Genomic DNA, 54,865 nt, shown 5'->3' with positions numbered 1-54,865 from the left:
GGCCAAGGTGTCCGGTGGCTCCGGTGACGACGATGCTCATGGTCTGCGTACTCCTCGTGCGGGGGGGGGGGGCGTCCTTCTCTGACACTCACCCTAAGAGGGGCGCTAACTTTTGGACAGTACCCACTTCAAAGTAAGGTACGGGCATGAAGGTAAGTGAGGACGTGGAGGCCAGGTGCCCCTCCCGGCTGGTGCTGGAGCACATCACCAGCCGCTGGGGCGTGCTGGTGCTGATCGAACTGCTCGACCGCCCGTACCGCTTCGGGGAACTGCGCCGCGCCGTCTCGCGCGGCGGCCGGACGGCCAGCGAGAAGATGCTGACCCAGACGCTCCAGACCCTGGAGCGCGACGGACTGGTGCACCGGGACGCGAAGCCGGTGATCCCGCCCCGGGTGGACTACTCCCTGACCGGACTGGGCCGGGAGGCGGCCGCACAGGTGGCCGCCCTGTCCCGCTGGACCGAGGAGCGGATGGACGACGTCACGCGGGCCCGCCGGGCATACGACGAGGCCCGGGGCTGACCGGCCCCGGGCCCCCGCGCGGTACGGCGGGCGCTCAGCCCACGACCGTCCAGGTGTCGCCGCCTGCCAGCAGCGCGGCCAGGTCGCCCTTGCCGTTCTGCTCCACGGCCGCGTCGAGCTGGTCGGCCATCTGCGTGTCGTAGACGGGCCGGCCGACCGAGCGCAGTACGCCGATCGGGGTGTGGTGCAGGGTGTCGGGGTCGGCGAGCCGGCTCAGCGCGAACGCGGTCGTCGGGGACTCGGCGTGCGCGTCGTGCACCAGCACCCGCGCCTCGTTCTCCGGCGTGACGGCCACCACCTTCAGGTCACCGGTCGCCGGGTCCCGCACGACCCCCTTGGCGCCGTCGGCGCCGAACCGGATCGGCTGCCCGTGCTCCAGCCGGATCACCGCGTCCTCGGCCTGCCGCTTGTCCTTCAGCGCCTCGAACGCGCCGTCGTTGAAGATGTTGCAGTTCTGGTAGATCTCCACCAGGGCCGTGCCCGGGTGGGCGGCGGCCTGGCGCAGCACCTCGGTGAGGTGTCTGCGGTCGGAGTCGACGGTCCGCGCCACGAAGGACGCCTCCGCGCCGATCGCCAGCGACACCGGGTTGAAGGGCGCGTCCAGGGACCCCATCGGCGTCGACTTGGTGATCTTGCCGACCTCGGAGGTGGGGGAGTACTGGCCCTTGGTCAGACCGTAGATCCGGTTGTTGAACAGCAGGATCTTGAGGTTGACGTTGCGGCGCAGCGCGTGGATCAGGTGGTTGCCGCCGATGGACAGCGCGTCGCCGTCGCCGGTCACCACCCACACCGACAGGTCCCGCCGTGAGGCCGCCAGACCGGTGGCGATCGCCGGGGCCCGGCCGTGGATGGAGTGCATCCCGTACGTGTTCATGTAGTACGGGAAACGGGAGGAGCAACCGATGCCCGAGACGAAGACGATGTTCTCCTTCGCCAGGCCCAGCTCCGGCATGAAGCCCTGCACGGCGGCGAGGATGGCGTAGTCACCGCAGCCGGGACACCAGCGCACCTCCTGGTCGGACTTGAAGTCCTTCATCGACTGCTGGGCCTCGGCCTTGGGGACCAGCTTCAGTGCCTCAGTCATCGATGGCCTCCTTCAGTGCCGCGGCGAGCTGCTCCGCCTTGAACGGCATACCGTTGACCTGGTTGTACGAGTCGGCGTCGACCAAGTACTTCGCCCGGATCAGGGTGGCCAACTGGCCGAGGTTCATCTCGGGCACCACGACCCTGTCGTACCGCCGCAGCACCTCGCCCAGGTTCCCCGGGAAGGGGTTGAGGTGCCGCAGATGGGCCTGGGCGATCCGGCCGCCCTCCTTGCGGATGCGGCGCACGGCGGCGGTGATCGGCCCGTACGTCGAACCCCAGCCCAGCACCAGGGTCCGGGCGCCGTCCGGGTCGTCGGGCTCGACGTCGGGGACCTCGATGCCGTCGACCTTGGCCTGCCGGGTGCGGACCATGAGGTCGTGGTTGGCGGGGTCGTAGGAGATGTTGCCCGTGCCGTCCTGCTTCTCGATGCCGCCGATGCGGTGCTCCAGACCGGGCGTGCCCGGGATCGCCCACGGCCGGGCGAGGCTGTGCGGGTCCCGCTTGTACGGCCAGAACACCTCGGTGCCGTCGTCCAGGGTGTGGTTCGGGCCCTGCGCGAACTGCACGGTCAGATCCGGCAGTTCGTCCACCTCGGGAACGCGCCACGGCTCGCTGCCGTTGGCCAGGTAGCCGTCGGAGAGCAGGAAGACCGGGGTGCGGTAGGTCAGCGCGATCCGGGCCGCCTCCAGGGCGGCGTCGAAGCAGTCGGCCGGGGTGCGCGGGGCGACCACCGGGACCGGCGCCTCGCCGTTGCGCCCGTACATGGCCTGGAGCAGGTCCGCCTGCTCGGTCTTGGTCGGCAGCCCGGTGGACGGGCCGCCGCGCTGGATGTCGACGACCAGCAGCGGCAGTTCGAGCGAGACCGCCAGCCCGATCGTCTCCGACTTCAGCGCCACGCCCGGCCCGCTCGTCGTGGTCACCGCCAGCGAACCGCCGAAGGCCGCCCCCAGCGCCGCGCCGATGCCCGCGATCTCGTCCTCGGCCTGGAAGGTGCGCACCCCGAAGTTCTTGTGCCTGCTCAGCTCGTGCAGGATGTCCGAGGCCGGGGTGATCGGGTACGAGCCCAGGAACAGCGGCAGATCGGCCTGGCGGGAGGCGGCGATCAGCCCGTACGCCAGGGCCAGGTTGCCGGAGATGTTGCGGTAGACGCCGGGCGGGAACGCGGTCGCCGCCGGGGCCACCTGGTAGGAGACCGCGAAGTCCTCGGTGGTCTCGCCGAAGTTCCAGCCCGCGCGGTAGGCGGCGATGTTGGCGGCGGCGATGTCCGGCTTCTTCGCGAACTTGGCCTTCAGGAACTTCTCGGTGCCCTCGGTCGGCCGGTGGTACATCCAGCTCAGCAGGCCCAGCGCGAACATGTTCTTGCTGCGCTCGGCCTCCTTGCGGGTCAGCGCGAACTCCTTCAGCGCCTCCACCGTCAGCGTGGTCAGCGGCACCGGGTGGAGGCTGTAGCCGTCCAGCGAGCCGTCCTCCAGCGGGGAGGTGGTGTAACCGACCTTCTGCATCGCCCGCTTGGTGAACTCGTCGGTGTTGACGATGATCTCCGCGCCGCGCGGCAGATCGCCGATGTTCGCCTTCAGGGCGGCCGGGTTCATCGCCACCAGCACGTTCGGCGCGTCGCCCGGGGTGAGGATGTCGTGGTCGGCGAAGTGCAGTTGGAAGGACGAGACGCCCGGCAGCGTGCCGGCGGGCGCCCGGATCTCGGCCGGGAAGTTCGGCAGCGTCGACAGGTCGTTGCCGAACGACGCGGTCTCCGAGGTGAAACGGTCGCCGGTGAGCTGCATCCCGTCGCCCGAGTCCCCCGCGAACCTGATGATCACCCGGTCCAGTCGGCGGACGTCCTTCGCTCCCGCCGTATCGCGCTGCGCTCCCACGACGGTGTCGTCTGCTCCGTCGGCCTGCTCCGCTGGGCTGCTGACCTGGCTGGTCACTGAACTGGACCTCCCTAGAGGCGGCTGTCCGGGGACTGGTCTCCCGACGACCAGCCCAGGATCAACCCTACGACCGCGCGGCTTGACTTCCGGTGTACATTCCCAGGTTGGACACGACTTCCGGACAGGCCCCCGCCCTGACCTCGTCTTACCTGCCGGACCCTGCCCGGCGCCCGGCGCCGGGGGAGGACCCGCTCCGTCCCCCGTCCGGGTTCCCGGACCGTCGCCCGTTCGGGGGAAATCCGCCCCGTCAGGAGTTGAGGTAGGTGAGCACGGCGAGCACGCGCCGGTGGTCGCCGTCGCTCGGGGACAGCCCCAGCTTCAGGAAGATGTTGCTGACGTGCTTCTCCACCGCCCCGTCGCTCACCACGAGCTGCCGGGCGATCGCCGAGTTCGTCCGGCCCTCGGCCATCAGGCCCAGCACCTCCCGCTCCCGCGGGGTGAGCCCCGCGAGCACGTCCTGCTTGCGGGAGCGGCCGAGCAACTGCGCCACCACCTCCGGGTCCAGGGCCGTACCGCCCTGCGCGACCCGCACCACCGCGTCCACGAACTCGCGGACCTCGGCCACCCGGTCCTTCAGCAGATAGCCGATCCCCCGGCTGGACCCGGCCAGCAGCTCGGTGGCGTACCGCTCCTCCACGTACTGCGACAGCACCAGCACGCCGATGCCCGGATGGGCCTTGCGCAGCTTCACCGCCGCCCGTACGCCCTCGTCGGTGTGCGTCGGCGGCATCCGCACGTCCGCCACCACCACGTCCGGCAGCTCGCCCCGGCCGTCCAGCTCGGTGATGGTCCTGATCAGTGCCTCGCCGTCGCCGACCCCGGCGACGACATCGTGCCCGCGGTCGGTCAGCAACCGGGTCAGGCCCTCCCTGAGCAGCACTGAATCCTCGGCGATGACCACCCGCACCCTGTCCTCCACGATCTTCGATCCCCCACAGCCCTGTGCCCGTCCCGGTGTACGGGCCCAGCATTCCAGCTCCGGGCCGCACACGGGTACGGGCAACGGCGACGCGGGGGAGGCGTCACCGCGGGCACGTCCTCGCGCCGGGCGCGCTCAGGCCGGCCGCTCCGCCCGCCACGGCAGCTCCGCCGTCACCCGGGTCGGGCCACCGGCCGGCGAGTCCACCACCAGGATGCCGTCCACCGCGTCGAGCCGCTCCGCCAGCCCCGCCAGGCCCGATCCGGCCGTCGCGTCGGCGCCGCCCACGCCGTTGTCCACCACCTGGAGCATCAGCCGGTTCTCCACCCGCCACACGTCCACCGACGCGTACGTCGCCCGCGCGTGCTTGCTGATGTTCTGCAGCAGCTCCGACACCGTGAAGTACGCGATCCCCTCGATCGCCGGGGCCGGCCGCTCGGGCAGGTCCACCTCCACGTTCACCGGCACCGCGCAGCGCGAGGCGACCGAGGACAGCGCCGCGTCCAGGCCGCGGTCGGTCAGCACCGCCGGGTGGATGCCGCGCGCCAGGTCCCGCAGCTCCTGAAGGGCCGTCTTGACCTCCCCGTGCGCCTCGTCCACCATCCGCGCCGCCTCCCGCGGGTCCTCCCGCAGCTTCTCCTTGGCCAGTCCCAGGTCCATCGCCAGATTGACCAGCCGGGCCTGCGCCCCGTCGTGCAGGTCGCGCTCGATGCGGCGCAGATCGGCGGCGGCCGTGTCGACCACGACCCCCCGGTCCGACTCCAGCTCCACCACCCGCGTCGCCAGCTTCGACGGACCCAGCAGTCCGTACACCATCACCCGGTCCACCATCGTCAGCGCCCGCACGATCCACGGCGTGGCCAGCGTCAGCAGCAGCCCCACCAGCGCCGTCACGGTCAGCTCGAAGGGGTTGTCCAGATAGATCTGGTGCGTCTCGTCGCCGTACAACTGCGCCCCGTCCTGCCCGGCGTACACCGGGAAGACCCAGAACCAGGCCGGGTACGTCAGCATGGCCCAGCTCGACACCCACAGGGTCACGGCGACGGAGAAGGAGAACACCGCCCACGGCAGGTGCAGCACCGCGTACAGCAGCGACCGCCAGGAGGCGCCGCTCTTGAGGACGGCGGCCATCCAGCTCCCCGCGCCCCGCTTGCGTATGCGCAGCGGCTCCGGTTCGGCCACCCGCAGCCCCAGCAGCGCACGGGCCCGCGCCCGCTCCACCGAGCCCAGGGTGCGGCAGCCCGCCAGCGCCGCCGCCAGCACCGGCACCCCGAGGAAGGTCACCAGCAGCCCGGCGCCCAGCGACACCATCGTGACGGCGTACGTGAACAGCAGCACGCTGATCGGCAGGCTCAGCAGCGCGTACCCCAGCTCGCGCCAGTGCCGGCCCTCGAACGGCGCCCGCAGCACCGCCGGCCACCGGTGCCGCCGCTCGTCGGCGTCGGCGTCGGCGGGGTAGCCGGGCCCGGCGTCCAGCCCGTACTCGTGTCCGTACTCCGTGGCCATGGGGTTCGTCCTTCTGCTCGTCCCCGCGGTGCGGCGGGTGCCCTGACGGCCGGGGTGCCGTCGTACCTCCAGGCTCCCCGTCCGGGGCGCCGCGGGCCATGGAGTGCGTCGGAGTTTCGGACCGGGGGTTTTCCCCACCCCGGCCGGGCCGGAGCGGGGCTTGTCCCCCGTGCGAGCCACACGCGGGTGTCCACCGTGAGGTGACGATTCCCGGCCGCCGCTTCCCTAGCGTTCGGTTCAGCCGCGGCTTCCTGGCCGCGGACCGGACAGCGGGACCGAGGAAAGAGAGTCGTCATGAAACTGGTCTGGCAGATCCTGGCCGTGGTCGCGGTCTGCGCGGTCGGCGGTCAGTGCGCCGCCGCGGCGGAGGGCAACCCCTGGCTCTCGCTCATCGCCGGCGGCCTGGCGGCCACGGCCACGGTCCTCGTCTACCGGTGGGCCGTCGGGCGCACCGAGCGGCGCCCGGTCACCGAACTGGCCCGGGAAGGAGCGCCGGAGGCGCTGACACGGGGCCTGGCCATAGGCGTCGTGATGTTCGCCGCCGTCATCGCCAACCTGTACTTCCTCGGGGACTACCAGGTGCACGGCTACGGCTCGGCGGCCGGCGCCACAGCACTGGTCGGCTTCATGGCGGGCGCCGCCGTCACCGAGGAGGTGATGTTCCGCGGCCTGCTCTTCCGGCTCGTCGAACGGGGCCTGGGCACCTACCTCGCGCTGGCGCTGTCCAGCGTGGTCTTCGGCGCCGCCCACCTGCTCAACGAGGACGCCACCGTGCTGGGCGCCGTCGCCATCGCCATCGAGGCCGGCGCCATGCTCGCCGCCGCGTACGCCGCCACCCGCTCCCTGTGGCTGCCGATCGGCCTGCACTTCGGCTGGAACTTCGCGGAGTCCGGCATCTTCGGCACCGCGGTCTCGGGCAACGGCGAGACCCACGGCCTGCTGGACTCCTCCACCTCGGGCCCCGAACTGATCACGGGCGGCGAGTTCGGCCCGGAGGCCAGCGTGTACTCCATCGTCTTCGGCGCGCTGCTGACCGTCGTCTTCCTGCTGCTGGCCCGCCGGCGCGGCCACCTCGTCCCCCGGCGGCGCCGCGAGCGCGCCGAGGCCCTGGCTACACTCGCCCGGTGATGACCCATCAGGGCGCCCGCACGGCCCTGCGGGAGGCCGGCCGGGTATGGCGCCGGCTCGACGTCACCGCCCGCGACCTCCCGCTCGGCCTCCTGTTCCTGGCCGCGTCCTTCCTGCCCGGACTGCGCGGCCACGGCACGGAGATCGGGGACCTGCCGACCCGCCCCCTCGACGCGCTCGCCGCCCTCGCCCTCGCCCTGGAATCCCTTCCGCTGGCGCTGCGCAGACGGTGGCCCATCGTCTGCATCGCCCTGGTGAGCTGCGGTTTCGCCCTGGACCAACTGCGCGGCTACCACTCGTCCACCGGCGCCCTCCTGCCGCTGGCGCTGATCAGCACCGGCTCCCACCTCGACCACCACCGGCGCACCACCGCGATCGCCCTCTCGGCGGCGTACGTACCGCTGGCCATCGGGCTCTCGCTGCTCGGCTCGGGAGGCGAGACCCCGGCCGAGTTCGTGACGTTCTACCTGGTGCTGGCCGCGGCCTGGGGCGCCGGGGCGTGGCTGCGCGCCAACCGGGCCGCCGAGGCCGAGCGCCGGATACGCGTCGCCGCCGAGACCCGTACCGCCGAACGCACCCAGATCGCCCGCGAACTGCACGACGTGGTCACCCACCACGTGACCGCGATGGTCGTCCAGGCCGAGGCCGCCCGCTACCTGACCGCCGTGCCCGAGAAGCTGGAGCGGTCCCTGACCGCCGTCAGCGACACCGGCCGCCGCGCCATCACCGACCTGCGCCACCTGCTCGACCTGCTCAACCCGGACCACGGGACGGGCGGCGGGGCCGGGGCCGGGGGCGGGGGTGAGGGTGGTGGTGAGGGGCCGGGGAACGGGCTCGGTGGCGGGCCGCGCTCCGCGGCCGCGGGCGCCAAGGAGGCCAGAACGCCCGCCGTCGGCCGCGTCCTCACCCTCGTCGAGCAGACCCGCCGGGCCGGACAGCCGGTCGACTTCACCGAACAGGGCACCCCGCCGGACTCGACCGGCAGCGCCGACCTCGTCGCCTACCGGGTGGTGCAGGAAGCCCTCACCAACGCCCTCAAGTACGCTCACGGCAGCCGGACTTCGGTCCAGGTACGGCACGGCGAAAGGGAGATCACCGTGGAGGTCAGCACGGACGGGACCGGCTCGCGCACCGCCGCCGCCGTCGGCAGCGGACGGGGCCTGGCGGGTCTGCGCGAACGCGTCGGCGTCCTCGGCGGCGACTTCAGCGCCGGCGGCGGCCCGGACGGCGACTTCACCGTACGCGCCCGCATACCCGTCGCCCGCACCTCGTGAGCGCGCCGATCCGGGTCCTGGTCTGCGACGACCAGATGCTGATCCGCACCGGCCTGGTCACCATCATCGACGCCCAGCCCGACATGGAGGTGGCCGGCGACTGCGGAGACGGCCGGACCGGCGTCGAACTCGCCGGGAAACTGCGCCCCGACGTCGTCGTGATGGACATCCGCATGCCGGTCCTCGACGGCCTCGAAGCCACCCGCCTGCTGGCCGGCTCCGGAGTGCCGCACCCCGTCAAGGTCCTCGTGGTCACCACGTTCAACCTGGACGAATACGTCTACGAGGCGCTGCGCGCCGGCGCCAGCGGCTTCCTCCTCAAGGACGCGCCCCCGGACCGCCTGCTGCACGGCATCCGCACCGTGGCCACCGGCGCGGCCCTCCTCGACCCCGACGTCACCCGCCAGCTCGTCGGCCGCTACGCCGCCCGTATCCGCCCCACCGAGAAGACCCCCCGCGACATCCCGCTCACCCCGCGCGAACTGGAGGTCCTCCGCCTCATCGCCGAGGGCCTGTCCAACAGCGAGATCGCCGCGGCCCTCGTCATCAGCCAGGAGACGGTCAAGACCTTCGTCTCCCGCATCCTCGCCAAACTCCAGCTCCGCGACCGCGTCCAGGCGGTCGTCTACGCCTACCGGCACGGCTTGGCGACCTGACCGCCGTCCACGGGGGGGCGGCGTCCCGCGGGGCCGGGTCCGTCGGCGGGCATGCCCTGCCGGGCGAAGGCGTCCCGCGTCGGACGGGTACGCCCTGCCGGACGGGCACGTTCTATCGGACGGGTACGCCCTAGCGGACGGGTACGTTCTATCGGACGGGTACGTCCTAGCGGACGGGCACGTCCTACCGGACGGACGCGTCCTGCCGGGCGGGTGCGAGGTCGCGGTCGCGCCAGGGCAGTTCGGCCGTCACCGTCGTCGGGCCGCCCTCCGGCGAGTCCACCACGAACAGGCCGTCGACCGCGCCCAGCCGGTCCGCGAGCCCCCGCATCCCCGTCCCCCCGTCCAGGCTCGCCCCGCCCCGGCCGTCGTCCCACACCTGGATCAGCAGCCGGTCGTCCGCCCGCCAGACCTCCACGGACGCCGACTTCGCCATGCTGTGCTTGCTGACGTTCTGCAGCAGCTCCGACACCGTGAAGTACGCGATCCCCTCGATGGCCGCGGCCGGCCGGCCCGGCAGATCGACGGTCACCCGCACCGGCACCGTGCAGCGCGAGGCGACCGAGGACAGCGCCGCGTCCAGGCCGCGGTCGGTCAGCACCGCCGGGTGGATGCCGCGCGCCAGGTCCCGCAGCTCCTGGAGCGCCAGCTTCACCTCGCCGTGCGCCTCCTCGACCATCGCCGCGACATGCTCGTCGGCCTGACCCTCCAGCAGCTTCTCCTTGGCCAGCCCCAGCCCCATCGCCAGATTGACCAGCCGGGCCTGCGCCCCGTCGTGCAGATCGCGCTCGATGCGGCGCAGATCGGCGGCGGCCGTGTCGACCACCACCCCCCGGTCCGACTCCAGTTCGGCGATCCGCCGCTCCAGCTCGTCCGAGGGCGACAGCAGCCCCCGTACCATCGCCCGGTCCACGTTGGTCATCCCCCGGGCCAGATACGGCAGCACCGGCCACAGCACGAACAGCGAGACCAGCGTGACCGCGAAGGTGACGATGCCCCACGGCAGCCGGATCAGGTCGTACAGGACCGTGCGCCAGCCCACCGGGTCCTTCAGCGCCAGCCACAGCCGCGGGAAGAACCCGCCGCCCCTGCGCAGCCGCAGCCTGCTCGGCTCGTCCACCCGCACCCCGAGCAGCGCCCGCGCCCGCGCCCGCTCCAGCTTCCCCAACTGGCGCGCGCCCATCAGCCCCGCCGACAGCAGCGGCAGGCCGACCACCGTCACCGTCAGCCCGAAACCGACGCTCAGCATCGTCACGACGTAGACGAACCCGAACAGGGACATCGGAAGGTTCGCCAGCAGATGGGCGATCTCCTTCCAGGTGTGCGCGCCGAGGGCGAAACGGGCCGGCGGCAGACGGTCGCCGTCCGCTTCGGCGGCAGGCGAGAGGGACGGCAGGCGTTCGGTCATAGGGGCCAGCGTGCCGTGCCCGGCGCCCCGGCGCCATGAGGTGGGCCGCCCGGAACGCACTGAGGAAAACCCCACCCTCCGGTGCCCCCGGACCCGACGGGCTGCTTACGGTCCCTTTAGCAGGCCCTAGACTCCCGTGCGTACAGATCGTCGAACAGACACAGACGTCATACCGGACAGGGAGCGAGGGACGGACGTGCCGGAACCGACTGTCGGCGACGCCACCGCGGCCTTCGTGGTGGCGGCGGACTACTTCCCGTCGTACTCGGCGGTCGGACTGCTCGCCGTCGTCGGCGTGCTCTTCGTCGCCGTGGCCTTCGGGGCCGGCCGCCTGCTGCGGCCCGTGGTCCCCACCCCCGAGAAACTCCTGACCTACGAGTGCGGCGTCGACCCCGTCGGCGAGGGCTGGGCCCACACCCAGGTCCGCTACTACGTCTACGCGTTCCTGTACGTGATCTTCGCGGTCGACTCGATCTTCCTCTTCCCCTGGGCGACGGTCTTCGCCGCCCCCGGCTACGGCGCGGCGACCCTCGTGGAGATGTTCATCTTCCTCGGCTTCCTGGCCGTGGGCCTGCTGTACGCATACAAGAAGGGCGTCCTGGCATGGACGTGACCCCGTCCGAACCGGTGCTGCTCCCGGAACCCAAGCGGCTCGGCGCGCTGGCCCGCCTCGCGCCGGAACCGATGAAGGTCGTCCTGAACTGGGGCCGCCGCTACTCCCTGTGGGTCTTCAACTTCGGCCTCGCCTGCTGCGCCATCGAGTTCATCGCCGCGTCGATGGCCCGCCACGACTTCATCCGGCTCGGCGTCATCCCGTTCGCGCCCGGCCCCCGCCAGGCCGACCTGATGGTGGTCTCCGGCACGGTCACCGACAAGATGGCCCCCGCCGTCAAACGCCTCTACGAACAGATGCCCGAGCCGAAGTACGTCATCTCCTTCGGCGCCTGCGCCAACTGCGGCGGCCCCTACTGGGACTCCTACTCCGTCACCAAGGGCGTCGACCAGATCATCCCCGTCGACGTCTACGTGCCGGGCTGCCCGCCGCGGCCCGAGGCGCTGCTCCAGGGCATCCTCAAACTCCAGGAGAAGATCGCCCGCGAGTCGCTGGGGGAGCGGTACGGCACGGCAGGCCGGCCGTCGGCCGCCGCGCTCCGAAGCGACCTGGTGCGTCCCCCGGCGCCCGGCACCGCCGAGGAGGGCCGATGACCGCGGCCGGCTGGCTGCCCGCCGACGCCGGGGAACTCTTCGGCCCCGACGCCACGGCCGAGGAGTCCTACGAGGTCCTCACCGTGGACGTCCCCCCGGCCGCCTGGCTCACCGCCCTGGAGACCGCCCGCGACCGGCTCGGCTGCACCTACTTCGACTGGCTGAGCGCGGTCGACGAACCCGGCACCGGCTTCCGCGTCGCCGCCCACGTGGTGGCCCTCGCCCCGGTCCGCAGGCTGCTGCTGCGCACCACGGTCCCGCACGAGGCTCCCGTTCTGCCCTCCGCCGTCGGCGTCTACGCGGGCGCCGCCTGGCACGAGCGCGAGACCCACGAGATGTTCGGCGTCGGCTTCGAGGGCCACCCGGGCCTGGACCACCTGCTCCTCCCGGAGAACTTCGAGGGCAACCCGCTGCGCAAGGACTTCGTCCTCGCCGCCCGCGTCGCCAAGGCATGGCCCGGCGCGAAGGAACCCGGCGAGCCGGCGGGCGCCGCCGCTCCGCGCCGCCGCCAGATGCTTCCCCCGGGCGTCCCCGACCCCAACGAGTGGGGCCCCCTGAAGGGCCAACTCCCCGCGGCCCCCACGCGAGGCGCGGCCCGGGGCGCTCGTGGGGCCGCGGCCCGCACTGCGGTTCCTGGCGGGGCTCCCGGTGAGGCTCCTGAGGGCGGGGAACGCCCGGCCCGCCGCAGCCGTACGGCGGCGGAGGGCTCGGCGAGCCAGTCGGGCACGGCGGGGGAGCCCCCGACGGCACCGCGCCGGTCCCGTACGGCGGCGGAGGGCTCCGCGAGCCAGTCGGCCGGGGCGGCCGGGGCGGCCGGTGACCGTACCGCGCGGCCCCGCCGGGCCCGGAGCGCATCGGAGGGTTCGGCGAGCCAGCGCACCGCGTCCGGCGCCGCCGCACCCGAGGGCGAGAAGGCCGCCCCCGTCACTCCCCGCAGCCCGGACGCCCCCTGGCACCACGCCCGCCCGGCCTTCGAGAAGCCCGAGCCGGAGCCACAGCCGGAACGGGACCCGCAGGAGTCCGAGCCCTCGCGAGCCCCCGAACCTTCGCGGAAATCCGAAGCGACGCAGGACCCCGGAACCTCTCGGGACTCCGAACTCTCCAGGGACCCCGAAACCTCCCGGGACCCCGAAACCTCCCGAGACCCCGAACCCTCCCGCGACCCCGAAACCTCGCAGGACCGCCAACCCCCGCAAGACCCCGAAGACCCGCACACCGAGAACCGCCCGGGAGGCCCGCAGTGAACGACGCGCTCGACGTCACCCTGCGCCTCCTGATCGTCTTCGTCGTCTTCCTCGCGTTCCCTCTGATCGTCGGCCAGACCGAGCACAAGGTGATGGCCCACATGCAGGGCCGCCTCGGCCCGATGTACGCCGGCGGCTTCCACGGCTGGGCCCAACTCGTCGCCGACGGCGTGAAGTTCGCGCAGAAGGAGGATGTGGTCCCCGCGGGAGCGGACCGCCGTATCTTCCAGCTCGCCCCCGCCGTGGCCCTCCTCCCGTACCTCCTCGTGCTGGTCGCCATCCCGATCGGCCCCGGCGAGGGCGCGGTCGGCCAGGCCGTCGACGCCGGCATCTTCTTCGTGCTCGCCGTCATGGGCGTCGGCGTCCTCGGCTCCCTCATGGCCGGCTGGGCCTCCGCCAACAAGTTCTCCCTCCTCGGCGGCCTCCGCACCGCCGCCCAGCTCCTCGCCTACGAACTCCCCATGCTGCTCGCCGCCGCCTCGGTGGCCATGGCGGCCGGCACCGTCTCCCTCCCCGGCATCCTGGACGCCTTCGAGTGGTGGTGGCTGCCCTGGCAGATCGTCGGCGCGATCGTCTTCTTCGTCGCCGGCCTCGCCGAACTCCAGCGCCCGCCCTTCGACATGCCGGTCGCCGACTCGGAGATCATCTTCGGCGCGTACACCGAGTACACCGGCCTGCGCTTCGCCCTGTTCCTCCTCGCCGAGTACGCCGGGATCGTCGTCCTGTGCGGTCTGACCACCGTCCTCTTCCTGGGCGGCTGGCACGGCCCCTTCGGCGCCGACGGCCTCGGCTGGGTGTGGACCCTGCTGAAGACGGCCGTCCTCGCCTTCGTCGTGATCTGGCTCCGCGTGACCTACCCCCGGCTCCGCGAGGACCAGCTCCAGAAACTCTCCTGGACCCTCCTCGTCCCCCTCGCCCTCGCCCAGATCGCCCTCACCGGCATCGTCAAGGTGGTGATCTCCTAATGGCCCCCGTCCCCGGCTCCGGCCTCGCCAAGGGCCTGGCCGTCACCCTCCGCACGATGACGAAGAAGACGGTCACCGAGCAGTACCCGGACGTCCAGCCCGACCTCCCGCCCCGCACCCGCGGCGTCATCGGCCTGTTCGAGGAGAACTGCACGGTCTGCATGCTGTGCGCCCGCGAGTGCCCCGACTGGTGCATCTACATCGACTCCCACAAGGAGACGATCCCGGCGGCGGCCCCGGGCGGCCGCGAGCGCAGCCGCAACGTCCTCGACCGCTTCGCCATCGACTTCTCCCTCTGCATGTACTGCGGTATCTGCATCGAGGTCTGTCCTTTCGACGCCCTGTTCTGGTCCCCGGAGTTCGAGTACGCCGAGACCGACATCCGCGACCTCACCCACGAACGCGACAAGCTCCGCGAGTGGATGTGGACCGTCCCGGCCCCACCCGCCCTCGACCCCGGCGCGGAAGAACCGAAGGAACTCACCACCGCCCGCCGAACCGCCGAAAAACTCACGGCCACGACCACGACCACGGCCACCGGCGCGGCCACGGCCACCGGCGCGGGCGCGGGAACCGGCACGGGGACGGAAACCGGGACGGGGATGGAAACCGGGACGGGGACGGAAACCGGCGCGGCAACCGGCACCGGCACGGCAACCGGCACCGGCACCGGCGCGGCAACCGGCAGAGATACCGTGCCCGGCACCGGCACGGGCCCCCGCACCGAGCCGCACGCCACCGAGCCGCACGCCACCGAGCCGCACGCCTCCGAGCAGGCCCGCGCCGCCGAGCGGCCCACCCGTCCCGCGGGCGACTCCAAGCAGCAGACCGACCAGCCCCGGCCGGACCAGGAGGGCGACGCATGACCCTCTCCGCAACCGCCGGCCGCCTCGCCGCGGACGCCACCGCCTCGGCCACCGCCTCGGCTGCCGCCGAGACCCACGGCTTCCTCTCCCCGACCGGCGTCGAGATCGCCTTCGTCCTCGTCGGCCTGGTCACCTTCGGCGCCGCGCTCGTCACCGTCACCACCCGGCAGCTCGTGCACGCCGCCCTGTGGCTCGTGGTGACCCTCGGCGGCCTGGCCGTCGAGTACCTCCTGCTCACCGCCGAGTTCATCGCCTGGGTGCAGGTCCTCATCTACGTCGGTTCCGTCGTCGTCCTCCTCCTGTTCGGACTGATGCTCACCCGGGCCCCCATCGGCCGCTCTCCGGACGCCGACTCCGGCAACCGCTGGGCCGCCCTCACCGTGGCCGTCGCCTCCGCGGCGGCCCTCGTCTGGGTGGTCGTCGACGCCTTCCGCACCACCTGGATCGACCTGGACGGCCCGGCCGCCGGCTCCACCGCCGTCACCGGAGCGAGCCTCTTCCAGAACTGGGTCCTCCCCTTCGAGGCCCTCTCGGTCCTCCTCCTCGCCGCCCTGGTCGGCGCGATCGTCCTCTCCCGCAAGACCAAGCCCGACGCGACCGCCGAACCCGGCTCGGACAAGACCCGCACCGGCAAGGGCGGTGTCCGCTGATGCACCTCGCCTATCCCGCCGTCCTCTCCGCCCTCCTCTTCTGCACCGGCCTGTACGGCGTCCTCGCCCGCCGCAACGCGATCCTCGTCCTGATGTCCGTCGAGCTGATGCTCAACGCCGTCAACCTCAACCTGGTCGCCTTCGACGTCTGGCTCAGCAAGGCCGCGGAGGAGACCCTGCACTCCGGACAGGCCCTGACCCTGTTCACCATCGCCATCGCCGCCGCCGAGATCGGCATCGGCCTGGCGATCGTCCTCGCCGTCCACCGCAACCGCGGCACCGCGGACATCGACCGGCTCCGCGACACCGCCGAACCCCCCGGACCCGAGGACCCCGACCACGACGGCCCCGGCCACGACGATCCCGACGACGGCCCCGACCACGACGCCCGCACGGCCGAGCGGTCCGGGCAGGCCGAGAAGGCTGAGGCCACCACGTGAGCACGACCACCCTCGCCGTCCTCGTCCCCCTCCTCCCGTTCCTGGGCGCCGCCGCCGGCCTCCTCCTGGGCCGCACGGCACCCGGCTTCGTCCGCCCGCTGGCCGTCGTCCCGACCCTCGCCGCGTTCGTCCTCGCCGTGGTGGTCGCCGCGCGCCAGGGCGGCGGCCGGGCGCTCGACGCCACCACGGAGCTGACGCCCACCGGCTCGGTCCCCATCGAACTCGCCCTGCACATCGACGGCTTCGCCGCCCTCGTCGCCGTACTGGTCGCCGTGGTCGCCACCTGTGTGCAGATCTACTCGACGGGCTATCTGCGCGACGACCCGCGCTACCCCTCCTACGCCGCCCTCGTCTCCCTCTTCACCTCCGCCATGCTCCTCGTCGTCTACTCCGGCGACCTGATGGTGCTGCTGGTCGGCTGGGAGATCATGGGCATCTGCTCCTACTTCCTGGTCGGCCACTACTGGGAGACGCCCGAGGCCCGCGCCGCCTCCCTCAAGGCGTTCCTCGTCACCAAGCTCGGCGACGTCCCTTTCCTGATCGGTCTGCTCGCCCTGGCCACCGACGCCGGGTCCTTCCGCATCACCAAGATCCTCGGCACCGTCGCGAGCGGCGGCCTGGACCACCCCACGCTGACCGCCCTGCTCCTCCTGGCCGGCGTGGCGGGCAAGTCGGCGCAGTTCCCGCTGCACACCTGGCTCCCCGACGCGATGGCGGGCCCCACCCCCGTCTCCGCGCTGATCCACGCCGCGACGATGGTCGCCGCCGGTGTCTACTTCATCGCCCGGCTCCTCCCGGTCTTCGAATCCTCACGGGCCGCGATGGCCGTGCTGGCCGTCATGGCCGCGGTCACGATGATCGGTTCGGCGCTCGCCGCGCTCGCCCAGGACGACATCAAACGCGTCCTCGCCTACTCGACGATCGGCCAGCTCGGCTACATGACCGGTGCCCTGGCCGTCGCCGACCGCGGCGCCGCCGTCTTCCACCTCCTGTCCCACGGTGCCTTCAAGGCGCTGCTGTTCCTCGCCGCCGGCGTGATCATCCACGCCGCCGGCACCAACTCGCTCGCCGCCATGTCCCGGATGCGCAACCTCCGCCACCGCGTCCCCGACGCCTACTGGACGATGACGGTGGCGCTGCTCGCGCTCGCCGCGATCCCGCCGTTCAGCGGCTTCTTCTCCAAGGAGTCCGTCCTCGGCGCCGCCGAACACGTGGTCGGCGGTCACACCGAGCACACCCCGGCCGCCGCCGGCTGGACCGTGCTGCTCGCCGGTCTGCTCACCGCCCTCCTCACCGCCGCGTACGCGACGCGGCTGTGGCTGCTGGCCTTCCGCGGTCATGGCACCGAGGCCCCCGACCACGGCAGGCAGCCGGTCGCCATGAACGCCGTGCTGTGGGTCCTGGCGATCCCGTCCCTGGCCTTCGGCGGACTCGCCTTCCGCCTGCTCCCCGACTGGTTCGACGGCCGTGACCTCACCCCGGCGCTCACCACCTCCGTGCTCGGCACGGGTGTGGCCCTGGCCGGCGGCATCGTCACCTACGGCGCCTGGCGGCACACCACCGCACGCGCGGACCGGGTCCCGCTGGGCGCGGTCGCGGCCCACCCCGAGGGCGACGCGGGGAGCGTCGAGGCCGAGGCCATCGCCAGCCACCGGTCCGCCTACGGGGACGTGGCCCAGGCGCCCGACCCGGCCGACCCCGGACGGCTCCTGCTCGGCCCGCTGCACCGGCACGCGGCCGTCGGCTTCCACCTGGACGCCGCGTACACGGCCCTCTTCGTCCGCCCGGTCCGGGCCGGCGCGAGCCTCGTGCGGTTCCTGGATCGCGAGGTCGTCGAGACCTACGTACGCGGCGCGGGCACCCTTCCCCGCCTGCTGGGAGCCGCCGTACGCCGCGCCCAGACCGGCAATGTGCAGACCTATGTGAGCGCGCTGCTCGCCGGCACCGTCGTCCTCGCGGTCGCCGCCGTCCTCGTCGCCACGGGAGCGTGAGCAGGCGTGATCCATATCAACGAGTCCGTGATGCAGTTCCTTCTGGCATTCGTCGTCGTCGGCCCGCTGCTCGGCGCCGCCGCCGCTCTCCTGCCCGCGCCGCCCGGACTGAAGGGGAAGTCACCGGAGCAGGCCGTGCTGCGGCACGGCGTCACCGTCACCGGTGCCGTCCTCATCGCCGCGATCGTCCTCGCGCTCGGCTTCGACCACGACCACCCGTCGAGGATGCAGGCCACGACGGACATCAGGTGGATTCCCGCACTCGACGTGCGCATCCACCTCGGCATCGACGGCATCTCCCTCCCCCTCCTGGTCCTGACCGCGCTGCTGACCTTCCTCTGCGCGCTCTACACGTACTTCAAGCTCCCCCCGGGGCCGACCCCGAAGGCTTTCGTCGCACTGCTGCTCGTCCTGGAGTCCGGCACCCTCGCCAGCTTCGCCGTCCTCGACCTGCTGCTGTTCTTCCTCGCCTTCGAGATGGTCCTCGTCCCGATGTACTTCCTCATCGCCCGCTGGGGCGGCGAGGGCCGCACCGAGGCCGCCTGGAAATTCATCCTCTACACACTGCTCGGCAGCGTGGTCATGCTGCTCGGCCTGCTCCTGATCGGTCTGAGGGCGGGCACATTCGACATGATGGCACTCGCCACTGACAACGGCCGGTCGCTGACCACATCCGTGCAGGTCATCGCCGTATTGGCGGTCGGGATCGGGCTCGCGGTCAAGACCCCGATGTGGCCGCTGCACAGTTGGCTGCCGGACGCCCACACCGCCGCGCCGACCGTCGGCTCGGTCCTGCTGGCCGGCGTCCTGCTGAAGATGGGTACGTACGGATTCGTCCGTATTCTCCTCCCCGTCGCCCCCGACGGGTTCCGCACCTTCGCGCCCTACCTCGCCGCGTTCGCCGTCGTCGGCATCATCTACGGGTCCCTGGCCTGCCTGGCCCTGGCCAGACGGGGCGCGAAGGGCGATCTCAAACGCCTCATCGCCTACTCCTCCGTCGGCCACATGGGCTTCGTCCTGCTCGGCATCGCGACCATGACACCGACCGGCGTCAACGGCGCCCTCTTCGCCAACATCGCCCACGGCCTCATCACCGGCCTCCTCTTCTTCCTGGTGGGCGCGCTGAAGGACCGCACCGGCAGCACCGACCTCGACACCCTCGCCCAGCAGACCGGCGCCGCCCTCTACGGCCGGGCGCCGCGCCTGGGCGGCCTGCTCGCCTTCGGCGCGGTCGCCTCCCTCGGCCTGCCCGGCCTCGCCGGGTTCTGGGGCGAGATGCTGGCCCTGTTCGGCGCCTTCGACCCGGCCGCCGGCCTCAGCCGTCCCGCCTTCCTCACCTTCATGGCTATCGCCGCGTTCGGCACCCTGCTGACCGCCGCGTACCTGCTGATCGTGGTCCGCCGGGTCTGCATGGGCGTCACCGGCGAGGACACCCCGCACCTCCCCGACGTCCGCCGCTACGAATTCGCGGCCTGGACCCCGCTCGTCGCCCTCACCGTCGTCGCCGGGCTGTGGCCGAAGGCCCTCCTCGGCCTGACCGACCCGGCCGTGCAGCAGCTCCTCGCAGGAGGCCCCCGATGAGCGCCCTGGCCCAGCCCCTGGCCGCGTCGCTGGTCCAGTCCGTCGACTGGCTCGCCGTCGCGCCGCCCACCGTCGCGGCGGTCGTCGGACTCGCCGTCCTCGTCGCCGACCTCTTCGTCGGCGGGCGCCGCAGAGCACTGCTCGGCTGGGCTGCGGTCGCCGGCCTCGCCGCCGCACTGCTCCTGCTGCTGCCCCTGCTGGACGGCGACCGCGCCACCTTCTGCCTGACCGGCGATGCACGCGCGTGCAGTTACGTCGCCGACCCGTTCACCCTGGTCATCCAGTTCCTGGTGCTCGGCGGGGCGCTGGTGGCCGCCCTGTTGTCGGTCACCGCCCTGAAGGACGCCGACCGGGGACTGCCGGAGGGCGAGTACTGGTTCCTGCTGCTGTCCTCCGCGGCCGGCGCTGCCCTGCTGCCCGCCTCCCGCGACCTGGCGACCCTCGTCGTCGCCCTGGAGGTGGCCTCGCTGCCCGCCTTCGCCCTCGTCGGCCTGCGGCACGGCGACCGGCGCTCCTCCGAAGCGGCCCTGAAGTTCTTCCTGTCCTCGGTCACCGCGACCGCGGTCAGCCTCATGGGCATCAGCTTCGTGTACGCCTCCACCGGCACCCTCTACCTCACCGGCATCGCCGACCGCGTCCAGGACGTCGACGGGCAGCTCACCACCCTCGTCCACACCGGCGTCGTCCTCACCCTCGTCGGCTTCGCCTTCAAGACGGCCGCCGTGCCCTTCCACTTCTGGGTCCCCGACACCTACGTCGGCGCCCCCCTGCCGATCGCCGCCTACCTGTCCGTCGTCGGCAAGGCGGTCGGCTTCTCCGGCCTCATCCTCGTCACCGTCGTCGCCCTCCCGTCGTACGCCGACGTCTGGGGACCGGCCCTCGCGGCCCTGGCCGCGCTCACCATGACCGTCGGCAACGCCGGAGCCCTCCGGCAACGCGCCACGCGGGCGTACAGCGCGGTACGCCTGCTCGCCTGGTCGTCCGTCGGACAGGCCGGCTACCTCCTGGTGCCGATCGCCGCCGCCGCGTACTCCGACGACCCGGAGCGGTCCATCGGCTCCACCGTCGCCTACGCCCTCATGTACGCCGCCGTGAACCTCGGCGCCTTCGCGGTGGCCGCCCTGGTCGGCCGTACGAAGGTCCGCAACCGTCTCTCCGACTACCGCGGCCTGTACGCCTCCCGCCCCCTGACCGCGCTGCTCCTGGCGTTCTTCCTGCTCTGCCTGGCCGGACTGCCGCCGGGCATCATCGGCCTGTTCGCCAAGGTCACCGTCTTCTCGGCGGCCGTCGACGCCGGCCTCGGCTGGCTCGCCGTGGTCATGGCCGTCAACGTCGTCATCGCGCTGTACTACTACCTCCAGTGGACGGCTCTGCTGTTCCGTGCCGCGCCCGGGGGCGAGCCCCGCAGGCACCCGGCGCCCGCCCCGCTCACCGCCGCGATCGCCGTGACCGCGGTCCTGGCCGTCGCCCTCTCCGGAGCGCCCCAGCTCGTGCTGCGCTTCGCCGACACCGGCCTCTTCTGAGCCGAGTCCGTCTTGACCACACGCGCGTGGGGCACCCGTCCGCCACGCGCGTGTGCCGTACCCCGTGCCGGTCACCCGGACGGGCCCGGCGCGCCGCCGTGCCCACCGGGGAACTGGTGGCCGTCGCCTGGCGTTGACCAGTACGGGAGGGTCCACTGGACGTGACACCACGGGACCGGTGGCATCGACAGACCGGGAAGCAACCACCGCGAGCAGACCAGCAAGCAAAGGGTTCCCCTGCCGCACCACTTGGAGGGCGTACCGTGCACCGCCGGCACAACGGGCTCAGGACCGCAGTACTCCTCGGGGGACTGTCCGCGCTCATCATCGTCATCGGCAGCTTCTTCGGCCGGGCCGGTCTCGTCGTCGCCGTCCTCGTGGCCCTGGGCACGAACGCGTACGCGTACTGGAACAGCGACAAACTGGCGCTGCGCGCGATGCGCGCCCGCCCGGTGAGCGAGTTCGAGGCCCCCGGGCTGTACCGCATGGTCCGCGACCTCTCCACCCAGGCCCGCCAGCCCATGCCCCGCCTCTACATCTCCCCGACGGAGGCCCCGAACGCCTTCGCGACGGGCCGCAACCCGCGCAACGCCGCGGTCTGCTGCACCGACGGCATCCTGCGCCTGCTCGACGAGCGCGAGCTGCGCGGCGTCATCGGCCACGAGCTGAGCCACGTCTACAACCGCGACATCCTCATCTCCTCGGTCGCCGGCGCCCTCGCCTCCGTGATCATGTTCCTGGTCAACTTCGCCTGGCTGATCCCGGTCGGCCGCTCCGACGACGACGACGGCCCCGGCCTCTTCGGCATGCTGCTGATCATGATCCTCGGCCCGCTCGCCGCCACCGTGATCCAGTTGGCCATCAGCCGCTCCCGGGAGTACGAGGCCGACGCCTCCGGCTCCCAGCTCACCGGCGACCCGCTCGCCCTCGCCAGCGCCCTGCGCAAGCTGGAGGCGGGCACCAAGCAGCTTCCGCTGCCTCCGGAGCCCCGCATCGAGACGGCCAGCCACATGATGATCGCCAACCCGTTTCGCCCGGGTCAGGGACTCTCGAAGATGTTCTCCACCCACCCACCGATGGCGGACCGTATCGCCCGACTGGAAAAGATGGCAGGTCGCTACCAGTGAAGACCATCCTGAACGTCATATGGCTCGTCCTCAGCGGTTTCTGGCTGTTCCTCGGCTACCTGCTCGCGGGCGTGCTGCTCTGCATCACCATCATCGGCATCCCGTTCGGCATCGCGGCCTTCCGCATCGGCGTCTACGCGCTGTGGCCCTTCGGATACACCACGGTCGAGCGCCGCGGCGCGGGCGCCCCGTCCTGCGTCGGCAACGTGCTCTGGCTGCTCCTCGCGGGCTGGTGGCTGGCTCTCGGCCACATCGTCACCGGCATCGCCCTGTGCGTCACGATCATCGGCATCCCGCTCGGCTTCGCCAACTTCAAGCTGATCCCGGTCTCACTGCTCCCGCTCGGCCGCGACATCGTCCGCACCGACCAGCCGTTCACGGCCCGCTGAGCGGACGGCACCACTGCCTCCGGGTGACGGTGTCGTCCACAACCACCGAGTTATCCACAGGCCGCCCCGGATGTCAGTGGCGTCCGGCAGCATGAACCCATGACCGCGAACACCCACACACCACCCCGAACCACGACCGGGACCCGCATACCTACCCCCTAAGGCCCCCCACGCACGGCCCGCACCCTGCCCGCAGCCCGCGAAGCTGAGGCACGAGGCCGACGCCGAGGCGATGAGCCCGAGGGGTCTAGCGCGCGACCGTACGCCGCCGCCGTCCCCGCCACCGCACCCGGTACACCAGCGCGCCCAGCACCAGCACCCCCGCCCCCGCGGCCACCGACTCCACCGGCAGGGCGAGCGCCAGCAGCGCGCACCCGACCAGCCCCACCACCGGCACCAGCCGCGCGGCCGGAGCCGAGTCGAGCGTCCACGCCGAGGCGTTGGCCACCGCGTAGTACGCCAGTACACCGAAGGAGGAGAACCCGACAGCGCCCCGCACATCCACCGTGGCGGCCAGGACGGCGACCGCCGCGCCCACGGCCAACTCCGCCCGGTGCGGCACCCGGCGGCGCGGGTGCACCGCTGCCAGCACGCCGGGCAGATGGCGGTCCCGGGCCATGGCCAGCGTCGTCCGCGAGACACCCAGGATCAGCGCCAGCAGCGAGCCCAGCGCGGCCACGGCGGCGCCCGTCCGCACCACCGGCGCCAGCCCCGGCGCGCCGGCCGCGCGGACGGCGTCGGCCAGCGGCGCCGTGGCCCGCCCGAGTTCCGCCGGCCCCAGCACGGAGAGGACCGCCACCGCGACACACGCGTATACGACCAGCGCGATGCCCAGGGCCAGGGGGATCGCGCGGGGAATGGTGCGCGCCGGGTCCCGCACCTCCTCGCCGAGCGTGGCGATGCGCGCGTACCCGGCGAACGCGAAGAACAGCAGACCACCGGCCTGCAGGACGCCACCGACGCCCTCGGACGCCCCCACGTCCAGGTGCCCCGCGTCGGAGCGGCCGGAGGCGAGCGACACGACGACCACGGAAGCGAGGACAGCCAGCACCACCGCCACGATCAGCCGCGTCACCCACGCGGACTTCTGGACGCCGCCGTAGTTCACCGCGGTCAGCGCCACCACGGCCGCGACCGCCACGGCGTGCGCCTGCCCAGGCCACACATAAGCGCCCGCGGTGAGCGCCATCGCCGCACAGGAGGCCGTCTTCCCCACCACGAAGGACCAGCCCGCGAGGTAACCCCAGAACTCCCCGAGCCGCTCGCGCCCGTAGACGTACGTGCCGCCGGAGGCCGGATACCGAGCGGCCAGCCGAGCCGAGGAGGTGGCGTTGCAGTAGGCGACCACGGCCGCGACCGCCAGCCCGAGCAGCAGCCCCGACCCCGCCGCGCGGGCCGCGGGCGCCAGGGCGGCGAAGATCCCGGCCCCGATCATCGAACCGAGCCCGATCACCACGGCGTCGCCCACGCCCAGGGTGCGCCGCAGGTCCGAAGCCCCAGGTGTCATGCGCCGCACCCTACTGACCGGCGCAACCACCGGGGGCGGGCATGACGTCCGTCGGACCAAGAGCACGTGAACTCGTGCCCGGCAGCTACGAACCTGACCGCCTGACGCCGGCTGCTCGGCCACTCGCGCGACCAGAACACCCCGGACCGCGGCCGGCCGGCCGGTCGACGGGCGGGCGGGAAGGGCGAGCACCGCACCGGTACCCACCCCGTCCCGGCTCTGCTACCGCCGGGCCGGCGGCGCTCACGGGGTCACCGGTAGTTCACGAACTGCAGCGCGAAGTCGAAGTCCTTGCCCTTCAGCAGGGCGATCACCGTCTGGAGGTCGTCCCGGCTCTTGGAGGAGACCCGCAGCTCGTCACCCTGCACCTGGGCCTTCACGCCCTTCGGGCCCTCGTCGCGGATGATCTTCGCCACCTTCTTCGCGTTGTCCTGGGAGATGCCCTCCTCGATCGACGCGAAGATCTTGTACTCCTTGCCGGAGAGCTGCGGCTCACCCGCGTCCAGGGACTTCAGCGAGATACCCCGCTTGATCAGCTTGGACTGGAAGACGTCGAGGATGGCCTTGACCCGGTCCTCGGAGTTCGCCTCCATCAGGATCTTGTCACCGGACCACGAGATCGAGGCACCCACGCCCTTGAAGTCGTAGCGCTGGGAGATCTCCTTGGCGGCCTGGTTGAGGGCGTTGTCGACCTCCTGCCGCTCGACCTTCGAGACGATGTCGAAACTGGAGTCGGCCATGTCCTGTGGCTCCTTGTATCTGGGTGCGTGTCAGGGTGCGTGTCGGGCCCGTACCGGCATACGTGGACGGCCGCCGAACCGGGCGAGAGCCCGGACCGCATCCGGACAAGCCTAGCCACCCGCCGCCCTCCCGGCGCAGATCAATCAGGTGGCGAAGCACCCCTCCCCATCGGGTATTGTTTACGTCGTTGCCACGGAGCACCGCCGCAAGGCGGTTCGAAGGGCAGCGAACCCCGGCGGTGTGCCCGAGCGGCCAAAGGGAGCAGACTGTAAATCTGCCGGCTCAGCCTTCCCAGGTTCGAATCCTGGCGCCGCCACACGGGAACAAGAGGCCCGTGACCTGCTGTCTCAGCAGGTCACGGGCCTCTTGCCGTACGCCGCTCCGAAGAGCCGGGTGTCTCACCCTGTCTCGCGTTCGAACGCCCCGTCTCGGACTCTGCGGACGGAGCGCGGACAGGATTCCCGCTGCGTCAGACGCTCCTCTCCAGTCGTGCGGAGATCTTGGCTTGGCCGCGTCGTCGCCGTCCTTCAGGAACTTGGCGTACACCCGAAACAGGACCGCCACACTGTGGCCGGCCCGCTCTGCCACGAGCTGCGGCTCCACGCCCGAACTGAGCCACGTCGACACTGCGGCGTGACGAAGGTCATAAGGCCGCTTGGCCAGAGCAGAGTGGAACTCGGCTGGCGTCAGAGCGCGGGACCGCGCTTCAGCCCATACCTCCCCGTATCCGGTGTCCTGCACGAGTCCACCCCGCAGCGTCTGAAAGACACGACCGTCCGGCGCCGTGCCGTACGCGGTGAGGTGCCACCGCAGCAGCGCGACCAATTCCGGCGGAATCGGCACGGGCCGCACTGCCTTCCGGGGGCGGTGCTTCAGGCCCCGTTTCTCGTGCGCCTCACCGCTGTCCGTCCATGCGGTGCCGGATCGGGGGCGGGTTTCATGGAGCCGGAGCACGCCCCACCCCCGCCGGGGGAGATCGCAGTCCGTGACCCGTAGGCCGACCACTTCCGCCGGCCGCGCGGCGGCGTAGTACATGCAGCCGAAGAACGCGGTGAGCCGGCGCCCCCGCTTGCTCTGATCGCGCACGGCGGTCAGCAGCTTGGCGGCTTGCGCCGGATTCGGGACGCATGCCGGGTCCACTTCTTCCGTGACCTGCTCGGGCGCCTTCCACTTGACGCGGTCCAACGGGTTGTCCGTCAGCAACTCGGCATCGACCGCGAACTCAAGGGAGTTGTAGAAGATCGCGCGCTTGCGGCTGATTGTCCCCGGGGCCGCCGTCTTCCCGTCCAGCCGCTTGGAGAGGGCCCTGAGCGCTGCCTTCACCAAGAGCCGGTCCGTGAGGGCCGACGTGGGCAGGGACTTCCGTTGGAACCAGGCGAGCACCTGCGCCACCTCAGCCGGCGGCTCTTCCTCCCACCGGTTTTTGTTGAACGCCCACCCGTACAGAGCGCTCCGTACGGTCTGGGCGTCGGGCATGCCCTTGGTGTCCTTCACAAACGCCGGCGTCACGGTCGCCATGGCTTCGGCCAACGTCCGCCGGGTGTTGCCGGGGGAGTCGTCCCACTTCATCGCGATGTAGTTGCGCGCGTGCTCATACCAGGAGATGTCTCGCTTCTGGTCGACCACGGACTTCGGGAGGCCGCTCTCCACGTCGAACGGCTCACCCTTCCGGGCCGCCGTCATGAGTTCCGACCGGCGGCTGTCGGCCAAGCCCTGAGTGAGGAACGACTCCGCGTGTTCGCGGGTGCCCACCATCCAGCGCAGTTGGTACGGCTTCCGGTAGTTGCGCTTTCGGATGGCCCAAAACTTGACGGTGTAGCTCCACTCGGTCACGCGGCCTCCAAGTCGTCCTTGAAGGCGTCCAGGACGCTGCGGCGTACGCAAATGCGGCCGGACGGTGTGCGGCGAGCCTCGGGGGTAAGGCCACGGTCACGCCAGCGGTACCAAGTCGGGCGGCTGATGCCGAGTTCTTCCAGAACTTTCGGCAGGGGGATCAACTCGTCTTTCGGAGTGCGGCGGCGCCGGGTGGGCGTGGTCATGCGGGATCTCCATGCCTGAGAGGCGGAACACTTCGCGGCACATTGCTGAAGGTCGCGGCCCATCGCGGCCCAAGCTTGTGACCTGCTGCTTTACGGCGTCTCTGTGCGGCCCATCGCGGCCCACGTCCGTGCGGTGTGGGCCGCGATGGGGTGAGACGAGGCTGAGGAAAGACCCAGCTCAGAGAGGTTGGGGCGCGATGGGCCGCGACCCGGCGGAATGTGGGCTCAACCGGCGAGAGCGATGCCGTTGTACGTGGCGATCCGCTCGCCCGAGGGGGCGCGTGGCCGACTGCGGTTGAGCTGAGGCACCACGGAGAGCAGATTGCGGCCGAAGACTTGCTTGTTGCCGGCGCGGACGCCGTTGTCCTCGGCCCACTCACGCCAGACGGTCCACAGGGTGTCCACGGGCACGGTGCAGGCCGGGCCGATGGTGCAGCGCTCCCGCAGGAACGCGGACGTGGGCGAAGCGGTGTCCTGCATGGTTGTGACCGCTTCGCGGCTGGAGATGGGTTCCGTGATCCGACCCGTGGCTTCCAGCCGGGCCAGCCCGTCAAGAGCCCAGTTGATGATGCCGGGCATCTCCGCGATGAGCTTATCCGTAAGGGCGGGGTCTTCCTTGCCCAGCCACGAGACAGTCATGTTGAGCAGGATGAAACGGCGGGCGATGGCCCCGGAAGAGTCCCCGAAGTGGGGCAGCTCATTGGACAGGATCATCAGCCGGGTCGGCAGCTTCCCTGTCCAGGGCTGACGGTACTTGCGGTCGATGTCGATCGTGTCCTCACCGGAGATGGTGAGCAGCCGTTCGACGACCTGGCTGTTGTCGTTGCCGGACAGCCGGGCATCGGAGATGACGGCGAGCGGCTTTCCGACCAGGGTGGACAGTCCGAAGTTGGTGCCGAGACCGGCCAGGGTCGGGCCGGCGAGGTTCTCTTTGCCGACCAGCATCTTCAGCACGCGGGCGATGGTGCCCTTGCCGGACCTGGACGGGCCGACCATGAGCAGGATCTTCTGTTGGTCGGTGCGGCTGGACAGGACGTAGCCGAACCATTCCTGAAGCGCGGCGATGGCGTCCGGGGCGTCCGGCCAGATCTGCGCCAGGAACCGTTCCCAGGTGGGCGCGGTGGCGTCCGGGTCGTAGGCGAAGGGTACGGAGACGAGGTTGAAGAAGCCGGGCCCGTGCGGCAGCAGCGCCCGGTCCCGGATGCGCAGCAACCCGTTCTCACAGGCGACGATGGGGCCGTGGTCCTGCCCGGTGTCGCCCTGGTCATCGATCCAGGTCGGGGGGTCGGTGTCCGTGGGCAGCAGGGTGATGGCTCCCAGGGCGTCCAGCAGGTTGCCGATCTTCTGCTTCGTGGGTGCCCAGTCGTGTACCTGGGGCTTGTTGTCTTTGCCCAAGGTCATGTAAATGGCGTGTTCGAGGCGGGTGTACATGGCGGCGCGTATCTGCGCTTCGTCCAGCTCGCGCCAGCAGGTGCCCGTCCAGCGCATCCACGCGCCACGCCAGTGCCGGCACACGAGACGCCCGTCCTCGGTCTGCCAGTCCGGCAGGAGACGCCGGGCGACAGCCAGGGGGTTGGAGGGTGGGGGCAGTTCCTCCAGCTCGGTCATGCGGCCGTCCTCCCTTCCTGCGGAGTTCGGAGCGGGCAGGCGGTGCGGTGAGCACCGTGGTCAGCGAGCAGAGCCAGCACACGGGCCTTTCCGAACGCGCGCAGGTTCCTGCCGCACAGACAGACCGACTCGGCGGATGGCGTTGCCCCGTACGGGGCGCGGATGGTCAACCACGCGACGGGGTGCCGGCCGTCGCCGGCGTGCGGGTCAGAACCAACAGCAGTTCGGACGCCCTGACGGGCGGCGCCTTTTGGCTCGCCCACGGCCGGACCGGGTGTGGGCGGTCGGGCGGCATCCGGGCCGGTCGGGGGTGAGGGTCGGCCTTCCAAGCGGGGGGCGGCGGGTGTGGTCATGCCGCCTCCCGTGGCCGGCAGGTGCGCAGGGAACTGTCCAGGGCACTGCGGATCGTCGTCCGGCACTCGGCATCGGCGAGCCCCGCCCCTTGACCAGCCTCTTGGAAGGCCACCTCCACCACGTGGCGGGGGAGGTCGCCCCACGCGACGAACCGCCCCACCTTGAAGGCGCTACGGTTCAGGGTCGTGTTCCGCAGCCCTTCGGGCGCAGCAGCAACCTCGGCGCATTCGGCTTCCAGCGCGGCCACGGCGGCGCGGCTGCCGTCCACCGCAGGCAGCCGTAGCGGGCCCGCAGGGCGCGCGGGAGCCGGGCGCAGGATGCTCAGCAGCCAGCCGGGCACAGAGGCCGGTACAGAGCCGCACACGGTCTCGTACCGTCCTGCCGGGGTGACGCTGCCCGCCGCGACGACGTATCCGCCCCACGCCCGGGTGTCGACCGAAGCGGCCACCGTCCCGGCGGTGTTGGACAGCCGGATGCCGGTCGGGGCGGTGAAGTACAGGTGGGTTCCGCCGCTCGCGGTCCGGGTGCGGTAGGTGTCGGGGACGGCGTGCCCGGCGCGCTCGCAGAGCGCCTTGAAGGTCGTCGCGCCGCAAGGCGCGTCCGCATTGCCCTTGTGCTCTGACGTGTCCAGGTCGACCACGAGCAGCCCGGACGGGCCGGTGGCGATGCCGACGTTGAACGGCGCCGTCGACCAGGCCGCGCGGATGCGGTCCGGGTCGGTCGTGGCCCGGTCCTCCCACTTGCGGTGCCCGTCGGAGCAGGGTCCGGTGCGGGGGCATTTGGCTTCTCCGTGCAGGGCGGGGCGCTTGGTGCCGGGACGCAGGGGGAAGACGTGCCAGCCGCGTGCGGCGGCTTTGAGCGCGGCGCGCAACAATTCCTCGTGCTCGCTCATGCCGCCGCCTCCACTGGTGCGGCCAGGGTGTTGAGAAGGAGGGTGTAGGCGTGGATGGCCAGCAGCCTGGACGCGGCCGGGTCCTTCTCACCGACCAGAACCGTGGGCAGACCGGTCACGGCCTTCACGGCCTGGTCGAGCGCGGCGGAGCCGGTGCACAGACTGACATTGCCGCCCGCCTGCGCAGAGGCGACGGGATGAGTCATGCTGGAGTTCTCCAGTTCCTTGACGGGTGCTGGCTGACAAGGGCGGACCCGCTTCTTTGGCGAGAGGGAGGGTCCGCCCTTGGCGTAGCTAGTGGTCGGGGTCGGGGTCGGGGTGGCGCGGGCAAGGGCCGTCGCCGAAGTCGTCGCAGACGCACGGGATGCCCAGCCGCTCGGCGACCTTGCGGAGCTTTGCGGTGAGCACGGTCGCAGGGTCGTCATCGAAGCAGTGCATGGCGACGGCGGCGGCGATGATGACATCGGCGAGTTCGTCGGCCACGTCGTCGGGGCCGTGGGTGTAGCCCTTGCGGGGGTTTTGGCCCACGACGCCGATGTAGGCGGCGGCGGCTTCGCCGGCTTCCTCGGCGACCTTGAGAACGCGGGCGGCGTTCTCGTGCGGGGACCGGCCGTTGGCCTTGTCCAGCGAGGCCACGATGCGACCCACGACGGGCCACAGTTCAGCGGTCATTGACGGGTGTCCTTTCCTAACAGGAGGGTTGTGAGCGGCGGCGGTAGGCCCGTTGCCGGCAGGCCGGAGAGCAGTAGTGCGGCGGGCGCCCGGTGACGGCTGGTGTGATCGGCTGCTTGCACTCCGGGCAGCGCTTCCGGCGCCCTCTCGGGGCGCGGGTTTCGTCACGGGTTTCGTCACGGGTTTCGTCACGCGGCTCCGGCAGGGGCGGCGCGTTGCGGGCGGTGATCTCCCATAGGGTGCGGGCCACATGTTCGGTGCCGTGCGCGCGACGGGGACGGCTGGGAGTGTTCCAGCCGGGCCGGGCGGGCAGGTCAGCGACCTTGCGCCAGCCGGCGGCGCGGAGGCTGGCGCCGCTTTCACCGTCTTGGGTGTAGGTGATGGCGCGGCGGTAGCCCGCGCTGCGGGCGGTGCGCCATGCAGCTCCGTAGAGAGCTGAGCAGGCGTTCGGAGTGCCGTCCGTCGCCACGCGGGTGACCTCGACAGTCAGCCCGTTGTCGAAGTTCCTGCTGACGGGACGGCCCACGATGGCCACGCCGACCAGCCGTCCGTCACTGGTACGCACCCCGAGGGAGAACTGATGGCCCTGCGGGGCATCGTGGTGGCGGTGGTGCTGGTCGACCCATGCGCACGCGGCCTTGAACTTCACCGGCTGGATGTGCAGTTCCTGAGCGCCAGATGGGGCACCCATGGCGGCCCTCCTGTTAACGCTTGCTGCGGAACAGCCGGAGGGTGATGCCGCCGATGCCGATGGGTCCGGCGGCGCCGGCGATGACGGTGGCGGTGTGGGCCGCGGCGTCGAGCAGGAGGCAGAGGCAGGCGACCAGTCCCCAGCCCCCGGTTACGACCGCCCCGGCGATCGCGAACGGGATCAGGGCCCGGCGCCAGGGGATGCCGGCCGGGGTGTCGTTGATGACGATGACGACGGGCTGTCCGGTGGCCTGCGCGCGCTGCCAGTCGGCGGCGGGTATGTGCGGGGCGATGTTCCCCGCCGGGGTGCGGTGGTCCATTTCGACACTCCCTGAGTGGACCGCGGGCCCGCACCAGATGCTGGTGCGGGCCCGCTCGGATGGGTGGTGGTGCTTGTCGCGTGGCTTGTCGTCTTCCTTGTCGCGCGCTTGTCGTGCGGCTTGTCGCTTGTCTTGTCTTGTCTTGTCGCTTGTCGCCTTGCAGGTCACAAGCCGTTCCCGTGCCCCTGAGACTCGGTAGGAGACATGCGTTCTGGCGGGGGCGACAAGCGACAAGCGGTCAGCTCTCGGAGGGTGGTTCGGGGGCGTGTTGGCAGTGGACGTAGCGGGCCTTGGTGCCCTCCCCGATCCGGACGGCGGTGCCGTCCTTGACCCAGTCCCGCAGCCAGCCGACGACCGTCTGACGGGACGTGCCGTGCTCGGTGGAGAGCGCGCGGGCGATCGCGGATGCCCCGGTGCCCTCGCGGCCGGCGGCGAGCAGCAGCGCCAGCGCGGCCTGCTGGGCGGGGCTGTCCTGCTCGCCCCGCAGCGCCGACAGGTTCAGCCCGCCCCCGGCCGGCGGCCCATCGCCCCGCTCAGGGGCCTGTGGTTCGGGGGCGGTGCCGAACTGAGCGTCGATCTGCTCCCGGAAGGCGCGCAGCATCTCGTCTTCCGGCGAGACCGGCGCCTGCTCCGGACGGTTGAGCGCGGACAGCTTCAGGCCCGAGTCGCCCGTGCCGAAGGTGCCGGCGTCATCGGTGGTGGCCTGGTCGCGCATCCACGCGGTGCGCTGGGAGTCCCAGCGGCGGGCGTAGGCGGGCCCGGCCGCCTTGGCGGACACGGCGTCGAGAGTGGGGTGCCGTTCGGAGGTGGCGGCGATGATCTCCCGGATCTGGTTGGGCAGGATTCGCCAGGCTTTGAACAGGGCGGCCGGGGACTCGGGGGTGCCCATGAATCCGGCGCCCTTGTGGGGGGCCTGCTCGACGCGCAGCCCGCGGGAGCCGGGGAACATCTTCGACAGGTCCATGCCCTCTTTCTCGCCGCCGGTGAGGGCGACGCGGACCTTGGCTTCCCGGCGGATCATGAGGTTGCTGAGCACGCTGCCGGTGGCTCCGAGGGCGGTGAGGACGGTGCGGATGCCCATGGCGCGGGCGATCCGGATGACCTCCAGGATCTTGTCCCCGAGTTTGCGGACCTGCCGGTCGGGGCTGGCCAGGATTTCCGCGCCCTCATCGATGACGAGCATGATCTGCGGGATCTTCGCGCTGATGGGCAGCAGGTCCGTGTTCGCGTGGGCCAGGAGGTCCTGGTAGCCCATCTTGCGCTGTTTGGCCACGCGCACGGCCACATCGAGCATGGTCATGGCCTCGTCGTACGTTCCTGCGAGCCAGTCGATACCGGGCCGCACGGCCTGGCCGTCCGGGGTGTCGATCTCGCCGTTGAGGGCGGGCAGCACCCACGGCAGGCCGGCCGATCCGGCGTTGAGGTCGATGACCCAGGTGAGGATGTCGTCGGCGCGGGCGAACCCGGCGAGGATCGAGTGGACCATGTTGGTCTTGCCCGATCCGGTGGGGCCGACGATGAGCGCGCACTGCTCGCGCAGGTAGGCGAGGATTTGTTCCGCGTTGGTGCGGTAGCCCCAGGGGATGCCGGTGTGGACGGACAGCGGCCCGTAGTTGGCGGGGTAGGTGCGCTCCTGCTCCAGCACGTTGACGGTGGTCACGTCGATGATGACGCGGCCCTGGTGGATGCCGGGGGATGCGGTGGCGGTGCAGCCGTGCGGCAACCGCGCGTCGGCGGACAGCCGCGCGGACTCGGCGGCGATCTTGTTCCAGGTGGCGCCGCCGGCGGGAAGTTCGGCGTCGATGGAGTAGCCGGCGCCGGTGGCCCACTGCTCGACGCCGACCACGCGCACGGTGATGGAGCAGACCCGCGCGATGCGGTCGACCCATTGCGCGGCGATCGCCCGCCGGTCCGCCGACAACTCGGCAGCGACCTGGCGCATCTCGGCCGCGAGGGCTTCCTCCTCCCGGGCCTCTTCGAAGAGGGCGGCAGATCGGGCGGCGGCGCCGATGCCGACGCCCATGGTGGCCAGGGAGCCGAGGGCGGCCCAGGTGAGGGGGCCGTGGGTCATGGCCCAGGTGGTCCAGCCGGCGCCGACCAGCCAGGAGGCGGCGCGGGTGGCCAGGGTGCGGCCGGTGTTGCGGACGCGCAGGCCGACGATGGTGTGTCCGAGGGCGCCGGCCGCGCCCACGGCCAGGGCCCAGCCGGGGGGCATGTGGGTGGCGGCGCCGGTGGTGGCGATGGCGAAGGCTCCGGTGGTGGCGGACAGGGCGCCGGTCACGGGTCCGTGACCGGCCGCCCAGTCCAGCACCGGGCCACTGCTCGCCTGCTTTGTGGTGGCGGTGGCGGTGCTGCTCATGTCAGACGTTCCAGCCCTTCTCGGCCTCGGTGCCGTTGCGGGGGTCCTCGTGGCGGGCGATGTCCTGTTCGTGGGCCTGGCGGAACAGCGGGCCCATGTCCTCCGCGACCGCCACCGCGCTCATGACGGCGCCGAAGATGTCGTTGAAGCCGTCCGCGACTTCCTTTTCCAGCGGGAACTCGGAGTCGGAGCGCTCGGCGAGGATCTTCATCACGTTTGCCACGGAGGTGAGGGCGGCGGGCAGTCCCTCGACCATGGCGAGGATCTCCATGGCGTTCTCGGGGTCGTAGGAGTTGGCGGCCTGCTCCATCTCGGCAGCGGCCTCTTCGAACCGGAAACCGGACACGTGCTCTCCCTCACTCGTCGGGGTGTTCGTGCTGGTGGGAACGGTGGACGGGGGACGCTCGACGCTGTCGGTGATGTTGTCGGCGCCGTCCTTGGTGGCGTCCGTGTCGGCGGCGGCTTCCTGCTCGGCCTGCTCCTGGCGGATCGCCTCATCCTGGTGGGCGCGCTGCTCGGTGGCGGTGCGGACGATGCGCCGGTACAGGCGACGGCCCGGGTACATCAGCCACGGGATATCGAACTTGCGTCCGATAGGCGTGGTGACCAGCCCGAGCAAACCGAGCGGGAGGGCGAGCAGGGCGGCGAGCAGGCGCCGGGCGTGGAAACGGGCAGCGGACCGGCGCAACGCCTGCCGCGCCGCCCGCCGGACCGGCGCCTTACGCACCGCAGCCCGCTGGGCTGCGACCATGCCGGCGGTCTTGGCGTCCCGCTGGGCACGGTTCTTGGCGACCGCCGCATCCCGTGCAGCACGGGCCTTACGGGCAGCGCCGCCGAACATCCGGCCACCCAGACCGCCGCGCCGTCCTGCGTGGCGGGTGAGCCCGGAGCCGCCACCGTTGGCGGTGCGTGCCTTGGCGTTGCGGCGAGCGTCCGCGACCGCGCGGCGGGCCGCCGTGGTCTGCGCCCGCTGCCCGGCCCGGGAACCGGGCCCGGCCTGCTGCGCCGACCGGCGCAGGGCCTTGACCTGCCCCACCTTGCCCGCAGCCTTCCCGACCGCGCCAGCCGCGTGCTTGGCCATGCCCCTACCGGCCTTGCTGCCAGCCTTCCCGGCTGTGCCGACGGCGGTGCCGCTGTGGCGGGCGGTCGTGCCTGCTCCACGGCGGTGCTGGCCGGGCCCGCTGCTCGCCTTGCCACCGGAGCGGCCGGCGCGCGAGCCCGTCGAGCGGGTGCCGGTGCGGCTGCTGCCGGCGGTGCCTGCTCCGGTGCGGCGCAGGCCCGCGCTGCGTGCGGCGGACCGGCCGGCCGTGCGGGCGGCGGTGCGGCGGGCTTCCTTGCGGGGGTTGGTCTTGCGGCTGCGACTGCCGGCCACGGTGCCGAGGACGACGGCTCCGGTCGCGGCCACCATGGCGGCGATCGGGCCGCCGGCCAGGGCAGCGGTGGCGACCATGCCCACGGTGCTGTTCGCGCCGGTCAGGGCGAGCGGGACGACCGGCCAGCCGCCGGGCGTGTGCTCCACACCCGTCTCGGCCGGCGCCTGCTCGACCGGAGCGGGAGCCGGTGGCGGGGGCGGGGCGGGGGCCGGGATGGCTACCGGCTCGGTGCTGAGTTCCGTCATGCTGTGAGCACTCCTTATGGGGAGTAGGGCCCGGCCAGGGCTGTAGGAGGCGATCTGGCCGGGCCTGCCAACAGGGCTTATGCGGCACGCTGTTCCTGGTGACCGCAGGTCAGCAGTGCTGAGAGCGGGCGAGGACCAGTCAGGTCATGCACCAGCCGGAGTCACAGCCGGAGTCCCACTCGTCAAAGGGGAGCGTGTCGACGCCGTCCGGGATCGCGGCCCGCAGGGGCCGGTTGAACCGGGTCAGCCAGACGTGGTCTTTGCCGAGTTCGTCGCGGCGCCGGTTGAGGAGTTCTTCGAGCTGGCACGCCTTCTCGAACAGCTCCGGCTCACTGCGGCGCATGTCGTGCCACGTCTCCGGCCGGTGGAACGGGCAGAACCAGCACGACGACTCAGGCGGCACCGGCAGACCCGCAGAGCGGATGATGCGGGCGCAGTCGATACGGCGGATACCGCGCTCCAACAGCGGATACTCAATGCGCTCGTGCGGCTCGCAGCGCCGGTTGTTCGCCCGCTGGATCTCGTCCAGGCTGATCCCGATCCCGACGGTGGCCGGTGCATCCTTCGTGGCGCCGCGCCGTTTGAGTTCGTCGGCGATGACCTTGATCTTGAACTGGGCCGTGCACGAGCGGGTGCCGGGGGCCCCGTTCGACATCCGCACCGGGATCTTCAGCGACCGTGAGCCCTCGCGGGTGAGGTCCTGATACAGCGTGCGGACCTCACCGGAACGCTTCATCACGCGGTCCAGCACGACCAGCTCAAGGCCGTGCTCTTGGGCGTAGGGAAGGGCGTACTGGCGCAGGTAGGCGAGGGTGCCGGGGTGTTCGGAGTCGTCCCCGACGTTCGCCATCAGGAAGGTGCGGTAGTCCAGCCCACCCTGGGCCGCGAGGACCAGGGCGGCCATGGACTGGACGCCACCGCCGAAGCTGAACGTCCTGACCGGGACTACGGCCGTTTCGCTCATCAGGCGGCCCTGCCTTCCGGGCGGTGTTCGGCGTAGCGGGTGGACACCCACCCCACCGACCAGCCGCACAGCTCCGCGGCCGAGCGCACGGACAGCCCGGCGCTGAACGCGGCGGCCACGATCTGGCGGGCGTCGTCCTCGGGGAGCTTGCCGTTGGCCGGGCCGCGGGCCAGCAGGGCGGCGCGTTCACGCTCGGCCCGCTCCTCGCGCTCCTGGTGTTCACGGCGTTCACGCGCCTCCCGCTCGGCCCGCTCGGCCCGCTCGCGAGCACGGCGCTCAGAGGCTTGCCGCTCGGCCCGTTCACGCTGCTGTTCACGCTGTTCACGCTCGCGTTCACGGCGTTCACGCTCGGCCCGCTCCGCAGCCTCCACCCGCTCCCGGGCCTCCCGCTCCTCCCGGCGCTGCCGCTCCTCCCGCTCGGCCTGCTCCCGGGCGAGCGCGGCTTCGTGCTCACGCTGTTCACGGGCCAACTGCGCGGCGTGCTCGCGCTCCTCCCGGGCCTCCGCGCGGGCCAGTGCGGCGCGCTCGCGGGCCGCCTGTTCTTGCCGCTCCCGCTCGGCCTGCTGCTGGGCTTCCAGGGCTGCCACGGCGGCGGCGATGGCGCGGCGGTAGGCGAGGCTGGTCTCCGCTGTGACGATCAGCAGCAGCGGCGCCACCGCGTGGACAGCCACGCCGACCAGGTCTTTGTTCAGCGCGGAGTCGGCGGTGTTGAGGGCGAGGGTCATCAGCCCGGTCATCCACCGCAGCACCATGGGCCAGCGTCCGCCCTGGCCGCCGAGGCGGGCCAGCACGTCATCGAGCTTGACCACGATGACCACAGCGGCGTCCACCACGAGCGGCAGGATCGGGGCGGTCCAGTCCCATGCGCCGGCCGTGTGCTCGGCCATCAGCGGGGTCACGGTGAGGATCGAATAGAGCATCGCCCCGCACACGATCAGCCACGTGCCGCCCGACAGGGCGCGCTCCGCTGAACGCGTCTGAACACCGTTCACGCCGCACCCCCGACCGGCTTCGCGGGCGGCATGTACGCGCGGCGGAACCCGTTGGAAGCGGCGTCGTAGATGAACGCCTCACACCGCCACGTGCACTCGGCGGCCGGGCGTTCACCGGAGGGCACCCACACGGAGCCCGGGGCGGCGCCGTGCGTGGCGGTGTCGGCGTAGGCGTCCTCGCGGGAGGCGTAGACCGTGTGCGGCTCGCCGTAGCGCATGAGCACCGTCAGCGTCTCGCCCTCGCGCGGCCCTCGGTTCAGTTCCCCGCGCAGGCGACGGATCTCGATGTCCTTCAGCAGCAGCTCCTGCTGCGCCGCCGACAGCTCCTCCACCGCGCGGGCCAGGAACGCGCCCGCCTCCGAGGCGGAAGCTTCCGCCCGCTCCGCACGGTCGGTTACGGCGTACAGCTCCCGCACGTGCTGGCCGAACGCCTCGTTCGCCGCCCCGCTGGCCTGCCGGGCGTGCTCACGGGCGGCGCGGGCAGCGTCCTCAAGCTGTGCGATACGGGCCCGGGTGATGATGCGGATCATGCCGCCTCCCTGCGGTCCGTCGTGTGGGTGCCGGGCCGGCCGGTGCGCCGACCGGCGTGGGTGCCGCACCGGGGTGCGGATGCGGCGTGCTGCCAGCCACCCCCGGACCGTTTGGCCGCGTACATGGCTTCATCGGCCAACCGCAGCAGGCTTGCCAGCGTGCCGCCCTGGTCGGCAGGGAGGTCGCCGGTCAGGGCGAAGCCGATGGACGCACCGACGGTCAGGTCACGGCCGGCGTGCCGGAACGGAGCGGTGAGGATGCCGTGCAGCGCACCGGCCAGCCACGGCGCTACGGCGGGACTGGCCAGCGGGACGACGGCCGCGAACTCATCTCCCCCCAGACGGCCCGCGACGGCTCCCGGATGGTGGTCGAGAACCTCCGTGATCCCGTCGGCGGCGGCGCGGATCGCCACATCCCCGGCGGCGTGGCCGTGCTGGTCGTTGACGGCCTTGAAGCCGTCCAGGTCGACCAGAATCACGGCCGCGTGCGGGCATCGGATGAGCGCGCGGGCGGCCCGGGACTCGAACGCCTCCCGCGTCCACAGGCCCGTCAACGGGTCCCGGCGAGCGGCCTCGATCCGGCGCGTCAACCGCAGCGCGTGCACCGACCAGCCCGCCAGCACAGGAAGACCAGCAGCAGTAGCGGCCAGCAGCTCACTCATCCCGCACCCCCAACGCTGAGCAGCGCCGCGGAGATGAGCAGCGCGCCACCGGCGCGAATCAGGTCAACCGCGTGACGCAGCGCCCGGTACTTGGCCACGGCCAACCGGGACAGCCCGGCAATGTCGGCGGCCATGTCCCGGCCGACCGCCGCCGTGATCTCCTCGGCCGTGAGGGTCGCCCACAGGGGGAAGCCGTGCCGGCCGGACAGGTTCGGCCGCACCGACTTCAGCAGCAGAGCCGCCGCGCCGACCAGCACCGCCATACCGGCACCGCCCACGATGCCGGCGGCCAGGTTCAGCGGCAGGTCGCGGGCGACCGTCCAGGCGCCGACCAGGATGGCGCCGACGAACGCCAGCAGCAGAGCGGTCTTCGCGTCCGTCCGCGCGATCTCCGCCTTCACCTCCGCGTGCGCGGCGGTCAGGTCCTTCTCCGTCGACGCGCTCACGCGGCACCCCCGGGCAGGCTCGTGCCGGTGGTGCGATTGACCAGGGCGGCGCGGGCGGCGAGCGCCCGGCGCCGGGCCCGGCGGATACGCCGGGCGTCCAACTCGGTCGGAGGGCGGTCCAGGGTGGCGATGTGCGCGTCCAACAGGTCGACGTCCGCCAGGATGACGGGCATCTCCTCCTCGATCGCCGCCAGCTCGGCGGCGGTCGGTTCCATCCACGGAGCGAACGCCGTAACAGGGTCCTGAAGTGTGACGATGTGGTCCATGGGTCGTGGTCTCCCTCGCAGGTGAAACGGCCCGAACAGCACCCCCGGAGTGGCTGCTCCGGGGGTGCGTGCCGTTGTTGGTGAAGCCGCGCATCAGGCGCGGCATGGCCGCTGACCAGCGGCCGAAGTGCCCCGGACCGGACTCGAACCGGTCAGGCTGCCGTACGAGGCACGCCGGTCTTCTCCGCCTTGTTTCCGACCCCTTCGGGCAGGCGGACCACGGGTTACCGGCAGTTCCCTGTGTGGAGTTGTCAAGGTGCTGGCGCTTCCTTGGTACTCACCCCTGGGGGCTTTCCGTCCGGGCGAAGCAGTACCTGTTTTACAGGTGCTGCATGGGGGTCCGTCAAGTACAGCGACGCAATCTCTTTGTCTCGCGCCGGGACGTCTTGGCGTATCTTCAGAGTCCCCGCAGGTCAGGGGAGTTGGTCACCCCGTTCATGGACAGCTTCGGGACTTCTGGCTACGGTCAGGAAGTCCCTAGACGTCCCACCGGGGGTGCAGATGTCGAACGAGCGCTTACGAACCGCTCTCCTCGCCCGTGGCATGACCGTGCAGAGTCTCGCTGAGGCGATCAAGGTGAGCCCCAAGACGGTCGAACGATGGATCACTCAAGGCAAGGTGCCCTACCTGCGTCACCAGTACGCGACGGCAGCGGCCCTCAACGTCGACGTGACCACGCTGTGGGAGGACGGGCGGACTGTTGACAGTGCAGCCGACCTGGCCAAAGCCGAGATAGCGACTGTCTACCCGCATCGCCACACGGTGCCCTCCGGGTTCTGGCGAGAGCTGTACGGACGGGCTGAGCGCAACCTAGACGTCCTCGTGTACTCCGGCCTCTTTCTGTCCGAAGACCCGATCTTCCATGATCTTGTGAAGGCGAAGGTGGAAGCCGGGACGCGGGTGCGCATCCTGCTAGGTGATCCAGAGTGCGCGGCCGTCCGGCAACGCGGCATTGACGAGGGGCACCACATCATGGACGGCAAGATCCGCAACGCCCTGGTGCTGTACCGGCCCCTCATGCGGAGTCATCCGGACATCGACTTCCGGCTGCACGATTCGACGCTGTACAACTCGATCTACCGGGCCGATGACGAGATGCTCGTCAACCCGCATGTCTACGGCATCGGCGCCTACATGGCGCCCGTACTGCACCTGCGGCGACTCCCTGGAGGAAGCCTCTTCGACACGTACGCGAATAGCATCGATCACACATGGGAGAACGCATGTCCGGTCACTGACCAGGACGTCAAGACCATTACGGGAGCCTGACCATGGGACGGATCGACTACCTGCACGACCCGGACGCACCGCCGGCCAACTCGGTCGTGCCGTCCGTCGTTGCTTTCGTCCAGAACGATGCAGGGCAAGTGTTGATGATCCAGCGTTCTGACAACGGCAGGTGGGCACTGCCCGGCGGTGGTCACGACGTGGGGGAGTCCATCAGTGACACGGTGGTGCGTGAGGTCTGGGAAGAGACCGGCATCAGGGCGGAAGTGGTCGACGTGTCCGGCCTCTACACAGACCCCGGGCACGTCATGCAGTATGACGATGGTGAAGTCCGCCAGCAGTTCAGCATCTGCTTCCGGGCACGGCCGGTCGGCGGCGAGCTGCGTACGAGCAACGAGACGACCCAGGTCCGCTGGGTTGCCCCGGCGGACCTGGCGATGCTGGACGTGCACCCCACGATGCGGCTCCGGATCGAGCACGCCATGGACCGGACGCGCACGGCGCCTTACATCGGCTGACGCTTGGCGGCGGCGACTCGTTCGAGGACGCGGCAGGTGCACGCGAGGATCTCGGGTTCGGCACGCCGGATGAACTTGCCGATCAGGCTGTCCGGCCCGTAGCGCCCGGTAATTTCATTGATCCGGTCCACGGGGTTGGTGGGCGTGCCGTCCGGGGTGGTGTTCATGTCGCAGTAGCAGAGCGCATCGTTCAGGTGCTCGCTCTCGCGGGGGAACTCACCGTCCAGCTCAGCGCGCAAGCCGCGGGCGTCCGCCTCAAGCCACGAGCACGAGTGATGGGCGACCAGGTTGACGACCTGCTCGTCGGCGACAGCCACGTCCCGGAGGTACCGCGCGCCGTCCAGGGGGTGAAAGCCCGTCTTGGCGAGGTCCGGCGCGTAGCCGATGTCATGCAGGACCGCCGCAGCCTCCAACAGGTCCGCGTCCTGGTCGAGGATGAGCGCGATGGTGCGCGCCCGCTCAGCGACCCCGAGACAGTGTTGCCAGCGTCGTGGCAGCGGCTCAGCGAGCAGCGACTCAGCCAGGGGATAGGCCCACTCCGTCAACGTCGACAAGCTACGAACGCCCCTCTCCTGCTGGCACGGCGCGGACCGTCCGCACCCTGCCCTGACCTCCACCCGCCAGCACGCCGGCGGCTTCCAGCTTCTCCAGCGCCTTGGTCACGGTCGGACGTGACACCTCGAACCGTTCTGCCAGCACAGAAGCGCTCGGGAACGCTTCCCCTACTTTGAGTCCCTCAGTCACGATGATCTCTGCCACTCGCTGATCAAGCGGGCGCCGGTCGACCCGCGCCCCCGCGCGTACGACGCGCCACCGCTCGCCCGGCACCGGTTCGGCCATGCCTTCCTGGCGCAGTACGCCGAACGCACGGAGGGCGACCCCCCGCGAGACCTTATGGTCGCGCATGACCTCAGCCAGAGACGGCAGCTCTGTCATGTTCGGGTCGTCCTTGATCTGCCTCTTCACGGAGTCGGCAATCTTCAGGAAGGTTCCCCGAGGGTTGGCCTGCTGCGACACTCGCTCTCCCTCTACGTTCGCCAGTCGTCACGCCAAGGTTCCCACGACTCGCTACCGCTGCGGAGGGGGCCCGACGGCAACGCACAGGTGCAGGGCCAATCCCCATCGCTCCGCCTGGAGGCGGAGCGATGGCACTGATGCCAGAGTCGCGCAGTTTCTAGGAAAGCCAGACCTCCAGAGGAGTCGAAAATCGCCCTTCGGTCGCTTTGCGGACATTGGCATGAGCAATAGCCGTACCAATAGCGGTATTCGCGCAATTCGGTAGTGACTTGGCTTCGTATACGTCTACGATCTCACCCAGGGGTGGACTGTAAGTTCGTAGTTCCGCTATGATCGTCTCGCCATTCACGGGCCTTGCGGTGAGGGTTTGATGCAATACGGATGCATACTCTTGAAGTCCGGCCCTCTCTATGATCTGATCCAGCGCCTCGCTATCTACGGCAGCGATTTGGAACCTTGTGGGGTCTCGGAGGCTCCTCGCTACTGCTGGAGTATCCTTCAGTTTGTTAATAACAGATTCGGGTCCAGTTTCAGGAGCCCCACTCAGTTCCTGGGGAGCCGTGTTGACGTTGATTCCTTCAAAGAACAGGCCGGGGTAGGTTGTCTGCAATGTCTGTTGAATAGATCTCGAGCCCACAGAGATCGTTATGCATCCTAGAGCCGCCAAGTATTGAACATCCGAGTCAGAAAGGCGCATCATGTCGTCCCGCAGGGGGGTCAAGCACTGGGCGATCCGCTGGTACAGATGTTCGGGGCGGGTGGCTCCGAAGAGCCTGAGCTGCTTGAACACGAACAGCGCACTCAAGGCTGCAAATTGGCTGCCCGTGAGTTTTTGAGCAGTGGTGACTGCTGCGCTTAGAGCGAGTGTGGCCGTAGTTCTATCTGTCCTCGCTGTTCTGTCGACTAGGATATCAACGAGCACTTCGCCGAGATCTTTGTCACCACTTTTCACGAAGCCAGCCTGAGCTTCTAGAATGTCCGACTGAACTCCTGGATCTTCGATATTCCCGACTGCTTGCGGTTCCCTTTCGTGGAGTTCGGTCAAGTAGTTCGCCGTGAACTCGTCTGCTCGCTCGATAGCCAGTCGGTGAGCGTTCTGGGATAGCTTGGCGAAATTTTCCCGGAAGACATCCATGGCGATAGATTTAGCGTCGTCATAGCTAACGCCATACTGCACTACTTGGGCCTGGATGTTTGTCGATCCGTCCCCGCCACTCTGCTTCTGTCGCCAGATCAATTAGTGCCACCCACATTGTTACTGTCTCCAAACGTGATGCTTCCACCACTTTGGATGTTCGTGGAATTGTCCCCGCCTTTCTGCACTTGCCGCGCCGAGGAGCCGTCTGCCGGGCTTCCCGCGGACTGGGTCAGCTGGTATAGGGCCACAGCCAATGATCCGAGTCCAGTGACAGCGCTCACGATGCTGGCGATCTTGTCTGCTCGATCAAGGCCCAGGTAGACGCTGGCGGCGAGACACGCCAATCCCAGGGCTGCCGTGGTGCACACCAAGATGGTCCGTTGTGTTCTAGTCATTCCAGCATTTTGAGCCACTGGAGCTTCGCTGTGGGCGACTTCAGTGCTTCCATCAGCTCGGCGCGCGGCGCGTGCCGGTGGACGAGACGTGGACGGATTCATGGCGCCGAGCTAGATCGACTGGCATTACCGCTGGTCAGGTGCGTGGCCGATGGGGGAACACTGCCAGACTGTAAATCTGCCGGCTCAGCCTTCCCAGGTTCGAATCCTGGCGCCGCCACACTGGGGAAGACCCCCTCCGATCCGCGGAAACGTGGGACGGAGGGGGTCTCTTCGTGTGCGGAGGGCGGGCGGGCGCGGGCGTCGGGGGTGGGCTGGGGCAGACTGGGGGCATGGTCTCCCGTCGTCGTCTCTGCCCCGAGTGCCGCCGTGAGATCGCCGTCGTCGCCGGGCGGTACGCGCGGCACGATCCGCCCGGAGCCCGGGAGAGCGGCGGACTCGTCTCCTGCCCGGGGTCCCGGCGGGCGGCGCAACTGGGGGCGGCGCAGCCGTCGTTGGACGGGTATGTCGTGCCCGAGTTCCCGGGGCAGTTGCCGCTGTTCTGACGAGGTGGCCGGTCAGTTCCCGGCGACCGCCTTCACGGCGACGGACGCCGGGGTGGAGCCGCTGATCAGTTCGAGGGTCAGGCCGGCCGTGGCGGGGGTGTCCAGCAGTTCCGCCAGGACGGCCGCCACGTCCTCGCGCGGGACCGGGCCTCGGCCGGTGCGGGCCTCCAGGCGCACCAGACCGGTCCCCGGGTCGTCGGTCAGCGCGCCCGGACGCAGGATCGTCCAGTCCAGCGCGTCCAGCGAACATACGTACGCGTCCGCCTCGCCCTTGGCGCGCAGATAGACGTCGAAGATCTCGTCGCCCTGGTGACCGGGGTCGGCGGCCATCGACGACACGACCAGGAAACGGCGTACGCCCGCCCGGACCGCGGCGTCCGCGAACAGGATCGCCGCCGCCTTGTCCACCGTGTCCTTGCGGGCCGCGCCGCTGCCCGGACCCGCGCCCGCCGCGAAGACCGCCGCGTCCGCGCCCCGCAGCGCGTCCGCGACCTCCTCGACGGAGGCCGACTCCAGGTCCAGCACGACCGGTTCGGCGCCGGCCTCGCGCAGATCGTCGGCCTGCCCGGCCTTGCGGATGATGCCCGCCACCTCGTCCCCGCGCCGGGCGAGCAGCCGCTCCAGCTTCAGCGCGATCTGACCATGACCACCAGCGATGACAATGCGCATGTCTCCGACCGTACGCCCCGGCGGCCACCTCCGCCGCACGGGTCCGGCCGTGCCGTGCGACCCCCGACCGGGTCAGGGCAGCCCGCCGCGCCCCTGACGGGGCAGATCCAGCTCGGTGGCCGCCGTGAAATCGCCGTACTCCCGTACCGCGCTGGTGCGTGCCACCACGCGCCCCCCGTGCACCACCACACGGCTGTACGCGAGCGAGAGCGCCCCCGCCAGCCCGTCCCCGCGCACCGCGAGCAGCTCCGCCGGGAAACCGGCCTCCACCCGCACCTCGGGCAGCCCCAGCGCCGCCCGCGCCGACGCGCTGACCGCGCCGTACGCCTCCTGGGGCCGCAGCCCGTGCCGCGAGGCCAGCAGGTAGGCCGCCTCCAGGGGGTCGCCGCGGCCCACCGGGTTGGACACGTCGCGCAGGGCGCCGCTGCCGGCCGCCACCCGGACGCCGGCCGACCGCAGCAGCCGTACCGGAGCCGTGCCGTCGCGGTCGGCGGCGCCGCATCCGCCCTGCGGCAGGCACACCACCGTCACCCCGGCCGCCGCGAGCAGGTCGGCCGTCCGCGCGGCCACCTCCGCGGGCAGCCCGCCCAGGGCGCCGCACGGCCCCACGGCCACCCCCGGCCGCAGCCCGCCCGCCATCGCCGCCAGCCGGGCCAGCCTGGCCGGATCGGCGGCGTCCGTGTGCAGGTCGACGGGGCAGCCGTGCTCGGCGGCGACCTCCAGGACCGCCTCCACGTACCCCGCCGGGTCGGGATCGAGGTCCGGGCACCCGCCCACCACCCCGGCGCCCATCTTCAGCGCGTCGCGCAGCACCGCCAGCCCCTCCGCCCCGGCCGTCCCGGTCAGCACCCTCGGCATCGCCACCGTCGTCAGCTCGGCCAGGCCGCGCAGCGACCGCCGCGCCCGCAGTACGCCGGTCAGCGCGCCGAGCCCCTGGACATCGTCCACGCGCACGTGTGCCCGCAGCGCGGTGGCGCCGTGCCCCAGGGCGTGCAGCGCCGCCTCCGTGGCCCGGCGCTGCACATCCTGGGGCGCGTAGGAGACCGGCCCGCCCCGGCCGGCCGTCAGGGCGGTGTCGGCGTGGGCGTGCGGTTCGGCGGGGGCCGGCAGCAGCAGGTAGCCGGTGAGGTCCACGCGCGTGCCGGTGCCGCACGCCCCGCCCGCCGCCAGGCTGCCCGCCGTGCCGACGGCCTCGATACGGCCCCCGCACAGCCGTACGTCCACGGTGCGGCCGTCGGTGAGCCGCGCGCCGGCCAGCAGGAGGGACCCGCCCCCGGCCGGACCCGACGGGGAGGACGAGTGGGAGGGCTGCTGCGGCTGGCTGTCGGGCATCGCGCTCCTCTGGGCTCGGGACGGCGCACTGGGGACGCAAGATCACGCAGAGTGAGTCGAGCCTAGGACGGTGACCAGCCGGGGCGGCGGAGGAGCGCAATAGTCGTACCGGCGTGGCCACCGGTTGCCCGAGGGGCCCTCGTGACCCCGGGGAAGGACCGGGGGGCGGGTCCGGGCGGGGGCCGCGGAACGGATTTGGGCGAACGGCGGACGACCGTGTAATGTCTTCATCGCTCGCCCCAATAGCTCAGTCGGCAGAGCGTCTCCATGGTAAGGAGAAGGTCAACGGTTCGATTCCGTTTTGGGGCTCTGGTGTGAACGGTTCCCGTCGCGAGGCGGGGTCCGATCGCATCTCAGCGGTGTAGCTCAGTCGGTAGAGCAAGCGGCTCATAATCGCTGTGTCACCGGTTCAAGTCCGGTCACCGCTACTCTAAGTAGCCGATTGCGGGGTCGGTCCTTCGGTCGGCTACTCTTTATGCGTTAATCAAGTCAACCCGTTCGTCAAGGAGCACTCACGTGGCTGCCACCGACGTCCGCCCGAAGATCACGCTGGCCTGCGTGGAGTGCAAGGAGCGGAACTACATCACCAAGAAGAACCGGCGTAACAACCCGGACCGTCTTGAGATGAAGAAGCACTGCCCGCGTTGCAATGCGCACACCGCGCATCGCGAAACGCGATAAATCAGGCTCGTACACGAGGCCGTCCCCGGAACTGGGGGCGGCCTCGCGTCGTTTGACCGGCAACGGCCGTACCACCGCAATCGCCCGCGATCGGCGGACAGCAGCGGTCGCTCAGACACCAGCAGTCGCAGACACCAGCAGGAGGTGCCGAGCCCATGGCGCTCGACCAGTCCTTCGTGGGGCGGACCTATCCGCCCACCGAGCCCTACGAGGTGGGCCGGGAGAAGATCCGGGAGTTCGCGGAGGCGGTGGGCGACACCAACCCCGCGTACACGGACGCGGAGGCGGCCAAGGCGCTCGGTCACCCGGACGTGATCGCCCCGCCGACGTTCGTGTTCTCCATCACGTTCAAGGCGGCCGGGCAGGTCATCCAGGACCCCCAGCTCGGCCTGGACTACAGCCGGGTGGTGCACGGCGACCAGAAGTTCGCGTACAGCCGCCCCGTGCGGGCCGGCGACCGGCTCACCGTCACCTCGACCATCGAGGGCGTCAAGTCCCTCGCGGGCAACGACATCCTGGACATCCGCGGCGAGGTCCACGACGAGGCCGGCGAGCACGTCGTGACCGCCTGGACGAAGCTGGTCGCCCGCGCGGCCGAGGAGGCGTGAGCATCCCCATGACGGCGAAGATCTCCTACACCGACGTCGAGGTCGGCACCGAACTGCCCGCGGCGGCCTTCCCCGTGACCCGCGCCACCCTGGTGCGGTACGCGGGCGCGTCCGGCGACTTCAACCCGATCCACTGGAACGAGCGGTTCGCCAAGGACGTCGGCCTGCCCGACGTCATCGCGCACGGCATGTTCACCATGGCCGAGGCCGTCCGCGTCGTCACCGACTGGGCCGGCGACCCCGGCGCGATCGTCGAGTACGGCGTCCGCTTCACCAAGCCCGTCGTCGTCCCCGACGACGACCGGGGCGCCCTGATCGAGGTCACCGGCAAGGTCGCCGCCAAGCTCGACGACAACACGGTCCGCGTCGACCTCACCGCCATGAGCGCCGGACAGAAGGTCCTCGGCATGTCCCGGGCCGTCGTCCGCCTGGCCTGAGGCGCTTCCCCCGCCCGGCAACGCGCCGCCGGGACCGTCCGCCCGGCGGCGCTGTCAGTGCCGTCTCGTAGTCTTGAGCGCGTGCAGGAACTCCACGACGCCCCCCTCGCCCCGCTCACCACCTTCCGGCTGGGCGGCCCCGCGACCCGGCTGCTCACGGCGGCCACCGACGCCGAGGTGATCGCCGCCGTCCGCGAGGCCGACGACAGCGGCACCCCCCTGCTGATCATCGGCGGCGGCTCCAACCTGGTGATCGGCGACAAGGGCTTCGACGGCACCGCCCTGCACATCGCCACCCGCGGCCTCTCCCTCGACGGCGGCACGCTGGAGCTGGCGGCCGGGGAGATCTGGACCGACGCCGTCGCCCGCACGGTCGAGGCCGGACTCGCCGGCATCGAATGCCTGGCCGGCATCCCCGGCTCCGCGGGCGCCACCCCCATCCAGAACGTGGGGGCGTACGGCCAAGAGGTCTCCGCCACCATCTCCGAGGTCGTCGCCTACGACCGCACCTCCCGCGAGACGGTCGTACTGACGAACGAGCAGTGCGCGTTCTCCTACCGCCACAGCTTCTTCAAGGCCCACCCCGAGCGGTACGTCGTGCTGCGCGTCCGCTTCGCCCTGGAGGACGCCGGCGGGATGTCCGCGCCGCTGCGCTACGCCGAGACGGCCCGCGCCCTCGGCGTCGAGCCCGGCGACCGGGTGCCGCTGGCCGACGCCCGCGAGACCGTGCTGAAGCTGCGCGCCGGCAAGGGCATGGTCCTGGACCCCGACGACCACGACACCTGGTCGGCCGGATCGTTCTTCACCAACCCGATCCTCACCGACGAGCAGTTCGCCGCCTTCCGCGCCCGGGTGCGGGAGAGGCTCGGCGACGGCGCGGAGCCGCCCGCCTACCCGGCCGGGGAGGGCCGCACCAAGACCTCCGCGGCCTGGCTGATCGACAAGGCCGGGTTCACCAAGGGCTACGGCACCGGACCCGCCCGGATCTCCACCAAGCACACCCTGGCGCTCACCAACCGCGGTGAGGCGACCACCGAGGACCTCCTCGCCCTGGCCCGCGAGGTCGTCACCGGCGTCCGCGACACGTTCGGCATCACGCTGGTCAACGAACCGGTGACGGTGGGCGTCAGCCTCTGAGGGCTCCGGGCGGCATCTTGGCGGCCGGTGCCAGCCGGTACCAGCCCCTGAGGGCCTCGGCTTCGACCAGTGCCCCGGCGATCGGTACCAGCCCTTGAAGGCTCCGACCAGTGCCCCGGCGGCCGGTACCAGCCCCTACAGCCCCCGGCCGGGTACCGCACCACCCCTCAATACGCCACCCCCACCCCCCGGCCCACCGTCCGCGGGTCGTCCAGCGCCGCGAGCATCGCGTGGGCCGTGTCGGCGCGGCTCAGGAAGCGTCCCTTGGCCGGGGTGCCGCCGACGACCGTGCGGTAGCGGCCGGTGAGCGGCTTGTCCTGGAGCCGCGGCGGCCGGACGGCCGTCCAGTCGGTGCCGCTGCGGGCGAGGGCCGCCTCCATCTCCCGCAGGTCGGCGTAGACGTCCCTGAGGACCGCCGAGACCAGCGCGCGCACGCCCCGGTCCAGCGGACCGTCCCCCTCCGGTACCGGACCCAGCGGCGCGGCGCTGACCACCACCAGCCGCCGTACGCCCTCCGCCGCCATGGCCTCCAGCACCGTACGGGTCAGGCGGGCGGCGACACCGGCGTCCTTGCGGGTGCGGGCGCCGAGCCCGGACAGCACCGCGTCCCGGCCCGCCACCGCCGGCCGGAGCGCCGCCGCGTCGGTCAGGCCGGCGCGCACCACCTCCAGGTCCCCGCCGGTCACCGGCAGCCTGGCCGGGTCGCGGACGACCGCCGTGACCTGGTGTCCGGCGTCCAGCGCCTGCCGGACGAGCTGCCGGCCCACTCCGCCCGTGGCTCCGAAAACGGTCAGCCTCATCGCGTATCCCCGGCCTTCCCCGAAGGTGGGTAAGTATTCACTCACCCGGTGTTCCTCTAGGGTGAGCAAGTACTCACCCACGCGTCAAGTCTGTATGGGAGCCACCGTGCACTCCGGCAAGCCGGCCCGGGAGCGTCTCCTGGACGCCGCCCATGAACTGATGGGCACCATCGGGCTCGCCCGCGCCACCACCAAGGAGATCGCGCGGGCCGCGCACTGCTCCGAGGCCGCGCTCTACAAGCACTTCGCGAGCAAGGAGGACCTCTTCGTCCGGGTCCTGGCCGAGCGGTTGCCGAAGCTGAGCCCGCTGCTGACCGCCCTCACCGCCGAACCGGGTGGCCGCCCCCTGGAGGAGAACCTCACCGAGATCGCCCGCCAGGCGGCCCTGTTCTATGCGGAGAGCTTCCCGATCGCCGCCTCGCTGTACGCCGAGCCGCAGCTCAAGCGGCGGCACGACGAGGCGATGCGGGAGCTGGGCACCGGACCGCACCTGCCGGTCGAGGGCCTGGACCGCTATCTGCGCGCCGAGCGGGCCGCGGGACGGCTGCGCCCCGACGCCGACACCTTCGCCGCCGCCTCCCTGCTCCTGGGCGCCTGCGCCCAGCGGGCCTTCGCCTACGACGCGGCGGCGCCCGGCGACCGCCCCCCGGTGGACGACTTCGCCCGGCGGCTGGCCCGCACCCTGCTCACCGGCCTCCTCGCGGCACCGGGGGCCGGAACCAGCGAGGTCAGCCGACCGGAGCGGTGAGCCAGGCGTCGATGCCCGACAGCAGCTTGTCCCTCGTGTCCTCGGGCGCCGCCGAGCCGCGCACCGACTGCCGGGCCACCTCGGCCAGCTCGGCGTCGGTGAAACCGTGGTACCGGCGCGCGATCTCGTACTGCGCCGCCAGCCGGGAGCCGAACAGCAGCGGGTCGTCGGCGCCCAGCGCCATCGGCACCCCCGCCTCGAACAGCCTGCGCAGCGGCACGTCCTCGGGCTTCTCGTACACGCCCAGGGCGACGTTCGACGCCGGGCACACCTCGCAGGTGATCTGCCGGTCCGCCAGCCGCTTCAGCAGACGCGGGTCCTCCGCCGCCCGGACGCCGTGCCCGATCCGGTCGGCCGCGAGGTCGTCCAGGCAGTCCCGCACCGAGGCCGGGCCGGCCAGCTCGCCCCCGTGCGGCGCCGACAGCAGCCCGCCCTCCCGCGCGATGGCGAACGCCCGGTCGAAGTCCCGGGCCATGCCCCGCCGCTCGTCGTTGGAGAGCCCGAAGCCGACCACGCCCCGGTCGGCGTAGCGCACCGCGAGCCGGGCCAGGGTGCGGGCGTCCAGCGGATGCTTCATACGGTTGGCGGCCACCAGCACCCGCATCCCGATCCCGGTCTCCCGCACGGTGCCGTCCACCGCGTCCAGGATGATCTCCAGCGCCGGGATCAGCCCGCCCAGCTTCGGCGCGTACGAGGTGGGGTCGACCTGGATCTCCAGCCACCCCGAGCCGTCCCGCAGGTCCTCCTCGGCGGCCTCGCGCACCAGCCGCTGGATGTCCTCCGGCCGCTGCAGGCACGAGCGGGCGGCGTCGTACAGCCGCTGGAAGCGGAACCAGCCCCGCTCGTCGGTCGCCCGCAGCTTCGGCGACTCCCCGCTGCTCAGCGCCTCGGTGAGGACGTCGGGCAGCCGGACGCCGTACTTGTCGGCGAGTTCCAGCAGGGTGGCGGGCCGCATCGACCCGGTGAAGTGCAGGTGGAGATGGGCCTTCGGCAGCTCAGAGAGATCACGTACACGCTCCATTCCCAGATCCTGCCGTACGTCACCGCGGTCCCGGTAGCCCGTTCCCCGAACGGGGTCTTGCTCGCACAAACGACAGGGGGCCTCCGGACATCCGGAGGCCCCCTGGGCGGTCGGTCGCGCGGCGTCAGTCCTTGGCCTCCGCCAGCAGCTTCTGAATCCGTGAGACGCCCTCGACGAGGTCCTCGTCGCCGAGCGCGTACGACAGCCGCAGATAGCCGGGCGTGCCGAACGCCTCGCCGGGCACCACCGCGACCTCGGCCTCCTCCAGGATCAGCGCGGCCAGCTCGACGGTGTCCTGCGGGCGCTTGCCCCGGATCTCCTTGCCGAGCAGCGCCTTCACCGAGGGGTAGGCGTAGAACGCGCCCTCGGGCTCGGGGCAGACCACGCCGTCGATCTCGTTCAGCATCCGCACGATGGTCCGGCGGCGCCGGTCGAACGCCTCGCGCATCTCGGCCACGGCGTCCAGGCCGCCGGAGACGGCGGCGAGCGCGGCGGCCTGCGCCACGTTCGAGACGTTGGAGGTGGCGTGCGACTGGAGGTTGGTCGCGGCCTTCACCACGTCCTTCGGGCCGATCACCCACCCGACCCGCCAGCCGGTCATGGCGTACGTCTTCGCCACCCCGTTGACCACGATGCACTTGTCGCGCAGCTCGGGCAGGAGCGCCGGCAGCGAGGTGAACTCCGCGTCGCCGTAGACCAGGTGCTCGTAGATCTCGTCGGTCAGCACCCACAGGCCGTGCTCGACGGCCCAGCGGCCGATCGCCTCGGCCTCGGCCTCCGCGTAGACGGCACCGGTCGGGTTGGAGGGGGAGACGAAGAGGACGACCTTGGTCCGCTCGGTGCGGGCCGCCTCCAACTGCTCCACCGAGACGCGGTAGCCGGTCGTCTCGTCCGCGACGACCTCCACCGGCACACCGCCGGCCAGCCGGATCGACTCCGGGTACGTCGTCCAGTACGGCGCCGGGACGATGACCTCGTCGCCCGGGTCGAGGATCGCGGCGAACGCCTCGTAGATGGCCTGCTTGCCGCCGTTGGTGACCAGGATCTGCGCCGGGTCGACCTCGTAGCCGGAGTCGCGCAGCGTCTTCGCGGCGATCGCGGCCTTCAGCTCGGGCAGCCCGCCGGCCGGGGTGTAGCGGTGGTACTTGGGGTTCTTGCACGCCTCGACGGCCGCCTCGACGATGTAGTCCGGGGTCGGGAAGTCGGGCTCACCGGCGCCGAAGCCGATCACCGGACGCCCGGCGGCCTTCAGGGCCTTGGCCTTGGCGTCCACGGCGAGGGTGGCGGACTCGGAGATCGCGCCGACTCGGGCGGAGACCCGGCGCTCGGTGGGAGGGGTTGCAGCGCTCATGGGGCCCATCGTTCCAGACCCGAAACCCGCCCGGCACGCGGGTTTCACAGTCTGAACAGCTTCCCGCGAAGGCGTGAACAACAGTCCGGAATCACCTTCCGGCCTGGGCGATCTTCACCCGGGGAGCCCCGGCGAGGCTTTCGTCGGTCCTTACTGTTCGACGCCCGGCCCGGGAACACGTACACTCTCACCTCGTCGGCCTTCAGCGGCCCGCGCTCATCCGGTGCCCACCGAGCACCCGGGCGGATGCGGTACGTTGGGGACACACAAAGGGTCGTAGCTCAATTGGTAGAGCACTGGTCTCCAAAACCAGCGGTTGGGGGTTCAAGTCCCTCCGGCCCTGCTACACACTCCTTCGCCAGGATGTGTGCGCATGTACGTACAGCAATGCACCGCCGTGCGGCTCAGACCGGGCGCGGCACGGCCACGACCCGGAATCAGGTGAGGACGAGTGACGGACGCCGTGGGCTCCATCGACATGCCTGATGCCCAGGACGAGGCTCCGGACTCCAACAAGAAGCAGCGCAAGGGCGGCAAGCGGGCCAAGAAGGGCCCGCTGAAGCGTCTCGCGCTGTTCTACCGCCAGATCATCGCGGAGCTGCGCAAGGTCGTCTGGCCCAGCCGCAACCAACTGACGACGTACACCACTGTGGTGATCATCTTCGTCGTCATCATGATCGGCCTGGTCACCGTGATTGACTATGGGCTCAGCCACGCCGCCAAGTACGTCTTCGGCTGACCCGAGAGCGAAGAGCGCCGAGGTACCCGGCGCTCCTTTCGCGTGTTCCACCCCCATGTATCCAGGAAGAAGCAGCCACCGTGTCTGACCCGAACGTGAACGACGCTGTCGAGCCTCGCGGCGAAGGGGCCGAGTCCGCCGAGGACCAGCTCGACGCCGTCGAGGGCGCGGAGCACGAGGACACCGAGACCTCCGCCGAGGTCGAGGCTGCCGAGACCGACGAGGCCGCCGAGGCCGACGTCGAGGAGACCGCCGAGACCGAGGACGTCGAGGACGCGGAGCCCGCGGACGACGCCGAGGCCGAGGAAGAGGCCGCGGACACGGCCGGCGAAGAGGCCGCGGACGAGCCCGACATCGACCCGGTCGAGAAGCTCCGCCAGGAACTGCGCGTCCTGCCCGGCGAGTGGTACGTCATCCACACCTACGCCGGCTACGAGAACCGCGTGAAGACCAACCTGGAGCAGCGCGCCGTCTCGCTCAACGTCGAGGACTACATCTTCCAGGCCGAGGTGCCGCAGGAAGAGGTCGTCCAGATCAAGAACGGCGACCGCAAGACGATCCGCCAGAACAAGCTGCCGGGTTACGTCCTGGTCCGCATGGACCTGACCAACGAGTCCTGGGGCGTCGTCCGCAACACCCCCGGCGTCACCGGCTTCGTGGGCAACGCCTACGACCCGTACCCGCTGACCCTGGACGAGATCGTCAAGATGCTCGCCCCGGAGGCCGAGGAGAAGGCCGCCCGTGAGGCCGCCGAGGCCGAGGGCAAGCCCGCGCCGCAGCGCAAGGTCGAGGTCCAGGTGCTGGACTTCGAGGTCGGCGACTCGGTCACCGTCACCGACGGCCCGTTCGCCACGCTCCAGGCCACCATCAACGAGATCAACGCCGACTCGAAGAAGGTCAAGGGCCTCGTCGAGATCTTCGGCCGCGAGACGCCGGTCGAGCTGAGCTTCGACCAGATCCAGAAGAACTAGTTTCTTCGGAACACAGCGTCCGAGCAGGTCAGACCGCTGCCCAGGTAGCCGTCTGACCTGCTCGGTTTTCAGCCGCACTTCTATACCCGTTATCGTTGTGCGGTATGCCTGCGTCCGGGTTGTCCCCCGGGAGCGGGCAGGACCCGAATCGAAAGGACCCGGAGAGCCATGCCTCCCAAGAAGAAGAAGGTCACGGGGCTCATCAAGCTCCAGATCCAGGCCGGTGCCGCCAACCCGGCTCCGCCGGTCGGCCCCGCGCTGGGCCAGCACGGCGTGAACATCATGGAGTTCTGCAAGGCCTACAACGCCGCGACCGAGTCGCAGCGCGGCTGGGTCATCCCGGTGGAGATCACGGTCTACGAGGACCGCTCCTTCACCTTCATCACCAAGACGCCGCCGGCCGCCAAGATGATCCTCAAGGCCGCGGGCGTGGAGAAGGGCTCCGGCGAGCCGCACAAGA

58 protein-coding genes, 4 tRNA genes and 1 pseudogene (2 of these 63 cut by a window edge) are annotated in these 54,865 nt (G+C 71.2%); 31 read left to right on the top strand and 32 right to left on the bottom strand.

Annotated elements, in window-relative coordinates:
* On the bottom strand, positions 1-40 hold the start of the coding sequence (locus ACFY32_RS06115; RefSeq protein WP_359189376.1) for an SDR family oxidoreductase. Its footprint begins 815 nt before the window's first position; the window shows 40 of its 855 coding nt (coding positions 1-40); its start codon is at positions 38-40; the stop codon falls past the left edge of the window.
* A 106-nt stretch (positions 41-146) separates the two neighbouring features.
* On the opposite strand from ACFY32_RS06115, the gene ACFY32_RS06110 reads away from it, so the two are divergent.
* Positions 147-521: a helix-turn-helix domain-containing protein gene (locus ACFY32_RS06110; RefSeq protein WP_359189373.1), complete on the top strand. Its 375-nt coding sequence runs from the start codon at positions 147-149 to the stop codon at positions 519-521.
* 34 nt (positions 522-555) lie between these two features.
* Here the strand turns inward: ACFY32_RS06110 and ACFY32_RS06105 are convergent, their stop codons facing one another.
* The 4 genes from ACFY32_RS06105 to ACFY32_RS06090 form a co-directional block, all read right to left on the bottom strand.
* The gene (locus ACFY32_RS06105) at positions 556-1,605 is read right to left on the bottom strand and encodes a 2-oxoacid:ferredoxin oxidoreductase subunit beta (RefSeq protein WP_359189370.1); all 1,050 of its coding nucleotides are present in this window, start codon (positions 1,603-1,605) and stop codon (positions 556-558) included.
* Positions 1,598-3,535, bottom strand: a complete 1,938-nt coding sequence (locus ACFY32_RS06100) for a 2-oxoacid:acceptor oxidoreductase subunit alpha (protein ID WP_390673529.1) — start codon at positions 3,533-3,535, stop codon at positions 1,598-1,600. The genes ACFY32_RS06105 and ACFY32_RS06100 overlap by 8 nt, the downstream gene beginning before the upstream one ends.
* A 250-nt stretch (positions 3,536-3,785) precedes the next feature.
* A complete protein-coding gene (locus ACFY32_RS06095; RefSeq protein WP_359189843.1) occupies positions 3,786-4,445 on the bottom strand; it encodes a response regulator transcription factor in 660 nt (219 codons plus the stop codon).
* Positions 4,446-4,592: 147 nt separating this feature from the next.
* A complete protein-coding gene (locus tag ACFY32_RS06090; protein ID WP_359189364.1) occupies positions 4,593-5,963 on the bottom strand; it encodes a sensor domain-containing protein in 1,371 nt (456 codons plus the stop codon).
* A gap of 294 nt (positions 5,964-6,257) precedes the next feature.
* On the opposite strand from ACFY32_RS06090, the gene ACFY32_RS06085 reads away from it, so the two are divergent.
* Genes ACFY32_RS06085 through ACFY32_RS06075 form a run of 3 tightly spaced genes read left to right on the top strand, consistent with a single transcriptional unit; the run spans position 6,258 to position 9,021 of the window.
* On the top strand, positions 6,258-7,091 hold the full coding sequence (locus tag ACFY32_RS06085) for a CPBP family intramembrane glutamic endopeptidase (protein ID WP_390673528.1): 834 nt from the start codon (positions 6,258-6,260) through the stop codon (positions 7,089-7,091).
* A complete protein-coding gene (locus ACFY32_RS06080) occupies positions 7,091-8,365 on the top strand; it encodes a sensor histidine kinase (RefSeq protein ID WP_390673606.1) in 1,275 nt (424 codons plus the stop codon). Before ACFY32_RS06085 ends, ACFY32_RS06080 begins: the two co-directional genes overlap by 1 nt.
* Entirely contained in the window at positions 8,362-9,021 is a 660-nt protein-coding gene (locus ACFY32_RS06075) for a response regulator transcription factor (RefSeq protein ID WP_359189357.1), read from the top strand. Before ACFY32_RS06080 ends, ACFY32_RS06075 begins: the two co-directional genes overlap by 4 nt.
* Positions 9,022-9,205: 184 nt before the next feature.
* Here ACFY32_RS06075 and ACFY32_RS06070 read toward each other — a convergent pair whose 3' ends face one another.
* Positions 9,206-10,429, bottom strand: a complete 1,224-nt coding sequence (locus ACFY32_RS06070) for a sensor domain-containing protein (protein WP_359189354.1) — start codon at positions 10,427-10,429, stop codon at positions 9,206-9,208.
* A gap of 196 nt (positions 10,430-10,625) precedes the next feature.
* Between ACFY32_RS06070 and ACFY32_RS06065 the strand changes: the two genes are divergently transcribed.
* The 12 genes and pseudogenes from ACFY32_RS06065 to ACFY32_RS06010 all read left to right on the top strand — a co-directional run bounded on the left by ACFY32_RS06065 (position 10,626) and on the right by ACFY32_RS06010 (position 22,411).
* Positions 10,626-11,042: an NADH-quinone oxidoreductase subunit A gene (locus tag ACFY32_RS06065; protein ID WP_390673527.1), complete on the top strand. Its 417-nt coding sequence runs from the start codon at positions 10,626-10,628 to the stop codon at positions 11,040-11,042.
* A complete protein-coding gene (locus tag ACFY32_RS06060) occupies positions 11,033-11,635 on the top strand; it encodes an NADH-quinone oxidoreductase subunit B family protein (protein WP_359189349.1) in 603 nt (200 codons plus the stop codon). The genes ACFY32_RS06065 and ACFY32_RS06060 overlap by 10 nt, the downstream gene beginning before the upstream one ends.
* Positions 11,632-12,879 carry an NADH-quinone oxidoreductase subunit C gene (locus ACFY32_RS06055; protein WP_390673526.1) on the top strand — a complete coding sequence of 416 codons (1,248 nt, stop codon included), beginning with the start codon at positions 11,632-11,634 and terminating at the stop codon, positions 12,877-12,879. Before ACFY32_RS06060 ends, ACFY32_RS06055 begins: the two co-directional genes overlap by 4 nt.
* Positions 12,876-13,844, top strand: coding sequence for a complex I subunit 1 family protein (locus ACFY32_RS06050; RefSeq protein WP_359189343.1), 969 nt, complete (start codon positions 12,876-12,878; stop codon positions 13,842-13,844). The genes ACFY32_RS06055 and ACFY32_RS06050 overlap by 4 nt, the downstream gene beginning before the upstream one ends.
* A pseudogene (locus ACFY32_RS06045) lies at positions 13,844-14,380 on the top strand (NuoI/complex I 23 kDa subunit family protein); the annotation flags it as partial. The gene ACFY32_RS06050 and the pseudogene ACFY32_RS06045, both read left to right, overlap by 1 nt.
* Positions 14,381-14,706: 326 nt before the next feature.
* Positions 14,707-15,360: an NADH-quinone oxidoreductase subunit J gene (locus tag ACFY32_RS06040; RefSeq protein WP_390673525.1), complete on the top strand. Its 654-nt coding sequence runs from the start codon at positions 14,707-14,709 to the stop codon at positions 15,358-15,360.
* Positions 15,360-15,800, top strand: coding sequence for an NADH-quinone oxidoreductase subunit NuoK (gene nuoK, locus ACFY32_RS06035; RefSeq protein WP_359189335.1), 441 nt, complete (start codon positions 15,360-15,362; stop codon positions 15,798-15,800). The genes ACFY32_RS06040 and nuoK overlap by 1 nt, the downstream gene beginning before the upstream one ends.
* Entirely contained in the window at positions 15,797-17,791 is a 1,995-nt protein-coding gene (locus tag ACFY32_RS06030; protein ID WP_390673524.1) for an NADH-quinone oxidoreductase subunit L, read from the top strand. Before nuoK ends, ACFY32_RS06030 begins: the two co-directional genes overlap by 4 nt.
* Before the next feature lie 6 nt (positions 17,792-17,797).
* On the top strand, positions 17,798-19,372 hold the full coding sequence (locus ACFY32_RS06025; RefSeq protein WP_390673523.1) for an NADH-quinone oxidoreductase subunit M: 1,575 nt from the start codon (positions 17,798-17,800) through the stop codon (positions 19,370-19,372).
* On the top strand, positions 19,369-20,895 hold the full coding sequence (locus ACFY32_RS06020; RefSeq protein ID WP_359189326.1) for an NADH-quinone oxidoreductase subunit N: 1,527 nt from the start codon (positions 19,369-19,371) through the stop codon (positions 20,893-20,895). Before ACFY32_RS06025 ends, ACFY32_RS06020 begins: the two co-directional genes overlap by 4 nt.
* A 263-nt stretch (positions 20,896-21,158) precedes the next feature.
* The gene (htpX, locus tag ACFY32_RS06015) at positions 21,159-22,022 is read left to right on the top strand and encodes a zinc metalloprotease HtpX (RefSeq protein WP_359189324.1); all 864 of its coding nucleotides are present in this window, start codon (positions 21,159-21,161) and stop codon (positions 22,020-22,022) included.
* Complete coding sequence (locus tag ACFY32_RS06010) at positions 22,019-22,411, top strand: YccF domain-containing protein (protein WP_359189321.1); 393 nt, start codon at positions 22,019-22,021, stop codon at positions 22,409-22,411. The genes htpX and ACFY32_RS06010 overlap by 4 nt, the downstream gene beginning before the upstream one ends.
* Before the next feature lie 247 nt (positions 22,412-22,658).
* Here ACFY32_RS06010 and ACFY32_RS06005 read toward each other — a convergent pair whose 3' ends face one another.
* Positions 22,659-23,918 (bottom strand): APC family permease, encoded by a 1,260-nt coding sequence (locus ACFY32_RS06005; RefSeq protein ID WP_390673522.1) that lies wholly within the window; start codon positions 23,916-23,918, stop codon positions 22,659-22,661.
* Between the two features lie 251 nt (positions 23,919-24,169).
* Complete coding sequence (locus tag ACFY32_RS06000) at positions 24,170-24,658, bottom strand: YajQ family cyclic di-GMP-binding protein (RefSeq protein WP_359189316.1); 489 nt, start codon at positions 24,656-24,658, stop codon at positions 24,170-24,172.
* 235 nt (positions 24,659-24,893) lie between these two features.
* Between ACFY32_RS06000 and ACFY32_RS05995 the strand changes: the two genes are divergently transcribed.
* Positions 24,894-24,975, top strand: a tRNA-Tyr gene (locus ACFY32_RS05995).
* Here the strand turns inward: ACFY32_RS05995 and ACFY32_RS05990 are convergent.
* From ACFY32_RS05990 to ACFY32_RS05915, 16 genes are all read right to left on the bottom strand, one after another.
* The gene (locus ACFY32_RS05990; RefSeq protein ID WP_390673521.1) at positions 24,942-26,492 is read right to left on the bottom strand and encodes a tyrosine-type recombinase/integrase; all 1,551 of its coding nucleotides are present in this window, start codon (positions 26,490-26,492) and stop codon (positions 24,942-24,944) included. The genes ACFY32_RS05995 and ACFY32_RS05990 overlap by 34 nt on opposite strands.
* Positions 26,489-26,698 carry a helix-turn-helix transcriptional regulator gene (locus ACFY32_RS05985; RefSeq protein ID WP_390673520.1) on the bottom strand — a complete coding sequence of 70 codons (210 nt, stop codon included), beginning with the start codon at positions 26,696-26,698 and terminating at the stop codon, positions 26,489-26,491. The genes ACFY32_RS05990 and ACFY32_RS05985 overlap by 4 nt, the downstream gene beginning before the upstream one ends.
* A gap of 225 nt (positions 26,699-26,923) precedes the next feature.
* Entirely contained in the window at positions 26,924-28,306 is a 1,383-nt protein-coding gene (locus ACFY32_RS05980; RefSeq protein WP_390673519.1) for a phage/plasmid primase, P4 family, read from the bottom strand.
* 349 nt (positions 28,307-28,655) lie between these two features.
* The gene (locus ACFY32_RS05975) at positions 28,656-29,552 is read right to left on the bottom strand and encodes a bifunctional DNA primase/polymerase (RefSeq protein ID WP_390673518.1); all 897 of its coding nucleotides are present in this window, start codon (positions 29,550-29,552) and stop codon (positions 28,656-28,658) included.
* Positions 29,549-29,758 carry a hypothetical protein gene (locus tag ACFY32_RS05970; protein WP_390673517.1) on the bottom strand — a complete coding sequence of 70 codons (210 nt, stop codon included), beginning with the start codon at positions 29,756-29,758 and terminating at the stop codon, positions 29,549-29,551. The genes ACFY32_RS05975 and ACFY32_RS05970 overlap by 4 nt, the downstream gene beginning before the upstream one ends.
* Before the next feature lie 88 nt (positions 29,759-29,846).
* A complete protein-coding gene (locus ACFY32_RS05965) occupies positions 29,847-30,224 on the bottom strand; it encodes a hypothetical protein (RefSeq protein ID WP_390673516.1) in 378 nt (125 codons plus the stop codon).
* Positions 30,225-30,240: 16 nt separating this feature from the next.
* Positions 30,241-30,915 carry an XF1762 family protein gene (locus ACFY32_RS05960; protein WP_390673515.1) on the bottom strand — a complete coding sequence of 225 codons (675 nt, stop codon included), beginning with the start codon at positions 30,913-30,915 and terminating at the stop codon, positions 30,241-30,243.
* 13 nt (positions 30,916-30,928) lie between these two features.
* Positions 30,929-31,234: a hypothetical protein gene (locus tag ACFY32_RS05955; protein ID WP_390673514.1), complete on the bottom strand. Its 306-nt coding sequence runs from the start codon at positions 31,232-31,234 to the stop codon at positions 30,929-30,931.
* A 238-nt stretch (positions 31,235-31,472) separates the two neighbouring features.
* Complete coding sequence (locus ACFY32_RS05950) at positions 31,473-33,593, bottom strand: hypothetical protein (RefSeq protein WP_390673513.1); 2,121 nt, start codon at positions 33,591-33,593, stop codon at positions 31,473-31,475.
* 1 nt (position 33,594) lies between these two features.
* Positions 33,595-35,211 (bottom strand): hypothetical protein, encoded by a 1,617-nt coding sequence (locus tag ACFY32_RS05945; RefSeq protein WP_390673512.1) that lies wholly within the window; start codon positions 35,209-35,211, stop codon positions 33,595-33,597.
* A gap of 139 nt (positions 35,212-35,350) precedes the next feature.
* Positions 35,351-36,115, bottom strand: a complete 765-nt coding sequence (locus ACFY32_RS05940) for a phosphoadenosine phosphosulfate reductase (protein ID WP_390673511.1) — start codon at positions 36,113-36,115, stop codon at positions 35,351-35,353.
* A gap of 59 nt (positions 36,116-36,174) precedes the next feature.
* Positions 36,175-37,167 (bottom strand): DUF2637 domain-containing protein, encoded by a 993-nt coding sequence (locus ACFY32_RS05935; RefSeq protein ID WP_390673510.1) that lies wholly within the window; start codon positions 37,165-37,167, stop codon positions 36,175-36,177.
* Positions 37,164-37,697, bottom strand: coding sequence for a hypothetical protein (locus ACFY32_RS05930; protein ID WP_390673509.1), 534 nt, complete (start codon positions 37,695-37,697; stop codon positions 37,164-37,166). Before ACFY32_RS05930 ends, ACFY32_RS05935 begins: the two co-directional genes overlap by 4 nt.
* Positions 37,694-38,359 carry a GGDEF domain-containing protein gene (locus ACFY32_RS05925; RefSeq protein WP_390673508.1) on the bottom strand — a complete coding sequence of 222 codons (666 nt, stop codon included), beginning with the start codon at positions 38,357-38,359 and terminating at the stop codon, positions 37,694-37,696. Before ACFY32_RS05925 ends, ACFY32_RS05930 begins: the two co-directional genes overlap by 4 nt.
* Positions 38,356-38,805: a Pycsar system effector family protein gene (locus ACFY32_RS05920; protein ID WP_390673507.1), complete on the bottom strand. Its 450-nt coding sequence runs from the start codon at positions 38,803-38,805 to the stop codon at positions 38,356-38,358. Before ACFY32_RS05920 ends, ACFY32_RS05925 begins: the two co-directional genes overlap by 4 nt.
* Entirely contained in the window at positions 38,802-39,071 is a 270-nt protein-coding gene (locus ACFY32_RS05915; RefSeq protein ID WP_390673506.1) for a DUF6284 family protein, read from the bottom strand. The genes ACFY32_RS05920 and ACFY32_RS05915 overlap by 4 nt, the downstream gene beginning before the upstream one ends.
* Positions 39,072-39,614: 543 nt before the next feature.
* Here ACFY32_RS05915 and ACFY32_RS05910 point away from each other — a divergent pair.
* Both ACFY32_RS05910 and ACFY32_RS05905 read left to right on the top strand, forming a co-directional pair.
* Complete coding sequence (locus ACFY32_RS05910; protein WP_390673505.1) at positions 39,615-40,340, top strand: XRE family transcriptional regulator; 726 nt, start codon at positions 39,615-39,617, stop codon at positions 40,338-40,340.
* 2 nt (positions 40,341-40,342) lie between these two features.
* A complete protein-coding gene (locus ACFY32_RS05905; protein WP_390673504.1) occupies positions 40,343-40,816 on the top strand; it encodes an NUDIX domain-containing protein in 474 nt (157 codons plus the stop codon).
* Here ACFY32_RS05905 and ACFY32_RS05900 read toward each other — a convergent pair.
* From ACFY32_RS05900 to ACFY32_RS05890, 3 genes are all read right to left on the bottom strand, one after another.
* Positions 40,804-41,370, bottom strand: coding sequence for an HD domain-containing protein (locus tag ACFY32_RS05900; RefSeq protein ID WP_390673503.1), 567 nt, complete (start codon positions 41,368-41,370; stop codon positions 40,804-40,806). The two genes, ACFY32_RS05905 and ACFY32_RS05900, sit on opposite strands and share 13 nt — an antisense overlap.
* A gap of 1 nt (position 41,371) precedes the next feature.
* Positions 41,372-41,833 carry a GntR family transcriptional regulator gene (locus tag ACFY32_RS05895; protein ID WP_390673502.1) on the bottom strand — a complete coding sequence of 154 codons (462 nt, stop codon included), beginning with the start codon at positions 41,831-41,833 and terminating at the stop codon, positions 41,372-41,374.
* A gap of 157 nt (positions 41,834-41,990) precedes the next feature.
* Positions 41,991-43,070, bottom strand: a complete 1,080-nt coding sequence (locus tag ACFY32_RS05890) for an LPO_1073/Vpar_1526 family protein (protein ID WP_390673501.1) — start codon at positions 43,068-43,070, stop codon at positions 41,991-41,993.
* A 628-nt stretch (positions 43,071-43,698) separates the two neighbouring features.
* Between ACFY32_RS05890 and ACFY32_RS05885 the strand changes: the two genes are divergently transcribed.
* Complete coding sequence (locus ACFY32_RS05885) at positions 43,699-43,911, top strand: hypothetical protein (RefSeq protein ID WP_390673500.1); 213 nt, start codon at positions 43,699-43,701, stop codon at positions 43,909-43,911.
* 12 nt (positions 43,912-43,923) lie between these two features.
* Here ACFY32_RS05885 and ACFY32_RS05880 read toward each other — a convergent pair whose 3' ends face one another.
* Both ACFY32_RS05880 and ACFY32_RS05875 read right to left on the bottom strand, forming a co-directional pair.
* A complete protein-coding gene (locus ACFY32_RS05880; RefSeq protein ID WP_359189310.1) occupies positions 43,924-44,580 on the bottom strand; it encodes an NAD(P)H-binding protein in 657 nt (218 codons plus the stop codon).
* 72 nt (positions 44,581-44,652) lie between these two features.
* The gene (locus ACFY32_RS05875) at positions 44,653-45,912 is read right to left on the bottom strand and encodes an amidohydrolase family protein (RefSeq protein WP_390673499.1); all 1,260 of its coding nucleotides are present in this window, start codon (positions 45,910-45,912) and stop codon (positions 44,653-44,655) included.
* Between the two features lie 236 nt (positions 45,913-46,148).
* On the opposite strand from ACFY32_RS05875, the gene ACFY32_RS05870 reads away from it, so the two are divergent.
* From ACFY32_RS05870 to ACFY32_RS05845, 6 genes are all read left to right on the top strand, one after another.
* Positions 46,149-46,221 (top strand) — tRNA-Thr (locus ACFY32_RS05870).
* A 46-nt stretch (positions 46,222-46,267) separates the two neighbouring features.
* A tRNA-Met gene (locus tag ACFY32_RS05865) sits at positions 46,268-46,340 on the top strand.
* 88 nt (positions 46,341-46,428) lie between these two features.
* Complete coding sequence (rpmG, locus tag ACFY32_RS05860) at positions 46,429-46,593, top strand: 50S ribosomal protein L33 (protein ID WP_003948671.1); 165 nt, start codon at positions 46,429-46,431, stop codon at positions 46,591-46,593.
* Positions 46,594-46,748: 155 nt separating this feature from the next.
* Entirely contained in the window at positions 46,749-47,201 is a 453-nt protein-coding gene (locus ACFY32_RS05855; RefSeq protein ID WP_359189304.1) for a MaoC family dehydratase N-terminal domain-containing protein, read from the top strand.
* Between the two features lie 8 nt (positions 47,202-47,209).
* Complete coding sequence (locus tag ACFY32_RS05850) at positions 47,210-47,638, top strand: MaoC family dehydratase (protein ID WP_359189838.1); 429 nt, start codon at positions 47,210-47,212, stop codon at positions 47,636-47,638.
* A gap of 81 nt (positions 47,639-47,719) precedes the next feature.
* Positions 47,720-48,775, top strand: a complete 1,056-nt coding sequence (locus ACFY32_RS05845; protein ID WP_359189301.1) for a UDP-N-acetylmuramate dehydrogenase — start codon at positions 47,720-47,722, stop codon at positions 48,773-48,775.
* A 167-nt stretch (positions 48,776-48,942) separates the two neighbouring features.
* On the opposite strand, the gene ACFY32_RS05840 is transcribed toward ACFY32_RS05845, so the two are convergent.
* Positions 48,943-49,575 (bottom strand): NAD(P)-dependent oxidoreductase, encoded by a 633-nt coding sequence (locus ACFY32_RS05840; protein WP_390673498.1) that lies wholly within the window; start codon positions 49,573-49,575, stop codon positions 48,943-48,945.
* Positions 49,576-49,669: 94 nt separating this feature from the next.
* Between ACFY32_RS05840 and ACFY32_RS05835 the strand changes: the two genes are divergently transcribed.
* Positions 49,670-50,323, top strand: coding sequence for a TetR/AcrR family transcriptional regulator (locus tag ACFY32_RS05835; RefSeq protein ID WP_390673497.1), 654 nt, complete (start codon positions 49,670-49,672; stop codon positions 50,321-50,323).
* On the opposite strand, the gene ACFY32_RS05830 is transcribed toward ACFY32_RS05835, so the two are convergent.
* Both ACFY32_RS05830 and ACFY32_RS05825 read right to left on the bottom strand, forming a co-directional pair.
* Complete coding sequence (locus ACFY32_RS05830; RefSeq protein ID WP_390673496.1) at positions 50,304-51,344, bottom strand: adenosine deaminase; 1,041 nt, start codon at positions 51,342-51,344, stop codon at positions 50,304-50,306. The two genes, ACFY32_RS05835 and ACFY32_RS05830, sit on opposite strands and share 20 nt — an antisense overlap.
* Before the next feature lie 124 nt (positions 51,345-51,468).
* Positions 51,469-52,695: a pyridoxal phosphate-dependent aminotransferase gene (locus tag ACFY32_RS05825; RefSeq protein ID WP_359189289.1), complete on the bottom strand. Its 1,227-nt coding sequence runs from the start codon at positions 52,693-52,695 to the stop codon at positions 51,469-51,471.
* Positions 52,696-52,965: 270 nt separating this feature from the next.
* Here ACFY32_RS05825 and ACFY32_RS05820 point away from each other — a divergent pair.
* The 4 genes from ACFY32_RS05820 to rplK all read left to right on the top strand — a co-directional run.
* Positions 52,966-53,038, top strand: a tRNA-Trp gene (locus ACFY32_RS05820).
* 108 nt (positions 53,039-53,146) lie between these two features.
* Complete coding sequence (secE, locus tag ACFY32_RS05815) at positions 53,147-53,434, top strand: preprotein translocase subunit SecE (RefSeq protein ID WP_359189287.1); 288 nt, start codon at positions 53,147-53,149, stop codon at positions 53,432-53,434.
* Between the two features lie 80 nt (positions 53,435-53,514).
* Complete coding sequence (gene nusG / locus ACFY32_RS05810; RefSeq protein WP_359189284.1) at positions 53,515-54,405, top strand: transcription termination/antitermination protein NusG; 891 nt, start codon at positions 53,515-53,517, stop codon at positions 54,403-54,405.
* Positions 54,406-54,573: 168 nt separating this feature from the next.
* Positions 54,574-54,865, top strand: partial view of a 50S ribosomal protein L11 gene (gene rplK / locus ACFY32_RS05805; protein WP_006130605.1) — the 5' portion only. 143 nt of this gene lie beyond the right edge of the window; only the first 292 of its 435 coding nucleotides appear in the window; it begins with the start codon at positions 54,574-54,576; the stop codon falls past the right edge of the window.

The organism is Streptomyces sp. NPDC000134 (assembly GCF_042899225.1).
GTDB lineage: Bacteria > Actinomycetota > Actinomycetes > Streptomycetales > Streptomycetaceae > Streptomyces.
The sequence above is the reverse complement of the archived record's forward strand: the minus strand, read 5'-3'. Positions and strand labels throughout refer to the sequence as shown.

Coding starts and splice junctions, on each gene's coding strand:
- ACFY32_RS05905 (WP_390673504.1), top strand. CDS start 40,343: ATGGGACGGATCGACTACCTGCACGACCCGGACGCACCGCCGGCCAAC.
- ACFY32_RS06070 (WP_359189354.1), bottom strand. CDS start 10,429: ATGACCGAACGCCTGCCGTCCCTCTCGCCTGCCGCCGAAGCGGACGGC.
- ACFY32_RS06085 (WP_390673528.1), top strand. CDS start 6,258: ATGAAACTGGTCTGGCAGATCCTGGCCGTGGTCGCGGTCTGCGCGGTC.
- ACFY32_RS05945 (WP_390673512.1), bottom strand. CDS start 35,211: ATGACGGAACTCAGCACCGAGCCGGTAGCCATCCCGGCCCCCGCCCCG.
- ACFY32_RS06110 (WP_359189373.1), top strand. CDS start 147: ATGAAGGTAAGTGAGGACGTGGAGGCCAGGTGCCCCTCCCGGCTGGTG.
- ACFY32_RS05875 (WP_390673499.1), bottom strand. CDS start 45,912: ATGCCCGACAGCCAGCCGCAGCAGCCCTCCCACTCGTCCTCCCCGTCG.
- ACFY32_RS06005 (WP_390673522.1), bottom strand. CDS start 23,918: ATGACACCTGGGGCTTCGGACCTGCGGCGCACCCTGGGCGTGGGCGAC.
- ACFY32_RS05880 (WP_359189310.1), bottom strand. CDS start 44,580: ATGCGCATTGTCATCGCTGGTGGTCATGGTCAGATCGCGCTGAAGCTG.
- ACFY32_RS05835 (WP_390673497.1), top strand. CDS start 49,670: ATGGGAGCCACCGTGCACTCCGGCAAGCCGGCCCGGGAGCGTCTCCTG.
- ACFY32_RS06080 (WP_390673606.1), top strand. CDS start 7,091: ATGACCCATCAGGGCGCCCGCACGGCCCTGCGGGAGGCCGGCCGGGTA.
- ACFY32_RS05975 (WP_390673518.1), bottom strand. CDS start 29,552: ATGAGCGAGCACGAGGAATTGTTGCGCGCCGCGCTCAAAGCCGCCGCA.
- ACFY32_RS06090 (WP_359189364.1), bottom strand. CDS start 5,963: ATGGCCACGGAGTACGGACACGAGTACGGGCTGGACGCCGGGCCCGGC.
- ACFY32_RS06040 (WP_390673525.1), top strand. CDS start 14,707: ATGACCCTCTCCGCAACCGCCGGCCGCCTCGCCGCGGACGCCACCGCC.
- ACFY32_RS06020 (WP_359189326.1), top strand. CDS start 19,369: ATGAGCGCCCTGGCCCAGCCCCTGGCCGCGTCGCTGGTCCAGTCCGTC.
- ACFY32_RS05885 (WP_390673500.1), top strand. CDS start 43,699: ATGGTCTCCCGTCGTCGTCTCTGCCCCGAGTGCCGCCGTGAGATCGCC.
- ACFY32_RS06105 (WP_359189370.1), bottom strand. CDS start 1,605: ATGACTGAGGCACTGAAGCTGGTCCCCAAGGCCGAGGCCCAGCAGTCG.
- ACFY32_RS06060 (WP_359189349.1), top strand. CDS start 11,033: ATGGACGTGACCCCGTCCGAACCGGTGCTGCTCCCGGAACCCAAGCGG.
- ACFY32_RS05830 (WP_390673496.1), bottom strand. CDS start 51,344: ATGGAGCGTGTACGTGATCTCTCTGAGCTGCCGAAGGCCCATCTCCAC.
- ACFY32_RS05855 (WP_359189304.1), top strand. CDS start 46,749: ATGGCGCTCGACCAGTCCTTCGTGGGGCGGACCTATCCGCCCACCGAG.
- ACFY32_RS05980 (WP_390673519.1), bottom strand. CDS start 28,306: ATGACCGAGCTGGAGGAACTGCCCCCACCCTCCAACCCCCTGGCTGTC.
- ACFY32_RS05850 (WP_359189838.1), top strand. CDS start 47,210: ATGACGGCGAAGATCTCCTACACCGACGTCGAGGTCGGCACCGAACTG.
- ACFY32_RS05955 (WP_390673514.1), bottom strand. CDS start 31,234: ATGGACCACCGCACCCCGGCGGGGAACATCGCCCCGCACATACCCGCC.
- ACFY32_RS05840 (WP_390673498.1), bottom strand. CDS start 49,575: ATGAGGCTGACCGTTTTCGGAGCCACGGGCGGAGTGGGCCGGCAGCTC.
- nuoK (WP_359189335.1), top strand. CDS start 15,360: ATGCACCTCGCCTATCCCGCCGTCCTCTCCGCCCTCCTCTTCTGCACC.
- ACFY32_RS05915 (WP_390673506.1), bottom strand. CDS start 39,071: ATGGACCACATCGTCACACTTCAGGACCCTGTTACGGCGTTCGCTCCG.
- ACFY32_RS05925 (WP_390673508.1), bottom strand. CDS start 38,359: ATGAGTGAGCTGCTGGCCGCTACTGCTGCTGGTCTTCCTGTGCTGGCG.
- ACFY32_RS05960 (WP_390673515.1), bottom strand. CDS start 30,915: ATGGGTGCCCCATCTGGCGCTCAGGAACTGCACATCCAGCCGGTGAAG.
- ACFY32_RS05965 (WP_390673516.1), bottom strand. CDS start 30,224: ATGACCGCTGAACTGTGGCCCGTCGTGGGTCGCATCGTGGCCTCGCTG.
- ACFY32_RS05970 (WP_390673517.1), bottom strand. CDS start 29,758: ATGACTCATCCCGTCGCCTCTGCGCAGGCGGGCGGCAATGTCAGTCTG.
- ACFY32_RS05825 (WP_359189289.1), bottom strand. CDS start 52,695: ATGAGCGCTGCAACCCCTCCCACCGAGCGCCGGGTCTCCGCCCGAGTC.
- ACFY32_RS05950 (WP_390673513.1), bottom strand. CDS start 33,593: ATGAGCAGCACCGCCACCGCCACCACAAAGCAGGCGAGCAGTGGCCCG.
- ACFY32_RS05940 (WP_390673511.1), bottom strand. CDS start 36,115: ATGGCCGCCCTGGTCCTCGCGGCCCAGGGTGGGCTGGACTACCGCACC.
- ACFY32_RS05930 (WP_390673509.1), bottom strand. CDS start 37,697: ATGATCCGCATCATCACCCGGGCCCGTATCGCACAGCTTGAGGACGCT.
- ACFY32_RS06055 (WP_390673526.1), top strand. CDS start 11,632: ATGACCGCGGCCGGCTGGCTGCCCGCCGACGCCGGGGAACTCTTCGGC.
- ACFY32_RS06000 (WP_359189316.1), bottom strand. CDS start 24,658: ATGGCCGACTCCAGTTTCGACATCGTCTCGAAGGTCGAGCGGCAGGAG.
- ACFY32_RS05910 (WP_390673505.1), top strand. CDS start 39,615: ATGACCGTGCAGAGTCTCGCTGAGGCGATCAAGGTGAGCCCCAAGACG.
- ACFY32_RS05985 (WP_390673520.1), bottom strand. CDS start 26,698: ATGACCACGCCCACCCGGCGCCGCCGCACTCCGAAAGACGAGTTGATC.